This window comes from Verrucomicrobiota bacterium (assembly GCA_027622555.1).
Lineage (GTDB): Bacteria > Verrucomicrobiota > Verrucomicrobiia > Opitutales > UBA2995 > UBA2995.
The window spans coordinates 1-44,521 of record JAQBYJ010000038.1 but is presented as its reverse complement, the minus strand read 5'-3'; the positions used below and the strand labels follow the sequence as shown (position 1 = coordinate 44,521).

Below are 44,521 nucleotides of genomic sequence, written 5' to 3'. Positions count from 1 at the left end.
GTCTGCTCCCGACAAAGTGATTTTGGCTAGTTTGATGAAAGCGCGGAGTTCAGTCAGCAATGGTTGGCTGGCCGATCGATTGGGGATGGGACGACCGGCATCGGTGAGCCAGTATGTTGGACGATTGGAGTTGATAAAAGGCGAGGCGTGGAAGAAAAAGGAAAGAATTCTGTCAATAATGAAGATATGACCCCGTTATTTCTATCCACCGATTTCGGATTACGAGGAGGAAGCAGCCGGCTCACCTGGTCCCGGACACGCCACTGCAACGATACCTCACACTCGGGTAACAATCGCTCCAACTCCGCCGCCTGTTGCTTCCAATCCATTAAACCGCCAGACATTGAAATCACCTCAAGTGCTACTCAACGCTTTTAACAGCAGTTAATTCTGAGGGTTAGACCAGCTTGAGACCTACCTCAACTTGACCAACAAATCTTTACTCTCCACCTGATCACCGACTTGAACTTCGATCTGATCGACGATGCCGTCGACTTGGGCATAGACAGTTGTCTGCATCTTCATCGCTTCAAGGATGGCAAGCTTCTCACCTTTTTTAACCTGATGACCGACAGTAACCGTGACACTGCTGACCATGGCTGGGATAGGTGCACCGACTTGTTTGAGGTCGGCACTATCGGCCTTGGTACGACGTTTGGTTTCCGTCTTCGCAGACTTATCGGCAATTACACATTCGCGAGCGCGACCATTAAGTTCGAAGGTCAAAACACGCTGTCCGTCTTCGTCGGCATCACTGACGTAAATGAGTTTAACGATGAGCGTTTTTCCCTCAGCAATCTCGACAGAAATTTCTTCACCTGGTTGCAATCCGTAAAAGAAAGTAGGCGTTGGAACTACATCGGCTTCGCCTAATTCCTTAGTGAGCTTTACGTAGTCCTTAAACACCTGTGGGTACATCAGGTATTGGTAAAGCTCGTCGTCACTGCAGCTTGAAAGTCGAGTGATTTGAGTAACCTCTTTTCGAGTTTCATCCAGGTCCACCTTCTCTGCCCGAGAACCTGGTCGACCTCGAAATGCTTTGCGATCACCAAGGACGACTTTCTGAACTTTCTTGGGCCATCCTCCGGTCGGTTGGCCGAGTCCACCCGAAAGCATATCGACGACCGATTCAGGAAATGAGGTTCCAGGCTCGAGGTTTACGAGGTCAGCCGGCTCAACACCCTTGGTTAGTAGGAACATGGAAAGGTCGCCCACCACTTTACTACTGGGTGTTACCTTAACGATGTCGCCCAGGATCTGGTTTACTTCTTCGTAGTAACGAACCACTTCAGGCCAGCGAGCGCCGAGACCCAGGGCTCGCGCTTGTTCACGCAAGTTGGTGTATTGGCCACCAGGCATTTCGTGTTTGTAAACTTCGGCAGTTCCGAATTTGGGACTGGTGTCGAAAGGTTCGTAAAATTGCCTGACCGCTTCCCAGTAAATGGAAAGTTCGTTGAGGTAGTCCAAGTCCAATTTGGTGTCGCGCGAATCGCCGCGCATGGCATTCACAATCGAGTTGAGGTTCGGCTGGGCGGTTAGGCCAGACATCGAAGAAATAGAAAGATCAACTACGTCCACGCCGGCTTCAGCGGCTTTAATAATAGAGGCGGAGGCAATTCCGCTTGAATCGTGGGTGTGGAAGTGGACGGGAATGCCGATCTCTGACCGAAGTTCTTTTATCAGCTTAAAAGCAGCTCTGGGATGACAGAGGCCTGACATATCCTTAAGCGCCAGAACATGAGCTCCCATCGATTCCAGCTCCTTGGCAATCTTGATGTAGTAATCGAGCGTGTACTTGTCGCGCCTCTTATCCAGAATGTCGCCGCTATAGCAAACGGTTGCCTCACAGACTGATTTCGTGTCGTTGCGAATGGCATCCATCGCCACCTTAAGATTCGGCAAGTAGTTGAGCGAATCGAACACGCGGAAGATATCCATGCCGGATTCCGCGGAATGTTTCACAAAGCCACGAATGACGTTGTCCGGATAATTTGAATAGCCCACTCCATTGGCTCCGCGCAAAAGCATTTGAAAACAGATATTGGGAATCCGTTCGCGAAGATCGCGCAACCGTTTAAACGGATTCTCCTGCAGAAAACGCATGCAGGTGTCGAAGGTCGCCCCACCCCAGCATTCCAAGCTGTAAATATTGTGAGCACGTTGAGAGATACTGTCTGCTACTGCCAACATGTCATAGCTGCGCATCCGGGCCGCGAGTAAGGACTGGTGCGCATCGCGCAAAGTCGTATCCGTAACTAGCAAGCGTTTTTGCTTCCGTGTCCACTCAGCGAACTTTTCCGGTCCGTGCTGTAGTAAGTAATCTCGAGTACCTTTTCGTTTTTTCGCCTTGGGATCGTAGTTAGGAATGATGACCGGAAGATCCATGGCCGGCACCGGCCGACCTTTGACCTGGGAATTTCCGTTAACTATGGTTTCGCCGAGCAGTTTTAAAAGTTTGGTCGCTCGGTCACGACGGCGTTTGAATTTAAACAACTCGGGAGTTGTATCGATCAGAGTAGTCGTCGCTTTACCGGAAGTGAATGACTGATGGTGTATGACGTTTTCAAGAAACGGAATATTGGTCTTCACACCGCGAATACGCATTTCGCGCAAGGCGCGGTCCATCCGTTGTATTGCCAGTTCAAAAGATCCAGCCGAAGCGGTCAGCTTAACCAAGAGAGAATCGTAGAAAGGCGTAATAACAGAACCGGTATCACCCATCGCTCCGTCCAAACGGATTCCAAATCCTGCAGCACTTCGGTAGTTCACTATTTTCCCATAATCCGGCGCAAAATTCTCCTCAGGATCCTCAGTAGTTACCCGCGCCTGGATGGCAAAACCGTTTCGTGCTATGTCATCCTGTTGAGGAATTCCTACTTCCTGACTAAACAGCGTATGTCCTTGAGCAATCAACACCTGGCTGCGAACAATATCGATTCCCGTAATAACTTCGGTCACCGTATGCTCCACCTGGATGCGTGGGTTCATTTCGATGAAAAACCATTCGTGCGTGTCTAGATCGAGGAGGAATTCCACCGTTCCTGCACTGTAGTAGCCAATCGATTTTGCGATTTTAACCGCTGCATCACACAGCTCATGTCGAACCTTTTCCGGAAGGCCTACCGAAGGAGCGATCTCGATAACTTTCTGGTGCCGACGCTGGACAGAACAATCGCGTTCATGCAGATGGACAACGTTGCCCTTCTTGTCCCCCAGAATCTGAACTTCGATGTGCTTGGCTCGCCCGATGTAGCGTTCGAGAAATACGGCCGAATTTCCAAATGCTCTTTCCGCTTCGCCTTGAGCTTCTTCAAGCAAGGACTTCAGGTTTTTCGGATCCTTAACAATCCGCATTCCACGGCCACCGCCACCAAAGGCAGCCTTGATGATGAGTGGGAAACCAATTTTCTTAGCTAGTTTTGCGGCCTTGGCTGGATCACTTATAGGATCAGGCGTTCCTGGGAGGGTTGGCACATTTGCCTCATCGGCGATCTTGCGGGCCTCGATTTTGTCACCCATGCGGCGTAACAAATCTGAGCTGGGCCCCACAAATGTTATCCCGTTTTCTTCACAGGCCTCAGCAAATTCAGCATTTTCTGAGAGAAATCCATAGCCCGGATGGATGAGATCCACCTTTTTGCTTTTAGCCAGATCAATGATACCAGGCACATCCAGATAAGCCGCGACTGGCCCCTTGCCCTTGCCTACCAGGTAAGCCTCATCCGCTTTGAACCGGTGAACACCCAGTCTGTCCTCATTCGCGTATACAGCTACCGTCCGGTAACCCAATTCAGTGGCACTTCGAAAAATCCGGACAGCGATTTCACTACGGTTGGCAGCAAGTAACTTCTTCATGGAAAGGTGATAATCTTAAAAAAGTGGAACCGGTAAAAATGGAGCCAAGACCAAGCGTGTCAATAAGGACACGTCTTGAGGCCACGAAAATTTCTTTAATACATCCACATTGGAACCCATGGATTCCAATAGAGCGTGTAACCGGCATAGATCGTACTAGCCAGACTCACACATAATAAGTAGATCTTCGCAAACGGGTGGATGCTGATGTTGTGTCGGTAGGCCTGGATCACTTTAAACAAACCAGTCAAAGCAAGGGCCACAAATATCCATTCAACCAAATACAAAGATGAGCTGAGAATAGTCATGTTTCCGAAGTGATCAAACGTACGTTGGTTGGACGTTACAATAAACGCGAAGATCGCAAAACTCACGATAAGGAACACAACTGCAATGGGTGGAATCAAACGCACACCCCAATTCTGCACAACTTTTTGCTGCATATTGTTATCGTGCACTTTCGTATATTTCCTAATCATCATTCCAATTCCGTATACGGGAAATAGAACCAGGGAGGATACCATCAGCACCACACACAAGACTGCCAGAATAAATTGCCCCCATGCACTGAATCCAGACACTTTAACTCGGGTACCAAAAGCACCATTCTGATAATAGCGCTTACCATCCTCATTCTCAAAAAATACCACAGTGGCCATCCACTTCTTACCAGCTCGATATAAGCCGCCTTCCACCGGAGTGAGCTCGTGACCACCTCCGGGAATACCCATTACCTTAAAATGCCCTTCCCGAGCAGTTATCCTAAAAAATGGAAGACGCTCAAACGCAAAAGAAAACTGATTTCTAGTAGTAGCCGGAGAATTTCTCTACATCTCCCTGGTCCAATTCAACATCAGCCGGGAGCTCTGGATTTTCGATCCCATCCATTAGATAATCAGAAATGCGCTTGTTCAATTTCCCAAGGGCGCCGCTTGCTTTATTGATCATAACCACAAAGCCGACTCCAAGTTCAGGCTGATAGGTCAGGTCAGCGACAAAACCCATCATACCTCCATTGTGACCCTGCCAAACAAAACCATTATTGGTCTTGGTGTAATTATTAAGTCCATAACCGTCGTATAATCCATTTTGAGCGGCGAGTGTGGTCAGCGGTGTTTCCATGCGCTCTATACTTTCCGCTGATAAGACTTGCTTACCCTCATGGACTCCGCGGTTAAGATACATTCGAACCAATTGGGACATTTCACGAGCCGACGCATTAATGCTACCTGACGGCCGCATGATAATGTGCCAATAGTCGACCGGCTTCGGGTTTTTCTTACTTCCTTCATAACCAGTGGCGATCAACTCTTCAACTTCTGGTGTCAGAAAGTAGCTCGCCGTATACATTCCCAAGGGATCGAATAATTCGTCCTGAACAAAATCTTCAAATGTTTGACCAGTTACTTTCTCAAGTACGTAAGCTGCGAGCGGAGGATTTGCATTGCTGTAAGTAGCAAAAGTGCCTGGCTTCCAGCGACTGCTTCTTGAGCGAGGGTTAAATGCATAAGCGTCCTTTAAAGAAATGTTCGGTTCGGCCAATGCGTACTCATTGAAATGTAAATCGTCAAAACCAGTACTATGCTCAAGTAAGTGAACCAATTTAATAGGATGAGTCTCACTCCAACGATTCTTGAACGAAATGTCAGGTGCATGTTCAAGTAAGGTATCTTGCAAATCCAAAAGCCCATCTTCCTGCAATTTCAGCATAGAAAGGGAGACAAACATTTTGCTGATGCTGCCGATACGGAACAGGGTATCCTCATCAGCCTTACGGCTACTTTCCAGGTCTGCCAAACCCATGCCGCCTATCCAGATGTCCTCATCCTTGGAGACTATTCCTATCCCAGCCCCTGGAACCTTCTCTTCTTCCAGAATTTCTTTCAGATCAACCAGCAACTTTTCGAGCGTATCTGACTCGGGTGTTTCTTCGTCCCGCACTCGGCTATCTTTATCTATAAGGGTGGCATCTGATGGATCAGCCGTTGACTCCTCCTGGCCCACCACAGGGAAAGCTGGATTGGATAGAATTATTAGGAGGAAAGAAAAGAAGAACCTGAGACTTTTCATAAGAAGCGTGGTTTTTTTTAAGGCGATTCGGAAAGTTCGTTTATTAAACCAAACAAACAACACACTCCAATATTCGGAAGTTTCGAATGATTTTCAATATCCACTTTTGTCGGTTTCCTTGCCAGATTTTCGAAAAGTACAGCTTTTTTAATAGGACCTGTAAGCTACTTACTTTTTCTTGCTGCAATGAAAGTGCCAGTTGCCAAGAAATGATTGAACTCCAGAATAAAACTTTCGGGATGAAACAATTGTACCGCATACAAGAATGAAAAGGATGTTGGTAATAGTACTTATTGCAGCTCTTCCTTTGGATGCAGAAGTAAAGGTAGCTATTGTACAATATTCAATCCAGGACCCAGATTCCGTTGGTGTGGATGCTGATCGAATGGAAGCCTTTGTGCGAGAGGCTGCAGACAATGGTGCTGATCTGGTTGTCACGCCTGAGACCGCCTTTTACCGCTACTCACCATGGGAGCAAAACGGCGTAACGATGCTTGAGCTCGCGAATGAATTCGAAAACTTGACCACAAGGTTTTCTTTACTGAGCAAAGAACTGGGAGTCATGTTGGTTATGGGGTTAAGAGAACCTTCCGGGGACCAGATCCAGGCTGTTTATAATACGGCGCTATTCTTTGATACTCACGGCGAGATTCTGGGTCGTCATAGAAAAATGAATCCATCCAATGATGAAAAGAAGTGGACCAAACCAGGGGAATCCTCCATGGGCGATGCCACACCATTCACCACTCCTTTAGGTCAAGTTGGCATGCTCATCTGCAAAGACATGGACAACTCACTGGGTTGCAAAAGCTGTCCCGATTGGGATGTGCGAATTGCCCAACGCAAAATGGATCTTTTCATCGGCGTAAACGGAGACAGCTCACATGGCTGGACAAAGGTGGTTCGTGGAAGCCAGATAGCGAATTGTTACGGAGTTGGAGCCAACCTGGCTCAAGGATCTTACGAAAAAGATCTTCGAGGAAACAGCGGTTTCGTGACACCACAAGGCGAGATCATTCAAGAGGCCGGCATTGGCGAAAAGATCATTTATCAAATTCTGCCACTCACTAAGAAGGACATGCCGCTCAAAGAAAAGTAGCTAACTTCGAATTGAAAATAATGAGAAACGATTAACAGGTCAGATCGCTCTGACAATCAATGTCTCTGAGAAATTGATCGGATTCCATTTCCACCTCCACGACCTTTTCCGCAGCTGACAACAGAACACGTTTTGCTCCTGAATCTCCGCTCAATTTTATCAGCTCTTTTTGAAAGAAACTGGGAAAGATCACCGGATGACCTCTTATGTGGTTGTGAATTGGCAAAACGATGGATTGGCCCTTATGATCGAAAAAGGCAGCGATTAATTTTCGGATGTTATTTGCCTCAATAAAAGGAAGATCCCCGAGGCAAACCAGGAGACCCGAATAAGCACTGGAATCAACAACCGAGGCTCCGAACGAAAGGGACCGTCCCATTCCTTCTGCCCATTTCTCATTCCGAACCAACTCAACTTCGTACCCGCAAAGTAATGACCCGACTACTTCGTGATTAGCACCCGTCACAACAATGGTTTTGTCCGCCCCGACACCTGCGATGACATTAACAACCCGTTCAAGTATCGAAACTCCACCAACTTTCGCCAACAGTTTGTCTTCGGATCCAAAGCGCCTAGATTCACCAGCAGCGAGAATGATGGCGCAAACAGGGAGAACGGATTCAGATTTATTTCCCTCTGTCATCGAAAATCGGCATAGCAGGAGGCTCGAGCCCTACCCTTTTGCGCTTTCTGTGGTTACTCCTCTTTCGTTTGCCCGAACAGCGTTTTTAGCCATTACCATCTCAGCAATAATACTGATCGCGATTTCAGCAGGTGTCGTGCTCCCAATATTTAGACCAACAGGTCCGTGCATGCGTGCCAATTCGTCCTCACCAAATCCTTTTTCTGCTAATCGCTTCAAGCGAGCCTCGTGGCTTCTCTTACTTCCAAGAGCTCCAATATAAGCAGCATCACTTTTTAGAGCTATCTCCAATGCCTGATCGTCGATCTTCGGATCGTGGGTCAGCATAACGACACTATCGAAAGGTCCCAGTCGGATATTTGAGAATGCGACTTCCGGCCATTCTTGAATCAAATGATCCGGGGCTGTTTCAAAACGCTCTTCTTGCGCAAAGCTCTCCCGAGGATCGATTACGATCGTCTGGTAATTGAGCGCTTTGGCAAAATGAACCAGGCTGAGCGAAATATGTCCTGCACCAATTATAAATAAACGATAAGGCTGAGAGATTAAACGCAGGAGCACTTTGGAATCACTTTCCAGAACTTCATGCGTATGTCCTCCAGCAGCCATTATACCTTTCGCCTGATCAATTGTCCCAGACTCCCAATCGACTAGATCCCCGGTAATGGCCCCATCCTCAAGCATCAGCGCCTGCTTGCCTTCCCCGCTCAACCAAACCCCTGTACCGTGCGATTCGTGCAAGTCGACCAAGACTCTGACAATCTCCGCATCATGACGGAATCGCTCCACTCTTACACCGATCTTGCCGCCACAGGAAAAAGCAACCTCCCAGGGAAACCCCTGACTCGGTCCATACTCGGCCCAACGGGTCTTGCCATCGGCGGCGCAGGCCACGGCCATTTCAATAACCTCGGTTTCAATGCAACCTGCACTGACCGATCCTATAAACTGTTTTCCATCCTCAGAAATGGCCAATACAGACCCAATACCTCTGGGAGACGGATTGCGCGCACTCACAACCGTCGCGAGAGCAAACGTTTGTCCGGATTCTATCCAGGGTTTCAATTGTGACCAAATTTCGTGCATAGGGAACTTTCAGACTTTGACTTCATCAAAGCAACTTAGTTTGATTCTCAAAACTTTTCTTCAATCCACCCTATGGCAACAATACAAATTAACGTAAACGGGGATAATCGCACGATCAGCGATATCGATCCCTCCACTCCCCTACTTTGGGCCTTACGAGATCACCTCGGCATGGTCGGTACTAAATTCGGCTGCGGCAAAGGCCTTTGCGGGGCCTGCACCGTTCACTTGAATGGAACAGCCATTCGCTCCTGCAGCACCCCGGTTTCCTCGGTAGACGGATTGTCCGTTACAACGATCGAAGGATTGGCCCAGGATGAAGATCATCTCCACCCCTTGCAAGAAGCCTGGATGGAACACGATGTTCCCCAATGCGGTTATTGCCAAGCTGGACAGATGATGAACGCAGCTTCCTTGCTAAGCGTAAACCCAAAGCCATCGGACGCTGATATCGACAACGCCATGGCAGGAAATATTTGCCGCTGCGGAACTTACACCCGCATCCGCAAAGCCATTCACACCGTAGCCAGAAACGGAGGTGTAGCATGAAGCACGATATTTATAGTTACGACTTGATTCCCGATGTGGATATGCCGGCCGAATTTGTTGAACGCCATAACCAGATAGGCTCGGATTCGTTTGAAGCAGCCAGTCTGCACTTGCCACGCCGGCAGTTCTTGAAACTCTCAGGGATCGCAGGTGGGGGACTCGTCCTGGCGTTCATGCTGGGAGGACGCTCCAAATCTGAAGCAGCTCACCACCAAAACAGCGAACAAGCCTTCTCACCGAACGCTTTCGTTCAAATCAAGCCGGACGGCACCATCGTAATAGCCGCGAAAAACCCGGAAGTTGGCCAAGGAGTTAAAACCTTTTTACCCATGATCGTGGCAGAGGAACTGGAAGTTCCCTGGGAGTCCGTGACGGTCATCCAGTCAGAAATCGATAAAGATCGATTTGGCGCTCAATCCGCAGGTGGTTCCCAATCAACTCCACGCAATTGGGACCCGCTTCGTCAAGCAGGTGCTGTGGCAAGGACCATGCTCGTCGCCGCTGCAGCCAACGAATGGGGAGTCGATGCTTCCAAGTGCAATGCTGATCAAGGTTTTGTGGTTAATAAAGCCAACGGAAACAAACTCAGCTATGCAAAGCTGGCATCAAAAGCCGCCACCCTTGACGTGCCGGATGCCAGTTCAGTCAAACTCAAGGAACGCAGTGAATACAAACTGCTGGGAAAATTTATCCCCGGTGTGGACAACCTCCAATTGGTCACCGGCCAGCCACTGTTTGGCATAGATCAACAACTTCCTGGATTGCTTTACGCCGTCTATGTGAAGTGTCCAAGTTTTTATGGGAAAGTGAAACGCGCAAACCTGGACGAGGTAAAAAATCTTCCAGGAGTCACCGATGCATTCATCGTTGAAGGGAATAGTGTCGATGGAGAGCTAAGCCCCGGTGTGGCCATTGTGGCAAAAACCACCTACCAGGCCTTTCTCGCTGAGAAAGCCTTGCAAGTTTCCTGGGACAAGAGTTCAGCCTCCAACGAATCGTGGGGGGACTTCAAGGAAATGGCAAAAGACCTGACTTCCAGGCCTGGTCCAGTGACCGAGGAAACCGGCAGCATGGACGAAGCCATTAAATCAGCCAAAAAGGTTGTGGACGGTTTCTATACCTATCCGTTCCTCTCCCACTCCAACCTGGAACCTCAAAACTGCACTGCCTGGTTTCATGGTGGCAAAATGGAGTTCTGGGCTCCAACCCAAACACCTCAGGCAATCGCTGGCGCCGTTTCCAGAATCTTGGGAATTGAAGAGAAAAATGTCATCGTCAATCAAGTTCGCGGTGGTGGTGGATTTGGCCGTCGACTCATAAATGATTTCGCCTGTGAAGCTGCTGCTGTTGCTCACAAAGTAAATGCTCCGGTCAAACTTATGTGGAACCGCGAGTCTGATATGGCTCACGACTTTTACCGCGTCGGAGGATTCCACAACATGAAGGGAACCTTGGACTCGAAAGGCAAATTAACCGGGCTTCAGGACCGCACGCTTGTATTCACCAATAAAAGCGATGGGAAGCCCGTCCGGGGCGGCAACATACGCGCCGGAAATATTCAGGCTCCGGAAATCCCCAATGTTAGAATCGAAACTCACGAAGTTCCCTTAACCGTTCCTTGCGGTTGGTGGCGCGCACCTACTTCCTGCTCTGTCGCCTGGGTTTTTCAAAGTTTCATTCATGAGATGGCCACCGCCGCCGGAAGGGACCATCTGGAATTCCTACTTGAACAATTCGGCGAACCCCAATGGCTGGGTAATAAGAGTGCTCGGGACTTCAATACCGAACGAGCCATCAACGTCACCAAGGCAGCAGCCAAGAAAGGCAACTGGGGTAAAAAAATGAAAAGCGGTCAAGGCCGTGGACTCTCGTTCTACTTCAGTCACCTTGGATACTTTGCGGAAGTGGCAGAAGTCACCGTTGATAGTTCCAACAACGTCAAAGTCGATCGCGTGGTGGTTGCTTGCGACGTCGGGATGCTACTCAATAAGAGTGGCGGCGAAAACCAGGTTGAAGGCTCTGTGGTTGACGCCATCAGCACGCTGGCCAACCAGGAAATCACCTTTGAAGAAGGGGCCGTTAAAGAACAAAACTTCGACGACTATCCACTTCTAAGAATGCCATCCCATCCGGAAATAGAAATCGAATGGCTAACCACAGATCATTCACCGACAGGCCTGGGTGAACCCGCCTTCCCACCGGCGGTAGCCGCTGTCACGAATGCGATCTTTGCCGCAACAGGAAAGCGAATCCGCACCATGCCCATCTCAAAGGAAGGGTTCAGGATTGTTTAGAAATGGTAGCAGCGGATTTTACAGAGCCTTTCGATAGGTTTTATGCCGTGAACATTTTGGAGATACGATCACGGTGCGTTGTCTGGTCGGCTGTTGTTAAAGACTGATTGATATCAAACCCAAAAACATTCGATAGAGTCGCGATTAAAATTGCTCCTACATGCAAGAAACAGGATTTTGTAGGAGCAAACTTGTTCGCGACCCAAATAGTCATCCAATGAAAGTCCTCTCCTCCTTCATCAAATCATTCTATTTCATAACTCTACTAGCCACGGTCCAACCGTTTCTCCCAACTCTAGGAGCCGCGGAAATAGATGGTTTTTGGAAATTCACTGATACTTCCATTCAGAAAATCGGCAAACATATCAGGGCTTCGAATAGCGAAGCGCAGGATGCCGAGGAATCCATAGACTCCTACCGCAACCATATAAGAGAATTCCAATTATCAGGAACGAACGAAATTAAGATCAGGCTGATTCAATTCAAAAAATTGGATGACAGATATCCGCGATTCATTCGGGAATTTGATCTCAAATACCAGGAGACGGCGGAAGGCACTTTTTCGATCTCGAGTGAGAACAAGGACCTTTTCTCGGGTCAAATCAAGGGTCAGACCATGTATATTGATGACGCTGGCAGTGGAAATAAATTGGAGCTGAAAAAATTGGGCAAAGGCGAAATTCCTTACACCGACGAAAAGCCTTACCTGCCACAAAAACTGGATAAGAATCCCAAAGTCAGAAAGTTAATCGAACCCATTTATCCGCCAAACCTGAAGAGCCGGGGAATCGGGGGCACCGTAGAACTCAAGTTCATGGTGAATACCGATGGTAGAACCTCTGAAGTTCAAATCGTAAGTTCTCCACATCCCAATTTAAGCAAAGCCGCTATTGACGCCATTCTAGCCAGTACCTTCAGACCAGGCGAAATCGATGGACGGGCCGCGCGAAGCCAAATAAAGATTCCCATAACCTTTCGCTGACGAAATCCATTTAAATCTGACATGCTACCCATCGTACAAATATCTCTGGATATAGTTGATATCGCCGAGGCCCTAAAAACTGCCGAAATGGCCATGAGGGCCGGAGTCGATTGGCTCGAGGCAGGGACCCCTTTAATCATTGCCGAAGGCATGCACGGAGTTCGAGCCTTGCGCAGCCGGTTTCCCGACACGCCCATTGTGGCAGACCTGAAAACCATGGACGGTGGCTGGCTCGAAGCCGAAATCATGGCCAAAGCGGGAGCAACTCAGGTGGTAGTCATGTCACAGGCTCACGATGAAACGATACGCTGTGTAGTCAAAGCCGGCAGGGATCTGGGAATCGAAGTGATGGGTGACAATCTTGGTAGCGCGAATATGGTCGACGGTGCCAAGCGACTGGCCGACCTGGGATGTGATTATGTAATCCACCACATCGGTTACGACGAACGCCGAGGAATCGCCGCGCGGGGAGAACGCATGCCCAATCCGCTCGACGAACTGCGCGCCATTGTTCAAGCGGTTCATGTACCCGTTCAGGCAGTCGGAGGACTAACCATCGAACAGGCCATAGCTACTCCGAAATACGGAGCTCCCTTGGTCGTTCTTGGTGCGCCACTGACCATAGATGCAGATTCCTTTAAAACAGCAGACGGCAACATTGAAGAGTCTCTACGCCTCATTTGCGACAAGGTTCATGCATTTGGAGATGTGGTAATAAAATAGAACTCGCACAACGTCCAAACTTTGTAATTCTAGTGACGTAATCTAGCTGATTTACGCCAGAAAACAGGTAGGCCTGTTTTACCAAAATCGCCGTTTCATCGGCAGCTCGCTACCAATTCATTATCAATTCTCGCTTCTCACTTATATACCATGCTTTTCCCAGCAGTCGTTAACTACGAAAACAAAAAAGGTGCCGTAGAACTCCGCGAAATAGACAAACCTGTCATCGGAGAAGATGACGTTCTGCTACAGGTAAAAGCGGTCAGTGTTTGCGGAAGTGACTTGCACCAATGGGAGGCGATGCACAGTTGGCCGGTAAATTACCCGGTGGTTTTGGGTCACGAATTTGGTGGCGTAATTGCCGAAATGGGTAGCCGCGTCAAAGGCTGGCAGGAAGGCGATAAGGTGGTCAGTGAGACGGCTGCCGTCATCGACCCCAATAATCCTATGAGCCGCAAAGGACTTTATAACCTGGACCCTACGCGTCTGGGTTTTGGCTATGGTGTAAACGGAGCAATGACCGAATTTGTAAAAGTTCCTGCGCGCCTGCTACATACCATTCCCAAGGAGTTATCTTTTGAAAAAGCAGCGCTCACCGAACCTTGCTGCGTAGCCTACAATGCAGTTGTGAACCAATCTGATATTAAGCCAGGTGACCGCGTAGTCGTAATCGGACCAGGTCCCATCGGCCTACTTTGCGCTGCCATGGCGAAAATCTGTGGAGCCGAAGTAGCAGTCCTGGGTCTGGAATCGGATCGTAAGCGCTTACAGGTCGCTGAGCAGTATGGTTGCACGGCCCTTGTAAATGATCTCGACGAATGGGCGTTTGCCGGCGACGGACTCGGCGTTGACGGAGTCGTAGACGCCGCCGGAATTTCAAAGACCTTGAAAATCGCCCTCCGAATTACAAGACCGGCAGGCTGGATCAGTAAGGTTGGCTGGGGAAGTCAACCGTTGGACTTCAATCTTGATCCCCTCGTTGCCAAGGCCCTTACACTCCGGGGTAGCTTCAGTCACAATTGGCCTATTTGGGAAAGGGTTCTTGATCTGCTCGCAACAGGGCAACTAAATTTAGACCCCATCATTGGTGGCATTTGGCCTTTGGAAGAATGGCACACCGCTTTTGAAACCATGCACTCCGCAGAAATCGTTAAATCAGTATTAATCCCATGAGTTTAGCAAAATTAGATAACAAAGTAATCCTGGTAACCGGCGCCAATACCGGCGTGGGTGAACACACTGCCCGACTATGTATTGCGCAAGGCGCAAAGGTAGCCGTTCATGGCCGTCGCCCCGATGCTGTTCAGAAAATCGTAGACGAACTCGGACCCAACGCACACGGGGTCATAGGAAGTCTGGAAACGGAAGAGGATCCAGCGAAGGTGGTAGCCCAAACCATTGAGCATTTTGGTCGTTTGGACGGAATCGTAAATAATGCCGCAAGAACAACTCGTTCGCACTTCGAGAAAACAGATGTGGAATTCTTCGATAATATGATGGCTATAAATGTCCGCGCTCCATTCTTTATTATCCAGGCGGCGCTACCCTATCTTAAAGAAGCCAAAGGAAGCGTGGTGAATATAGGATCGATCAACGCCTTGGGAGGAGAACGCATGCTGGCCCCCTACAGTATTTCCAAAGGGGCGCTCCTTACCCTGTCGAAACACTTGGCGAATTTGTATGATAGAGATGCTATTCGTTTCACTCACATCAATCTTGGTTGGGTGCTCACTGAGAACGAATACAAAGTAAAAATTTCCGACGGGTTCCCTGAAGGCTGGCAACATGATGTACCCAAAATGATGGTTCCAAGTGGCAAGATGTCTAGTCCTGAGGAAGTGGCCAAAGTGGTAGCCTTCTGGCTCAGCGATGATTCCAGGCCATGGAACGGTACTGTGTTCGAGCTGGAGCAATACCCGTTTAAAGGCCGTATCCCTTCTTTGGACGCCGATTTCCTTGAAGGGAAAATGTAGCTCTAATCGATCTACATGGCAAAGCTTGCTGCATTTCCTAAAGCATGGATGGATTCACTCTGTATGGACGGATCCATGTCGCTCAATGAGTGGATTGATCTATCCGGAAAACTCGATGTGGATGGTCTCGAGTTCTACTGCGACTTTCTCGATCTAAAGAAGAAATCCGGATGGTCTGACTACCGAAAGAAAGTCGAAGACCAGGGGCGAAGTATTCCTATGCTGTGCTGTTCCCCTGACTTCACACATCCCGATAAAAGTTTTCGCCAAGAACAAATCGATAAAGAGAAAAACTGGATCGATATGTGCGGAACTCTAGGAGGTTCATTCTGCCGGGTCCTCTCAGGACAAAGACGCCCGGACGTATCCAGAGAAGATGGGATCAACTACGCGGTTGAATGCATAGAGGCGTGTATCCCGCATGCGGCAGACCAGGGCATTACCCTCATCATAGAAAATCATTACAAGGACAACTATTGGTCCTACCCGGAGTTTGCCCAACGTATGGATGTGTTTTGCGACCTGGTTGATCGCATCGACTCACCCCACTTTGGAGTCAACTACGACCCCAGCAACACCATCCTCGCGGGAGAAGATCCGCTCGAACTTTTAGAACGTGTAAAGCACCGCGTTGTTACCATGCACGCCAGCGACCGCTTTCTTCTCGAAGGAAACATCGAAGATCTCCGCAAAGAAGAAATGGACAGTGTCGGCTACGCCCAACGACTCAGTCACGGCGAAATCGGAAAAGGCCTCAATGACTACGATGCGATTTTCGGAACACTCAAGGAAGCTGGCTTCAATGGTTGGGTAAGCATCGAAGACGGCGTCGATGGCTTTGACCAAATGCAGCGAAGCGTTTCGTTTCTGCGTAAGAAGATGTCTGACTACTGGCCTGAGTGATATATTCTTTTGAACTGAGTATTTTTTCTACACTACGAAAAGCGCGAAATTACGCGAAAACGGTTTATTAGCGTTCATTGACGAATCGTTCGTATTCCGATTGAGGATAATGTCCGAAGTTGACTAATAGCCCAAGTTTTAAGCCGGTCGCCTTAAGGTAATTGATTATTTGAGCTCGATGTTCATCTGTTAGGTTTTTCACAGCTTTAATTTCGACTATTATTTTATCGAAACAAATAAAATCTGGTTTGTATCCCTGTTTTAGCTCTCTTCCCTTGTAACTCAGTTTCAAGTGTTCTTGTTCTACAAAAGGAATTAAAGAATCCAAAAATTCGAATCCCGCACATTCTTGATAAACAGATTCAAGAAACCCATTCCCCTTTTCTTTATATACTTCAAAACAAGCACCCATAATTCGGTAGCTTTCATTCTTGTACAAAATATCTTCACTCATGTTTTCGCGTAATTTTGCGTTTTTCGTAGTTATAATACTGTTCTCAATGCCAAACCAATCCGCCTTGTAAAGCAAAGCGAGCGAACTCCAAAGGCAACACCCTTCGATGACTCAGGTTCGTAGACGGTAAAGACGAATGAATCAGAAAGATACCAGAAAAGTGTGAAGGCAGTAGCCTATTCGGAAAAGATTGGTAGTTCAGAGCCGTTTACAGGCAAGGCATGCGCCAGGACCGTTGAACAGCACATTACCCTCAGTGAAAAGACACTTTCAAAGTATACTTGACCTACCCAACAAGACCAACATCTTGATGTCCTTCCTAAGTAAACGGAGAGATGCCAGAGTGGTCGAATGGGCCTGCTTGGAAAGCAGGTGTAGGGGTAACTCTACCGGGGGTTCGAATCCCCCTCTCTCCGCCAGCCTTCGCATAAAGCTTCGGATGGCACGCCACTCAATCAACAGAGGGGTGAAATGGGTTCAGTAAGTTTTACGTATTAGATTGCGAAGGATGCCCTTCGAAGCTTTAGCGTAGTAGGGCTTATTATGTATTACGTATACCGAATCCAGAGCATTAATTTCAGAGATCAATCTTATACGGGATTCTCCTCAGATTTGGAGAAAAGATTAGCCAAACATAATGCAGGAGGCAATAGGTCAACAGCGCCATTTCGCCCATGGAAATTAGTTTTTTATGCTGCTTTTGAAAAAAAAGAGTCTGCTTTGGATTTCGAAAAATACCTCAAGACTGGATCAGGGAAAGCATTTGCAAGGAAACGACTTTGGTTGAATAACGAGTAAGCCCCCCTTGCCTCGTTGCGTTGCTCCTCAGATGTCGCCTAACAGGCTCGAAACTCCGCCATTATCAAAGTCTACAACTAAAGTAGGCTTTTTTAATATTAGGAGATCAGTAAAGTTTCCGGGGGATGAGAACCCGGAATTGTTTTCTTGCGATCATGTCGCCGAAAACGGCTCGGTAGTTCACGAGCAAAGCGAAGTAAACGGCGCAGCGGGACGCTGCGGCCCTACCACTCCGGAGAACCAAAAAGTAAATCTTCTCTGTCTCTTGACTGTCAGGCCACAACAATTGGAAAGGAAGTCCAATAAAGTATTGATCCGTCATACCGGCCTACCCAAACTGTTTTTTCTTTTTGGGGAATCAAACCCTCTTTTCCTATTTTAATCCACCTATTCTCAATTAAAACATGCCTCACGTAGAAACCAACGGAATTCAGATGTATTACGAAGAGCGCGGTTCAGGAGACCCGCTTATTTTAATTATGGGGATCACTGCCCCGGGTGCAGTTTGGGACGTACACGCTGAACATTGGGAACAGAACTACCGCTGCATCAAGGTGGATAATCGTGGAATCGGTAATACGGACAAACCGGAGGGCGACTATACCAGCGCCATGATGGCGGACGACTATGCCGGACTTATGGACGCTTTGGGAATCGAGTCGGCGAAAGTAGTCGGTGTTTCCATGGGATCTATTATCGCACAGCAACTGTGCCTGCGTCACCCCGCTAAAGTGAAAAGTGCTGTTCTAATGTGTCCATGGGCTCGCTGCGATGCCTACGCCAAATCGATATTTGAACACATGAAGGTCTGCTTCGCACACCTGTCTCCAGCTCAGTTCATGGAGTGGATTCAACTACTTATATTTACCAAACCGTTCTGGGATAATGCCGACGGTTACGCGGGGCTTCTCGAAGGCCGAGGCGGTTTTGCTGTAGCTCCCGACCCACAACCACTTCACGGTTTAGAAGGCCAGGCTGCTGCTTGCACGACGCACGACGTTTTCGACCAGTTAGGCGATATCTCCCAGAAGTGCCTGGTGATTGGCGGTAAGGACGACATCTTCACTCCCATGTGGATGGCAAAAGAAGTTGCCGGTGGCATCCCTGGCTGTGATACCTATTTTTATGACAATGCCGGCCACGCCTTCCACTTTGAGCACATGGCCGACTTTAACCAACGTATCTTGGAATGGCTAAACGCCAACTAATCCATTTCCACTCAAATACCAAAATTAATAATCGTTCTAAACAATAACAATTTCGGCGCTGCGAGGACGCAGTCGCCCTACCAATCAAATCAATGAGAGGTAGAGCAAGAGCATCCCTGCTCTGCCGCCAAATCGACAATTGAACATAAACATCTAAAAATTCCATGGCAGATCTAGACGACATCAGAGACGGCGATAACTTCGGGCTAAATACACCCGCGGATACCAAGGCTTTTTATCTCAAAGGCATGAACAGCACCGATTGGGGCATCAAGAACCGCATGTCCCGCATCTTTAACCGCAAGTCAGGGCGCACTGTGATGCTCGCCTTCGATCATGGCTTTCTAATGGGTCCCACATCGGGCCTGGAACGCATCGACCTGAACATCGCTCCTTTGGCCGAACACGCGGACTGTCTCATGGGAACGCGCGGAATGATTCGTGCCTGTATCCCACCCGACAATACCAAACCGATCTGCCTTCGGACCGACACCGGAACTACGATTCTCACCGAGATGAATCACAATGTTCTGTTGGATGAAGCCGCCGCCATCAGCATGAATCCATCTTGCATGGCAGCTATGATTGCCGTCGGAGATGCCGCCACAGAAGCCTCAACCATCGCCAACATCAGCCGTCTTGTGGATATCGGTCTTAAATACAGCATCCCGGTCATGGGCGTGACGGCAGTGGGCAAAGATATGGCTCGCGACTCGCGCTACTTTAGTCTCGCAGCCCGGGTCTGCGCCGAGAATGGAGCAAGCATCGTCAAAACCTATTACACGGAGGGTTTCGAAAACGTAGTTGCCGCTACTCCCGTTCCCGTGGTCATAGCTGGTGGTAAAAAGCTTCCCGAGATCGAAGCACTTGAGCTCGCTTACAACGCAATCCAGTGTGGTGCCGCCGGAGTCGATATGGGCCGGAACGTCTTTCAGTCCGAAGCCCCACTCGCGATGATCAAAGCCGTCTCAGGCGTCGTGCACGACGGCCTCAAGCCCGCCGAAGCACTCGAACTCTTCAACGATTTGAAGAACGGATAAGAATAAAGCAAAGAGTGTCGACTCATCGTCCTCATCCTCTTGCTTAATCTCATACTTTAAAAACAGCGGCTCATTCGGGTCGCTGTTTTTTTGTTCAAATTTGGTAGGGCTCGATCGCCGAGCGAGCCGTCGTAGAAACGGCGGTTTGGGCCAAACCCGCCCTACCACTTTCAGGTATCGGAAAATTCCTAAGAAACTTTGATTCCGTGTTTTTCGGCGTATTGGGTGTAGTTCTCGTCGCCCATGTAACGTTTGACCATTCGAGGTTCGGTTTCCTTGAGGTCTACGAGGACGAGACCATCGACGACATCGGAAAAGCCTTTGTCTACATTGAAGCTAAGCAATTGGGCGTTTAGTTTGAGGTAATGACGCAAGAGCACAGGTACGCTTTTGCCATCATGTTCGATTTCAGATATCAGAGCGGAAACATCATCAATGCTACGAAGCGAATTCCGGAGGTCGCCCTTCTCCACTCCGTTGATACGATCCCGGCGATGAGGATTTCGAGGTTTTACCAATTTGGCCAATTCCTGGAAGCGGTTGTGCTCTTTTAGAAATTGAACCATCAGGCTTTTCGAGACGGCATGGTAGTCGCGACTAATACTGACCGGGCCAAACAATACATGGTATTTCGGGTTTTCTACGAGGTAGCCTCCTATCCCCCTCCACAGCAATGTGAGGCATCCGTATTTGCGTTGATACTCCGAGCGAATAAACGAACGGCCGAGCTCCAGGGCGTCGCCCAGTTGCTCCAGGAATCCGGGCTTAAACTTAAAGAGCGTATTTGTATACAGTCCTTTCTTTCCCGAATCTTTGAGAATAGAATCCAGCTGACCGATACGGTAAGCTCCAACGAGTTCCTGCTTTTCGCGATTCCAAAGAAACAACTGTGTGTATGTTTCATCAAACTCATCCAGATCAAGAGCGCGACCGGTCCCTTCGTTTACTTCACGAAACGTAACTTCCCGTAGACGACCAATCTCGCGAAGCATATGGGGAATCTGCTTGGGCCGGGCATGATACACTTCCAACTCTTTTTCTGAAACCAGCTTCTGAGATGGAGGTAGTCCAGATAACTCTGTCACAAGGAGGTCCTTATTTATGGGCGCAATAATTTCTACCTGTGGAGTTGTTTTAAATTTTGGGAAACGAATGGCGACTCGCTTATGATCAGAGCTATTTCTATTTTTAAGAAAATAGGTACTCATCCGCATGAAGTTAGTCATCTCCTGGGTCGTCATCCCCTGGAATTTACGACTGGATAGAGGATTACCAATCTGCACGGCTAATGTGGATCCGCGCTTTTTAAACAACTCGTGAACGAGCAATATGGTTCTCAATCGCGGATGGACCATACCCATCAATTGAAAGAGCGAACTATTCCTTCCATCGAAAAATATGGGCAACACCGTAGCCCCGGTTCGTTTGACCAAGGCTGCTGTATGCACGGACCAGACAGGATCGGTGATTTTTCGTTGATTTATATTGAGTGACGATACTTCCCCCGACGGAAAGGTCACTAATGCCCCACCGGATTTAAGAAGTTTTAGAGATTCTTTCAGCGGGCCAATATTGGCTTTGGAGGATTCTTTGCCACCGAAGGGGTCAACCGAGATCAGGTGAGGTCGTATTTCAGGAATACTATGAAGCAGGTAATTGCCCAAGAGCATGACGTCACTTCGTACTGAAGAGATTAATGACCCTAGGATCAGGCCTTCCAAACCACCGAAGGGATGGTTCGCAATAACCACCAACGGACCCTCCTTAGGAATACGATTCAGGTCTTCCTCGGACACTTCGTAGGCAACACCGACTTCTGCAAGAGCCGCATCAAAGAACGGCTGATCAGGAACTCGCTGACGAATTCCCCGATAGACATCGTTGAGTGCTGACACGCTGAATACCCGCTCAAGGGGAGATTTCAAAAAAGAGAATAGCCTTGGCGAAATTCCTTTCGGAGCCTGCAGGTCTACCAATTTGAAATCTTCGTCCATGTGTTCATTCTTTTGAGAGTCAAACCTGTGTGGGTTCAGAGAAACCATACAGCCTAACCATCAGAACTATCAACCTGATGATGGAGCTGTGACAACAGTATAAGATACCAATGCGACGCCCCATCCATAGGGATATTCCATACTAATTCCCTATTCGATTCTAGACGAATACCTTTGGTAGAGAAAACCGATGACCGTCATAAATACGGTTAATACCGCAAAGGCGATGATACGAAATAGTGTTTCCCTGATATCGTAGGTAAAGAGGCGAAAAAGAGCTACGAGGAACGTGAGCATGGCCACCAACCGATAGGGCTTACTTTTTAGAATGATACCCAGCACAATGAGCCCGATACTGAAAGCGGCCAAACAAGGGGTATACAGTCGATCCCAGTTTAATAGAGGATAGGAAAAGGTTGCGACATAAACCAGATAGCCCATTGAAGCACTAACCCAGGCCAGGAGCTGTTCGCTCTGTATTGTTAACTTTCCATGTGGTCGAATCCGGGGCAGACCACCGATGCACAGCCACAGAACCACAGAAATCAATCCTGCCAACAAAACCTGCCAGGCCCACGGAGCGCCGCCGAGCAATCCATCGACAATGGGATCGAGCCACAGATGAGTGATCCGGTATACCGGTACCGTGGCACAACATAAAGCCCCCACAAAAGAAACCCACATCAACCTCCAGTACCAAAGGAAATAAAACATCGCTCCCAGGACGGTCCAAAGCAGTAATTCGTTAGCCAAGCTAACATGAGTTGAGAAAGTCCACCCGGCCCAGAAAATGAACAGGGCGTTTAGCAGCCACAACAATAAATCTCCGCGCTTGAGGAAATATACGAACTGCTGATAGCGTGGGTACGCCACCGCCACATTTGCGAGTGCTCCTAACATCAAAACGAAGAAACATAATAATACGCCTGGCACATCTCCGCGTGGCGGATAAAGCAGTAGAAACAGAAGCGGGAATGCACACACCTCCGGCAATCGTTTCAGCGGTGAATAACCACCTGCAAACAATAGTATCGAAAACAGGGCGATCAGTACAGAATACCAAGATTCAAGTTGAAAGTTGCTGAAAAAATACAGCACCGAAACAACCCACAATCCATGGAGTAACGTCTCAACAATGTGTTGCTTTGCGATCTTGGCTTTCAGCAGTCCAAACAAACAAACGGCGGATACAAGCAAGACCAAAGCCAAAGAGTATTTGTCGTCAGGATCAGCCCAAAAGCTTAGGTGACCCGCAATGAAAACCAAGCCACCAGCCACAAGCGGTACCCAACTATTGACTACCCTCAACAACGAAACAGACAATACCAGCAAAGCCATCAATGCGATGGCACCGGAATCATTGAATCCCATGACGTTTGAATCTGCCGCAAACTCAGTGGCGGTCGCAGCGAGTATTATAGCAGGGATAGCATAAATAACCCTTCGCAAGATTTGTTTACCCGACACGTAGGCCATCAAGTAGCCCAATCCGGCAACAGAGATCAGGATGTATGCTCCTCGAATAAACCAAATAAAACTCCAAACCTCATTAAATGAGCCGGGTAAGATGAAATAAAAAAAGGAAACCAACCAGGTGATCCCCGTAATTATTTCTACCCAAATACTTTTCGATCGATGCACTGAAGCCGCCAAAATAATTACCTGAATCCCTAAAGCCATCCAACGAAGATCGCCGGAATAATAATTAATAAACCATAAGGACGTCAGGGCAGATCCTTTGAGAAAAAACAAATGATACTCTATTCCTTTTGAATCTCGTAGAAACCAAACGATAGACCATGCCACAAATAGAACGGCAAATACGCCGTAAAACTCGGTTAACTCATTTCTGTAAAACTCATGGACAAACAGATACCCTAAGCCTATCGCCAAACTGGTATTTACTGACTGATACAAGCGATTCCAGCGAGAATCAACGAAGGTGGGGTCCTTGAAATATAACTTACAGGCGGGGAGGATCGAAACGGTGAGAACCAGAAAAACGACGACGGACCAAAATTCGGGATACACGGCAGCGTCCTTCAGGTATTTAATTCCTACAAATCCAGCCAACGGCAAATAGACCCCGGCGAGAGATAAACTGGCGATGGTGAGTCCTCCAATCCGCCGGTAGGAGATGATCCCTGCAATATACACCAGGAGTGACGATAAAAGAGCGGCTTCACGGAAACCCTCAAGGGCTGCAAACAAAGAGGAAATGTAGCCAAATACTAGTGCGAGAATGAGCATACCCCTATCCTTCCGCCAGGTACCCATTCCGAAATTTAAAATCAAAGCCGCCACCTGCATCAACGCTCCCAGGAGCGGACTATCGACGACTTTGACCGGCCCGACCGCGTAACCCGCTACGCTCGAGATATAGATCATCGATAATCCGGTAGCCATTAGCACATTCCCAAAATCAGGACGCTTTTTACTGAAAAACAGCCCCAATCCAAAGACTCCGAAGGAAGCTACCAGCATTTCCAAAAACTTAACCCACGGTGCAGTCCCCTGGGCGACATAGACGGCAATAAAGATAATGGTCAGTATTGCCAAGATGCCACCGATTCGAGGCATCCACCATTGCATAAGAACCAACTCCGCGGATCCCTTTTTCCGGACGGGTGGCCACAAGCCGATACTTCGAAGGAAATCCAATGAGCCCGTACGCTTCGGTTTTGGAATAGGCGGTGGCCCACTTACTTTCGGTGATTGAGGATAGGAAGCTTGTGCAACGCTGGTTTCAGGAAGGTTAGACGCGCTTACTGTTTTTGGGATGGGCTGTGCGGCGACCGGTGAAGACTCAGTCTGTTCATCGGACTTGGTAGTCTTCAGATGTGGCCGTCGAAAATCATCCAACTCTAGCTCCAGCTTACTTAGTCGTTGTTTGAGTTTATCGATCTCACCGTTACTTGTCCCCTGCTTCACCAGTAAGGTGATGAGAAGAGCCAGAAAAACGATGCCGATCAGCAAATCCATTTAAATAAATGGTAACGATTAAACCTGATCCTCCAGATACCACTCACGTGGATGAACTACCTCAAATTCAACTTTATACTCCTTGAGCTGTTTCGCTCGAAGGCTCTCTTCCCAGAAAAAGACTCCCGTTTCTTCTTCAATTTCAACCTTGGAATCCGCAGGCGCCTTTCGCTTTACCGTGATCTTCTCGTTGCGTGAGATTGGGAACCGCTCGAAGACTTTAACTTTGTGATCGAGAGGATGAAAATTGGTTACCTCAATTGAATAGGCTCGTTTCAAAATAGTGGTCTTGTCGATTAAGCCGGCGTACTCTGTTTCCCGCAGCGTTTCCTTACGTTTGACGATTATGAAGTCATCGACACCGAGAGATAGTTCAAGCTCCTCACCAGGTAAAGCGTAAGGAACTGAAACTCTGGCGGTGAGCGTGCCATCGATGAAAACCTGGGCCTGTCCAGAAATGAGAGGCAGGTCAAAAGCATTGGTCGTTTTGGATTTAAGAAACCCTTTCTCCTGAATTAATGGAACGACCTCACTCCAGAATTCGGCATTAAAACCTTTTGTAAGAATGGGGAAACGGGAAGGTTCAGTTTCAGAAGCCAGAGTCACTCTCGAAGGCAAGGTGGCGGAGAAGGATGAGACTCCTGCTTGTACCACGGTTTTTAGTTTCGTTCCTGCCATAGATTCATCTGAAGCATAGCCACGATCTTCTTTTTCAGAAACAGAGAACTGACTTAATTCATATACTTCCCCTGCAGCCTGACCTCTTTGGCGTTGGTAATATTCATTCGGCTGCAAAAATACAGGACCCAGTTCAGGCACATTTCCTGAACGCGTCGGCTGACTGGTAGATACGGTAACAGCAACATTCTCCCAGCTTTCGCCGGAATTTTGCCAGAGGTTGGCTTGATAGACTAATTCCATCGACTTGTCTGAAGATGATACACGAATGGCGTAGGATGGGTACCAATTCGCATTCGGAACCAGGTAATGAAATACAAGTTTCGCCGCACCTGCCTCTGGCGCAAACAAACGGACCGTTACTTCTCCCTGAAGCTGATTGGCCTTTTGAGTTTCCTCAGCCAGTTTTTTAAGCAACTCTTTCAATTCTTCATTCAGCTCAGAAATCTCAATATCGAGTTTTCGAATCTTTTCCTGGGCTTCGATAACCGTTTGTTGCTGAAACTTTAAAACCTCTTCGGCGCGTTGTATAGAATCCAAATTGATTTCTGCTTCACCAAATCCTGTGGTGAAGGAAGCACTGAGATTATTGGCAAAGGCGACCCGACTGGATTAATCACTCTTTTGCGCATTTATAACCTGAATACGGGAGCGGAGTTCTTCAATAGAAGCCTTTGTAGTTTCTTCAATGTCCGTGTTCTCACGATCCTTTATTTGCTGGAACATGAGATTGTCCAAGCGAATCGGAACGCCGTCCACCAGGCCGACCTGGATCTGATTTACATCCAGATTAGTCGGAAGACCGGAGAACCTTAACACGTTTTCACCTGCAAGCAGATCGAGATCCGCCAGTCGGGTAACCCGGGCAGAACCCGTGTAAACATACACCTCGGTAATCCTGGAATCGATAAGTGTTTGAGCGTGTAGAAATTGAGAGAAAGCGTAAATCGCCATACCAATAAGCAAGAACCGTTTAATATTCATGAGTAATGCGGATTATTTCAAGTGGCCCAGTCATACGAAACATTAAGGGCAAAAATGGATTTCACCCAAGCCCAAAAAGCGGGCCTGATTTAATAACAACAACTGCCAAAGTATGTTTCTTAGAAACTTGCCTAAAAAGTGTCATTATTCTCCAATCGCAAGGACTGAACTTCACAATTACGAGCTTAGATGGAAACTCAAACGATCCCTCCCCTATCTTTTGTTACCGAGAATATAGCAGGTAGAAAACCTACTCTCGCTGATACGAAAGCGATGTTCGACACCTACGCTCAAGATCCGGAGGTGACCCGGTATTTGGTCTTTAAGCCTTACGAAAAAATTGAGGACCTTCAATCCTGGCTGAGCTACATAATAAAAGAATGGGATAAAAAGCCGGGAATCATGTATCTTCTGCACAAGCGAAATGAGCCGGACGTATTGGTTGGTTCTTTTTCAATCATCATAGATGGGTTCAAAGCCGAAGTTGGTTATTTGCTAGCCAGGCCTTATTGGGGGCAAGGAATGATAACCGAAGTTTTGCGCTATTGGATAGGTTGGGCCTTAGCACAACCGAAGATTTTCAGAATAGGCGCAGTATGCGATGTGGATAACCCGGCTTCCGGGCGAGTCATGGAAAAAGCAGGTATGGAATTCGAGGGTACGTTAAGACGTTGGAGCATGCATCCGAATATGGGAGTCGAACCGCGCGACGTTCACTCCTACGCCAAGGTCCGATAATTTCCTGTAATGGAGTGTTGCAGTCAGCCATAATTTTTTAAGACTCCACCTATGGAATTGCTCACTTCAGTCATTTGCGACTCAGCGTCCGATTATAACGGAAAGCTCTGTATCCTCGGAGCCTTCGATACGGTTTGGAGTAGAAAATTTCCGACTCAACACCCCCATTGCACCCTGGCCTTGCGATTTTTATTTCGAGGTTCGGATGTGGGTGACCACCAATTCAAGGTTGTTTTTGTAGATGCCGATGGGAAAGAGCTCTTACCAAGTGGCCCGCTGAAATTCAGCATACAAATAGCCAATGTTCCGGACGAACAGTATTTCCTTTCCCGAAACCTGGTGGTGAATATGCAAGGACTGCCTTTTCCCGGAGCGGGGCAATATGCATTTGATATTGAATGTAATGGGAAAATCATTTCGCGAATTCCCCTGCAAGCGGTTCAAGGCAACAATCCCCATGTACGGGGCAAACAGAAGCCACCACCGGAAAACAAAAGTTAATGGGTTTTTTAAACAACGGGCCCTTTTGGCAACATTCCGAGTCTGGTGATTGACTTTAAGCACCCGTATTCTCAACTTTTCCCGCTTATGAACTTCACAGCGGCAGGCAACACCCATGTTGGTCTTGTGCGCAAAAAAAACGAAGACAGTTTTTTTTGTGACAATGAGAACAAAGTGTATGCTGTGGCGGATGGTCTGGGAGGTCTACCCTTTGGCGATTTGGCGAGTAAGGCCGCTATTCAGTATCTCGAACTTTGGACAAATGCCCGACGTAGTGAGAACTGGAAAGGTATTGACTGGGAAATGTTCATGAAGGAGGTAAACCACCAGGTAATCCAAACAGGACAACTATCTGCTCATGGACTTGGGATTGGAACTACCTTTTCACTCGGAATGATCCGTAACAATTATTTGGAAATTTCACACATAGGCGATTCGCGGATTTACCTATTCCGCGACGGATCCATGGAACAAATAACGACGGACCACACCTTGGAGACCTTTGCGAAAGAACAGAACCAATTTCAAAACGACAGCGATATACCCGATCACTATAAACACACACTCACACAGTGCCTGGGCCAAAGGCAGCTCATCAAGCCAGAGCATACCAAACATGAGCTACAAAGTGGTGATCGCCTCCTCTTTTGCTCGGATGGGATCTCCGGGCCCGTACCTGTTGAAGAACTTCAACGTATTATGACAGTGAGGAGTTCGGCAGAAGCGACCATTGAGCAATTGATTCAAGCCACTCTCGACAACGGAGCGCCCGATAACGTAACCGGGGTTGTGATCTTTGCAGAATAATCAGATTGTGTCCAAAAATTCCCTGACCTAAGGTATTGGAAAATTAATAACTCCTATGAGTTCAGAACGATTTGCCACCCTCATTCAATCGAATCCCGAGAACGAAATGTTTCGCTTCAGTTACGGCGAGGCACTGTTCGAAGAAGAGAAATACCAGGAAAGCCTTGAACACCTGCAGCTCTGCATTGATAGGAAACCTAATTGGATGATTCCACATATTCTCCTGGGGAAGGCCTATATAGCCCTGGGAAACAGGGCCAAAGCCATGGTATTCCTGGAAAAGGCACTAATCCTTGCCAAAGAACAACACCACGAAGATCCGGAAAAGGAAGTTTCCGCCTTGTTGGAGGATCTTAAATAAGGAGAAATTAGTCCCACAGATTCGTCGGGTAAATTCCCTGAGCGATCAAATCTGATAGTTGAGCCTTCGCATCGACCTTGTCCTGCGGATTCGTCAGGCCCAACCATTTTTCGCTGGAAAGACTTAATTCAACGGCAGCACCTTCGGATCGAATCCATTCAAAAACTGCAGCAGGTAAATAAAATTCTTCAGTCAAAGGGTCCGACAGCTCCTTAATAAAAACATCAAACTGCTTCGCCAAAAAGGGTAGAAAATCCGGAGAAAAGCCCCATAAATTAAGAGAAACGATAGTATCCTCCTTAAGATTCCTTACAGTTCCGTTGAAAACACCGGTTATACCGCCCTCCCTCCGAGAAATCTGAGTATGCTCTTCGATGCGGGTCAGGAGCTTGTCAGAAGAAGCCTCGCACACCGCCCTCGATACGCTTCCGAAATCGGACAAGGTCTTATCAAGTTCAAATCCTATTAACACACCAGATTTTGCGGAAATCCCTCCTAGCCTTTGAGCTAGCAACCGGAAGGACGTAGGACCATAAAAGTCATCGGCGTTTATTGCAGCGAAAGGACCATCGAAACTATCCGCGGCGGCAAGCAGTGCATGCCCGGTTCCCAGAGGCTTGACCCTACTTTCGGGTGCCTTGTCGAGCGTTTGGTAAACAAATTTGACTGTAACGCGCTTTTCAAATCTTTGGGTTATCCGTTCACGAAAGGCTGCTTCCATTTCTTCACGAATAACAATCACCACTTTTCCAAAACCACTGCGAATGGCGTCGTAGACTGAGTAGTCGAGAAGAACTTCATTGGACGGACCAAGACCTTCCAACTGCTTCACACCGCCGTAACGGCTACCAAGGCCGGCAGCGAGAATAACTAAAGTAAGATCACTCATTAACTAATAACCTGAACTTTGAATGCTCGTTTTCGCAGGTCCAGCCGAAAGTCCATGAACCTAACTCAATTGAGCATGGTTGAAAACGTGCAACCCAAGCGTGCCCAATCCTAATCTTCTGGTCTAAACGAGGTTCTCTTTGTCCCGGAATAAAGTTCGAACTCCATTAGTCGACAATCGATCGGGCCATTGTAAAACTCGATCCTTCGGGTAGTTCGTAGCCCGATACGCTTCCCAAGACCTGGATTCCCTGTAAAAACGTAGGCCCAATATCCGGCTGCTTTCTTCTTAAAGAAATCGCCAATCTCCCGATAAAAAGAAACCAACTCCTTTTCTGCTCCCAAACGCTCACCGTATTCAGGATTCATTACGACAACGCCTGGTGCGTCTGGAAGGTCGAGGTCACGGAAGTCAGAAACCGAAAATTGGATGACGTGATCCACACCAGCCAATTTAGCGTTGTGCCTTGCTGCCTCAACTGCATCGGGGTCCAAGTCTGATGCCTGAATCAAAAAGGGCAGCTTTTTACGAGTAGCCGAAGGAATGGAATCGCGAACTTTTTGATACGCCGCTTTATCGAAAGGCAACAAATGCATGAACCCAAAATTGTCACGCAAAAAACCCGGAGGTCGACCCAGTGCCATGAGTGCCGCTTCAATGGCAATCGTTCCGCTTCCGCACATGGGATTAACAAAATGAGAATTTTGATCCCAGCGGGTCGCAGATATCATCGCTGCAGCCAGAGTCTCACGCACCGGTGCCTTCCAGGGATGAACGCGATAACCACGGTTACTTAGAGGACGACCCGAAGTATCGAAATAAAGAATCACCTGCGATTCGCGCCAATATAGGAATAGAACGGTTTTATTTTGGTCGGGGCCAGAATCAGGACGACTTCCTGTTACACTACGAATCTGGTCCACCACAGCATCCTTCAGCTTCATTCTGGCAAACTGCGTATTGTCGATCGAAGGATTTAAAACCGAACTGATCACACAAACATAACCATCATCAGCAATCCATTGGTTCCATTTTACCTTTAGAGCCTCACTGTAGAGTGCTTCGGAATCTTCAGCTTCAAACTCGGCGATTTGAAACAAAATACGCAAACCGGTTCGAATCTGCAAATTGAGTCGCCAACAGTCTTCCAAGGTTCCTTCAGTAAAAACGCCCGCATCCACTACCTTGATTACAGGATAATCGAGGGTTTTCAGTTCTTCCTCCAAATAAGCGGTTCCACGCTTGGGACAGGTGATAAGAATTGTATTGGTCGACATAAAAAGTCAGTAAAAGCACAGAACAATCGCGTCTATCCAAGCAGAAACGTCCTAAATCGCCACTTTCTTAAGCAAGAATCAACTAAATGAGAATAAATTGAAGCTTTAGGTATCGAAACTGATACTTTTTGATTCCCGCCATTCAAATGGATAATATTACCAACTCGATTTTCCAAGTTACCTCGCCCGATATGCCAAATGTCAGCTAAATCGTATTTAAAGAATCAGTTCCATTGCCTCTTATTGGCGTTATATTTACTCTTCAGCGCTCCTAAACTAATCCTGGGAGAAGATTCAATCACACGCAAATACGAGGAATATCAAGAAGACAATGACCGCATTAGGGTAGAAGCTCATTACTTGCGGGTAGAAAAGGACCTTGGAGTAAACACGACTGTCAGCGTTGTGGGCTTGGTAGACACTATCACCGGTTCGACCCCAACCGGGGAACCCATTCAAGAGAGTGATCCGGATCAGGTCCCCCTGGAGGAACTGGAGGATAGACGTAAATCCGCAGTAGTTAATATAGAGCACAAGAAGGGCGATAACGCTTTTACTTTCGAACTCAGCTATAGTGATGAAAGCGACTACATTTCCCAAGGAGGTACTGCTAGCTACAAGCGAGAACTCAACAAAAACAATACGACCCTCCAGGTGGGATACTCGCTGTTGGACGACGAGCTCACCGCACCCACTCTGAGAGACCCGGAAATCAAGACCTCACACGATTTATTTTTTGGAGTCTCTCAAGTTCTTGATCCATCCACAGTCGTCAGAGCGAATATTGCCTACGGTCAAGAGAACGGTTACCTGGCAGACCCTTACAAAATCGTCCTCAAAAGCGTTGAAATTCTACCAGACTTTTTTCTCCCGATTCGGTTTCCAGAAAATCGTCCCCGCTCTCGTGAGAAATGGATTTTCTTTACCGAAGTCTTGCGAGACTTCGAAAAACTCAAAGCCAGCACGCAAACATCCTACAGATATTTTTCGGACGATGCCGGGATTGATTCTCATACCGTTTCGGTAGAGTGGTTTCAAAAGTTGTCGGACAAAGTGATTTTTCGGCCCAATTACCGTTACTATAAACAATCGGCCGCCCAATTCTATCATTACGATCTTGATCAAACTTCGATCATTCCAAAACGCGGTCTCAGCGGAACAGGTCCTTATTATTCATCGGATCACAGACTGTCAAAAATGGAGACGGTAACCTATGGCGCAAAGCTGGTCTGGTTCGCCCTGGATAACCTTGAGTTTAATGTGAAATACAACCGCTACGAAATGAAAGGCCTGGATGGTATAACCCACCAAAGTGCTTATAGTGATGCGGACATAATTACCATAGGAGGACGCTGGTGGTTTTAAAACAAACGAAGCCCAATCTTGGGATTGAGAGTATTTCAACGGACAATCTTGAAAAAGGATTGTTCAAGCTGCGCTTCAAAGCAATGGGTTGCCCCTGCGAGATTCAGTTTCGAAGCAACGACCCAAAACAAGCCACACAATTTAAAGAGACAGCCCTTCATTGGGTTAAAGCATTCGAACACACTTACTCCCGCTACCAGGAAGATAGCTTGATCAGCAAAATCAATCGAGCTGCAGGTAAAGAATGGGTGGACATTGATTTGGAGGCAGAAGCTCTCTTCGACCTGTGCAATCAATTTCATTTCATTACCCAAGGGCTCTTCGACCCAACGAGTTTACCGGTTATGAAACTTTGGGATTACAAAGCCGAAACACCACGAATCCCCGATAAAGAAGAAATCGAAACAGCCAAGGCTCTTGTTGGCTGGGACAAGGTTGAAAGAGCTCCTGGAAAAATCCGACTCACCCAAACAGGTATGGGCCTGGACCTTGGCGGCATTGGTAAAGAATACGCAGTCGATAGGGTTTCACTAATCGCCCGTGATTATGGAATAACCGATGTTCTTATAAATTTCGGAGGCGATATTGCTGCTCTCGGGAAGCCTCCAAAGTATACCCACTGGCATGTTGGAATCGAGGATCCTGGCAAACCCGGCACCTGCTGGGGTAGCCTGGCCTTAACTGACCTATGTGTAGCGAGCTCGGGGGATTACCGGCGATTCTTTGAGTTAGATGGAAAACGTTACGGCCACATGATCGATCATCGAAAAGGCTACCCAATCGCCAATAAAGTACGTCATACAACAGTCGTAGCACGAACTTGCACGGAAGCCGGAATCCTTGCTACCGCCGCTTGTTTGCTAGGCGAAGTTGAAGGACTGGAACTCATTAATACATTTTTTGGGGCTGAAGCCACAATACATACCGAATTCAAACGTCTAGATTCATATGCGATACATCAATACATGGTTAATGGAATTTAAACTCCCAATTATTGCCCTCATTGGCTTCTCTCTTTTCAGCGCAGGCGTTCAGGCAAAACTCGCTGAATCGGATACCTTACCCGATCTCACAACCTTCGGATTATCCGGTGAACTGCCCGACCTCGAAGGCAAAGTAGTTCTGATAGATTTCTGGGCATCCTGGTGTGCCCCGTGTAAGGCGTCCTTTCCCGCCATGGACGAGCTCTATAAGGAAATGAAAGATGCGGGATTTGTTATTTTGGCTGTCAGTGTCGATAGCACGGAAAAAGCCTACAAAACATTTGCTGACAAATCCGCCGTCACATTTCCCCTCGTTTTTGATGCAGAGAAACAATTCGTTCGCGCCGCAGAAATTGAAGTCATGCCAACTTCAATAATGGTGGATAAACAGGGAATCATCCGTTCCATCCACAAAGGATACGGAGGCAAGAAAACCATCGACGCCTACCGCGAAGAAATTAAATCCTTACTAGCAGAATAATCATGAAAACGAATCTGATAAAAATTTCGATCTTAGGACTTATGGGCATGGGCTTCTGGGGCTGTGAATCTGTCGAACCTTGGGAAAAAGGAAACCTGGCACAGTATTCAATGATGAGCGAACGTGATCCTCTGGACATTACCATGGCAGAACACGTCAATTATACGAGAGAAGCCTCTCACGGCGGAGCAGGAATCGGCGGCGGAGGTTGCGGCTGCAACTAAACAGCCATAAAACTTTTCCAGGAAACATCCCTTTCAAAAAAAAGTCCTCTTCATGAGGACTTTTTTTTGTAATCCAGACAAATTGGCGCTACCGTAGCGTTTCATAGGTAAATTCACTTCATGGCTGCAGAATCCGCAACGTGGCAACACTACTTCAAGGAATGGGGTCCTTCGCTCCTGCTTTTCGCCAGGCAGCAAACAGGATTCCTTTCAGAAGCCGAAGATATAGTTCAAGAAGCATTTATTAAAATCTGGAAAACCTATGGCCATAATGGCTCCATCAATAAATCCCTTTTCTACGCGGCAGTCAGAACAACGGCTATCGATCATGCTCGGTCAAACAATCGTAGAAAAATCCGGGAACACAAAGTTTTCGAAGATAGGGAAAGCGAATTGGAACTATTTGAAAGACGTTTGGAAGTTCAGGAAAGAAATACCTTACTCGAAGATGCCATTCAGCAACTTTCCCAAGACCAACAGGAGGTTGTTGTACTCAAAATCTGGGGAGAACTTACATTTCAGGAAATTGCAAACATCCTGGATGTCTCGCTCAACACGGCTGCATCCCGCTACCGCTACGCCTTGGAACATTTAAAAAAGGAAATTACTCCATCACTGATATGAAAAGATTCTACGAAGAAATTGAAAAGGAGTTAGGTCTTTTAAAACCTGCTGCTCCCAGCGAAGCACTTAAGACAAAAATAGAAAGCGCTCTGGAAGAACCGCAATCGACCCATACAATATCTTTAGTACGGTTTTGGCCTGGGATAGCTTTAGCCACTGCAGCCTGCTTGATCTTTGTTTTTGCTATTTCAATTTCGAGGACATCCAACGACGTAGATTCTGGCAATGCCGCATCTCGGTCAGAATCAACTCAAATTTCCCAGCCAGTTGCCAAGAATTCATATATCCCTCTGGAGGCGGAACAACGCCTGATGAAAGCCTTTGACGATGGGATCGTTTTCACGGACGGACATGATCCGGTCCGCAAGCTTCGCTACCAGTTTATCGATACTTTGACCATGTTGGATAAAAACGATGGCAGTGTATTCACAATGGAGATTCCGCGAGAAGAGATTCTTTTTGTTCCGGTCACCCTGTTGTAACTTCAACCAGAAGACATTATATGAAAAACCACAAATTACTTTTACACGCTTTCCTAAGTTTGAGCTGCCTTTTTATGATCCTCAATAATTCATACGCTCAATCGGTCGAACTGAAAGTCGATGCCTCTAAAGAAGAAATAAAAATGGTTACTTTTCTTGGCGTGGAGACGAGCCGTGTAAGTAAAGCGCTAAGAAACCACATAGATATACCTGACGGCGTGGGTCTTACCATCGACCATGTTGCCGAAAATTCTGGAGCGGCAAAAGCGGATCTTCAGCAATACGATATCTTATTGAAAGTAGACGACCAGATAATCATCAACCAGGAGCAACTGAGCACGCTCATTCGATCCAAAGAAGCAGGAGATAGTGTGAAGGTTGAAGTTCTCCGAAAAAGTAAGAAATTAATTCTCAAGGTCGAACTTGGAGAGAAGGAAGTGCATGAACAACAAGGTTGGACTCGGGATTTTCCTTTTCCAAAACCTAATCAAAAACCACCTTTTCCCTCATTCGGTGAATGGAATCTGAACTTTGATATGGAAGACTTTCAGGAGCGCATGGAAGAGTTTTCAGAACGTGCAGCCGAAATGGGAAACAAAGCCCTGCAATTTATTCCAGAAATCATAATTGAACGTGAAGAAGAGGATGGGAGTAAGCGTGTAACTTCGGTAGGCCGTGGTCCGCAAAAAGTTTCCATTAACAAAGGTAGCTTAATTGCCAGCATGGAAACAATCGATGGCAACAATCATTATGTCGTCAGCGAGAAAGATTCAACAGATACCAAGGTCCTTTACGAAGGTGACTACCCCGTCGATGACGTAATGAAAGACCTCCCTGAGAACGTGCAAGGAATCCTCAAGCAGCTAAACGAGCCGAAGGAATTTAATTGGAAAAACCTGGAAGACGTGAAGAAAGAAAATATCCGCATCATTATTAACAGTGGTGAAGATGAAGCTCACTTAAGCCACCCAAATTACGGAAGCAAGGAGAAGGAAAGCTGATCCGTTGTGGCTGGTAAATTTTCCTGGTCCTTAAAGATCCCAGTATCTTAGGGCCTCACTAACATCACGTCCTATCTGTGCTTTCAGTGAGTCTATGCTATCAAATTTCATCTCTGGACGTAGGAAGTGAAACCAACGTACTTTCAGTACGTCCCCCTCTATAAACGGGAAGTCTTCTAGAACATGGATTTCAAGAACCGGCTCATTGGTTTCCTCAACAGTCGGACGAATTCCAAAATTGGCTACAGCTTTTACCAAAGTAGTTTTGCCATTCTTTTTTCCCTTAACATCGACAAAGTATACACCATAGGGAGGATTCAATTCGCAAGACCAAGGCAGATTCAATGTTGGAAAACCAATTTTAGAACCTAAATTCTTTCCTGGCACCACCGGTCCGATCGAAAAATAGACATCACCCAACAAAGCATTTGCGAGTTCCATTTCGCCTAAAGCAAGATGCTTTCGAATACGTGTGCTGCTAATGGCTTCCCCGTCATAAAAAACCCTTTCGACATTGATCACATGCACACCTGCTGCTCGTCCCAACTCAACCAACATCGCAATGTCTCCAAGCCTCTTATTTCCGAAGCGCCAATTGGATCCAACGTGAATCGATTGAAGATGGGGTAATTGATGCTTAAGGTGAGCAATAAAATCTTTAGCCTCTATTGCGGAGAATTCATTATTAAACGGCTGCTGAATCATGTATTCAATATCGTGGGCACCAAGAGCCCCCGCTTTTATTTCCGGAGTCATGATCATCTTCACCGGATCACTCGGATTGAATAAGCGACTGGCGTGTGGCCAAAATGTCAATACGCCACTCACGCCATTTGCCGCCTGCGCAGACTGAACCGCAGTTTCAATAACTGCCTGATGCCCCAAATGAACACCGTCAAACATGCCTACGGCAAGGAAGAGCGGCTTCGCAGGAAAAGCAGTCTCTTTTAAGCCAGTAAACCGGATGGGGAATTTTTGGGACACTGCGTTCAGCTTTCTGCTTCGGGAGTTAGTGCCTTATAACCAGGCATCAGATATTTGCTTATTTGCGAAAGCGATTCGCCTTCAAAGTCTTCCAAAGTCACAGAGTCCTTTAATGTAAGGTTATTGGAAGCCGTTCGTCTCAATTGAATTAGCATGCCGCCACATCCTAATTTTTGTCCAACATCATGCACCAGACTTCGAATATAAGTTCCTTTGGTGCAGTAGACATAAAATTCTGCTTTCGGACTTTCCCATGAATTCAGCGTATAGCTGGATACGCGAATAAACCGTGGTTCACGCGGCACCTCCATTCCCTTTCGAGCGTGCTTGTACAGAGGGACCCCTTTTATTTTTACTGCCGAAAACATCGGCGGTGTTTGGTACTGGTCACCAATATAGGCATTCATTTCTTCCTGGATGCGTTCGGAGGTGATGCTATCTGGCACTTCCCTGGTATCTACAATCTCGCCATCAATATCGTATGAATCTGAAGTTTTCCCAAACTCAATAGTGCCTTCATATTCTTTGTCCAAACCCATAAGGCGTGCGGACAGTTTTGTCGCTTTTCCGACTAGAATAATCAAGAGACCCGTAGCAAGCGGGTCTAGAGTTCCTGCGTGCCCCACACGTTTCATTTTTAATTTTCGACGAACCCGATCGACTACATCATGGGAAGTAATCCCAGTAGGTTTATCGATCAGCAATACGCCATCGAAGTCATTCAATACCTGAGCCATGTCTCTTTATTATAAACTTGAATCCACTTTTTTTAATTGATCTCCAATTGCCTTAAGCAATTCGGGCAAAAACGCTTCAATCGTCGACTCGTAATTTAAACCCGCGGCAGCTGCGTGGCCACCTCCTTTGTAGACTTTTGCAATTTCATCGACGCGGTATTTTTTCTCTTTGGCTCGAAGACTACCCTTAATCATACCAGATCGCTCCTCAAGCAAGACACCGATATCCACTCCGTCGATGCTTCGAGCAAAATCAACAAGTCCTTCCGAGTCCTCTGTCTTTGCACCAACGGCCTCATAAACACCATCTTCGAGAAGACCAACGCATACACGACCGTCGAAATGAAGCTTAAGCGATTGTAAAAACCGTTGCATCAACTCGAGACGTGAAAAACTTTCACGCTCATAAAGTTCAAGATTCACCTTATTAAGATCCACACCTCGCTCGATCAAAACGCCTGCTAAATCAAAAGTGTGTTTCGTTGTGGAAGGAAATCGAAATTGTCCCGTGTCGGTAGCAATGCCTACATATAAAGCATTGGCGGTATCCACATCGATTTCGTAACCACAATCGAGAAAATATCCGGCCAGGATCTCTCCAGTTGCCGAGGACGTTCCTTCAATTAAATTCGTTTCACCATAAAGCGTATTGGAGATATGGTGATCAATGTTACCAATGGGTTTCGGTGCGCGGGGAGCTACATCCACTCCAATTCGTTTTCTATCAGCGCAATCAACTGTTACGACATCCCAACCGTCGAAGTCGAAATCAGCACCTCTATAAAAGGGAGTATTTTCTATTAAAAACTCAAGGGTCCCAGGAACTTCGTCTTGGTTCACGCAGACAGCTTCAACATTAACGGACTTCAGGGCACGACACAAGGCTACCTGAGAGCCGATGCAATCACCGTCTGGCCGAACATGGCCAACGACTGCTATCTTTTTACCAGCAAGCGAATCTACCAGTGCTTTAAACTGAGGTGAAGTATTCGGATAATAAGGCATTTTTCTATAGGTTTTCCTTTTGAGAATCTTTGTCAGTAACCTGGTCAATCAGTTCGATAATTTCGACGCCACGTGCGATGGAATCGTCAAAATGGTAGGTTAGGAATGGGAGATATTTTAAAACGATATTTTTGCTCAATTGATCGCGAATATCTCGAGCATTTTGATGAAAAAACCTTGAAGCTTTTTTCTTTTCCTCCTCCCCGCCGATCACGGCATAATAGACACGGCCATTTCGCAGATCGGGGGAGACCAAAACATCTGTAATCGTAATAAACACTGTCTGCCCTTGATACCGTGTGTGCAGAAGCTGGCTCACTTCTTGTTTTACCAAAACGTTAACTCTTAAATTCCTCTGACCCATAACCGGCAGTGATTAAATTGTATTCAAGAGTTAGCTACTTACACTACAAGGATGCTCGATTCTTCTCAATCTCGAAACACTCGATAATATCTCCCTCTTCGTAGTCCCCGAAGCCCGATAACTGGACACCGCACTCGTAACCGGTGCGAACCTCATTCACATCCTCCTTGAAGCGTTTCAGCATAGAGATCTTACCCATGAAGATTTCTTCTCCTTTACGTAAAACACGAGCGCGTGCATCACGGGCGATACGCCCATCGGATACCAAGCAACCAGCAGCCGTTGAGCGACCAACCGGGAATATTTGGCGAACTTCGGCACCACCCATTTTCTTTTCAGAAAGCTCCGGTTCGAGCTGATCGGCCATCGCCAACTTCAACTCGTCAATCATTTGATAGATGATATTGAATTGCATAATGCTTACACCACCATGCTTTGCAATTGATGCCACACCTGTTTCAAGGCGAACATTAAAACCGATCACTGCAGCATCTGAAGTGCTGGCAAGATCTACATCCTGTTTACTGATGGCACCAACATCGGCCGAAATAATTTCCAGGTCAATCTTATCACTTTGGATAGTACTGAGTATTTCCCGAACAGCTTCAATCGATCCATGAACGTCGCACTTAACAACCACCTTAAACACTTTCTTTCGTGTTTGTTCGATCGCCTCAAAAAGCGTCTCCAAAGTTGCCGGTTTTTCTTCAACTTCAACAACAACAACGCTCGCACGCTTTAGTTCAATTATACGCTCCGCAGAAATTTGTTTGGCCGTTTTTTCATTTTTAACGACCTCAAACTCACCACCACTCGCAGGTGTATCTGACCAACCATGAATGCTCACAGGTGTAGAAGGTAATGCCTGCTTAATATTCTTACCATTATCATCCACCATGGCCCGAATTTTGGCGTAACTGGTTCCGCATATGATAGCATCGCCAACTTTTAAGGTACCTTCCTGAACTATAACAGTTGCTGTAGGACCACGGCCAACTTCCATCTTGGACTCAATCACCGTTCCTTTGGCTATACCTACCTTACTGGCTTTGAGTTCCATCACCTCCGCCTGGAGATTGATCATATCGAGAAGCTCTTCAACATTTTGGCCCTTCATTGCGGACATCGCAACAGCAATGGTTTCGCCACCCCAGTCTTCAGGTGCAATGTTGCGCTCCTGCATCTGAGTTTTCACACGGTCCAGATCTGCACCCTTTGAATCAATTTTGTTGATCGCAACAAGAATTGGATCACCAGATTGTTCGGCAAACTTCAGTGCTTCATCCGTCTGCGGCATAAAACCGTCATCGGCGGCTACGACTAAAACAACTATGTCTGTCACATGTGCACCCCGTTCACGCATCTTTGAGAATGCGGCGTGACCGGGTGTATCGAGAAAAGTAATTTTCTTTTCAGCATGCTCTACCTGGTAAGCGCCAATATGCTGGGTGATCCCACCAAACTCATCGTCAACAACATTTGCTTTGCGGATATAATCAAGCAGCGTCGTTTTCCCGTGGTCAACGTGGCCTAAGATACAAACGACGGGCGGACGCGGTTCCTGGAATTTACTTTGGTCAACTACAACAACTTTCTTTTTGGCAGGTGGTTGTTTTTCTTCACCACGATGCTTCACTTCAAGCAGGAAACCATGGCGTTCGGCGATGCGAACAGCTACCTCTTCTTCAATGACCTGATTCATGGAGGAGAAAATCCCCATCTCCATGAGCTCTGAAATAAGCTTAAAGGGTTTTAGTCCGATCTCCAATGCAAATTCTTTAACAACAATGGGCGGTTTTACCGTCACCATCTTTACATCACTGACTTCTGGCGCGTCTGAAGCTTCTCCTTCGCCTCCCTCTGTTTGATCAGGTTCTACTGGAATGGGTCCGTCGACACCGGGAGTCGGTGGTGGTCCTCCAACGACAGGAGGAGGCGACAAAGGAGGAGGAGGTGTTAAAGCTTCAGGTGAAGCCATTTTAGGAAAAGGTGCTGCCGATCGACCTGGGGGAGGCGATAAAGGTGCTGGTGAGGCAGACGGAGGAGAAACTGGTGGTGCCTTGGGTGCGACCTGTACCGGCTTTGGCGGTGCTGCTGGAGGCGAAACAGAGGCTGGCCGTGGTGCTGGTGGTGGAGGCGGTGGTGGAGCAACTGCCGCAGGTTTACGTTTCTCCTCTTCTTCCAGGCGTTTCTCTTCTTTTTCTCGTTCGATATCTGCTTTCGAACGAACAAATGCACTTAATGGAGGAGCGGACTGGGCCTTAAGCTCGGGCTTTGATTCTTTTGCAGCAGGAGTTGGCTCAGGGGCAGCAGCCTCAGTTTCAGGCTCTTTAACCCGCCCGAGCTCTTCGATTAGAGATTCTGCTGAAATGGGATCAATGCCACTCGAAGCGGTAGATACTGCGTATCCCCTTTCCTTCAGCAGATCGACGATTTCCTTATTGGAAACGCCTGTCTGTTTTGAAATTTCGTGAATTCTTACACTCATATATTTGTTCCGCCGAGTTAACGGCAGTAGGATTTGGACCTAAGAAATATTCTATTTTATTGGGAGAGAAACTCCTTAACTTTGGTTAATACTTCATCCGCCTCTTCTTGGGTAAACCCGGCATCCAGAAGGTCAGATGCCTCAACACCTGTAAATGTTTCAGGACTGATCAAGCCCACAGCTACCAAACGATTAGCTAGCTCATCGCTAATTCCAGGAATCTGGTTAAGCCCGGCAATTGCACGTTCCTTACGGTCTTCGAATCCACCGGCGATCTTCTCTTTGCTAATGTCGAGACGCCAGCCCATGAGGCGGGATGTAAGACGCGCATTTTGTCCGCGACGACCGATTGCTACCGAAAGATCTCGGTCTGCAACTTCAAAGTGAATCCGTTTGTTTCGTTCGTCGATCTCCACATTCAGGGGCACAGCTGGCTTCAGTGCTTCCGCCAGCATTTCCTTAGGGTCTTCAAAATAACGAATGATATCAATTTTTTCTCCACCCAGCTCGCGAACAATACTCTTAACACGTGCTCCGCGGGCTCCTACACAAGCTCCTACCGGGTCGACCTTTTTATCTTTGCTCATGACCGCAATTTTAGTCCGGTATCCCGGCTCGCGGGCCAAAGCCTTGATCACAACCGTTCCATCGGTTATTTCCGTGACCTCCAGCTCCATGAGCCGGCGAATAAATTTTGAATGGGCGCGTGAAAGAATCAATTCCGGTCCACGGTTGGTTTGCTCAATGGCCAGTAACAGGCAACGAATACGCTCTCCGGGAGCATAATCTTCGCCATGTACTTTTTCACGGGCAGGAAGAAGTGCTTCCGCCTTACCCAAGTCGATAATCAAATCACTACGCTCGCGGCGGCGAACGATTCCGGAAACCACGTCACCAATCGAATCCTTGTAATCATCGAAAATGCGTTCTTTTTCAAATTGACGGACTTGCTGCATAATCGCCTGTCTGGCAGTTTGAGCAGCAATACGACCCAGGAAAGCAGGATCAATTGGCTTTTCGAAGACGTCACCCAGGTTCATTTCCTTGTCAATCAATCGAGCCTTCTCGATGTGAATCTCGGTGGTTGGATCACTTATTGAGTCAACCACATTGAGAAGCATCCATGCGTGCAATCCACCCGTCTTAGGGTCGATCTCGACTTTGAGCTCTTGGCCGGCATTTACACCTTTGCTGGCCGCGGTTTTGATAGCCAGGGAAATGGCGCCGATCATGTCTTTTCGATCGATGCCCTTTTCCTTCTCCATATATTCCAGGACGGATAAAATTTCGCTGCTCATGTGATAAATAGTGATAAAAAAAAGCGGGCTGAAGAGCCCACTTCCCAGTGTTGGTAAAGTGTGAAAGGGGAAAGTGTTAGACCCGGACAAACCCCATGTCAAGTATCCAAAGGTTGAGACTATAAAAGGCTTATTTTCTTCGTTTTGGTGCCCTAACTTCAATCATCCGCTGTAAAGCACCCTGCAACGCTCCATTGCATAAAGCATGCCGTCTTGGAGAGCCCTTATTCACTAGTTGGAAAAGTCTTTTCAAGGCAGATGGAATATCACCAGGAAACCAATGGTACCAGTAAGAAAATAACTCCCTCCCCGAGCGAGCGGCCACCAAAGGCAAAAATCCGTCACAAATGAGGTTCTCAATCCGAGTTCCGCCGACTGCACCGCCAACCACCTTTTCTGCCAATAAGCTCCGGATTTTTCCCAAAGCAAGCGTCTTACGGGTCGTTTTAATAAGCTCAGAATCAGGAACCTGGGGAAAATCTCTGAGTGAGTCCTCCAAATCGGAAGGCCAAAGCGGCCGTTGATTGATCCAATCTTCATACTGAAAAAGTCGCTGACGCGGATGATTGGCGGGACGTGTGCCTGATGTACGCCACCTTCCGTGCCCCGCCTGGTAGAGGTCCGCTGCGGAGAAATTTCCCGATCGCAAGGCACTCAACGAATAATCACCCGCCAGAAAAAGCATGGCAGCCCGGTTGTACCGGTAACCCATGATTTCCAACGCAGTCTGGTGACAGGCCTCTTCCCAGCCAAGCGTTTCAATTCGACGTTTTGCATAGTCCACTTTGGCCTTCCAACGTTTAGCGGCAGATTCTACCAAAAGTGCCATTCGGTCATCGAATCCCAATTCCAGAAGAGATTCTTCCAAAGCAGTCTCATCACCAGAAATGAGCGCTCCCAATGCCTCTTCTTCCGCATAACTTTCCAAACCTTGAGGCAAAAGGTCCAAAAAAAGTAACGTGTGCTCTACAGAACATCGGATAGAACGTTTCCGGATTTTAGGAGGAAATACCAAAATGTGCAAAATCACATTTTTAAACGCAGGATCCGACTCATGGTTGTGAGTCTCCCAATCCGAATCAAAGAAATGTAGCTCACCATCTCCGTGAATAACCTTTCCATTTACCTTAATCGCAATCTGTTTAAAATCCGGGCCAGCCAGGAGATTCCATTGGCCCAAATCCAGAATCTCCAGATGAGCACCTTCCAGAGTTTTTAAATCCGATTTCCGAAAATCTCCTTTGGCCCAAATTTTTTGAACCATGCGCTCCGAAATAGTAAGCGGCCCATATTCTCCTTCGATCTCTGCAACGACTTCGACTTTCACTAATTGAACAGTATGAAGTTCGGAAAACGCATTGTTCAAGTATCTAAAATTTGTATCAGCAAATTTTACTCTAATAATTGAACAAGAGCTAACCGGGATAACGAAGCTTCGAGCCGTCATGCGACAGCCACTTCGACAAGCTCATGAAATTCATCGAAGCGGACAACATGCTTTTTCTATAAAACTCTGTTTCCTCAGTTGCTTGTAGGTCTCCTCATTATGAATTTACCGGATTTTGAGCACTTCCGAGAATGGGTCCAAACCACTCGT

Annotated in this window: 42 protein-coding genes, 1 tRNA gene and 1 pseudogene; 25 read left to right on the top strand and 19 right to left on the bottom strand. The window is 47.3% G+C overall.

Going from position 1 to position 44,521, the window contains the following annotated elements; all coding sequences use genetic code 11:
- A partial coding sequence (locus O3C43_11875; protein ID MDA1067190.1) for a hypothetical protein occupies positions 1–190 on the top strand: 190 nt, incomplete at its 5' end.
- Entirely contained in the window at positions 187–378 is a 192-nt protein-coding gene (locus O3C43_11870; protein MDA1067189.1) for a hypothetical protein, read from the top strand. The genes O3C43_11875 and O3C43_11870, both read left to right, overlap by 4 nt.
- Positions 379–414: 36 nt before the next feature.
- Here O3C43_11870 and O3C43_11865 read toward each other — a convergent pair whose 3' ends face one another.
- The 3 genes from O3C43_11865 to O3C43_11855 all read right to left on the bottom strand — a co-directional run bounded on the left by O3C43_11865 (position 415) and on the right by O3C43_11855 (position 5,925).
- The gene (locus tag O3C43_11865) at positions 415–3,855 is read right to left on the bottom strand and encodes a pyruvate carboxylase (protein ID MDA1067188.1); all 3,441 of its coding nucleotides are present in this window, start codon (positions 3,853–3,855) and stop codon (positions 415–417) included.
- Positions 3,856–3,950: 95 nt separating this feature from the next.
- Positions 3,951–4,586: a hypothetical protein gene (locus O3C43_11860; protein ID MDA1067187.1), complete on the bottom strand. Its 636-nt coding sequence runs from the start codon at positions 4,584–4,586 to the stop codon at positions 3,951–3,953.
- Between the two features lie 73 nt (positions 4,587–4,659).
- Positions 4,660–5,925 (bottom strand): serine hydrolase, encoded by a 1,266-nt coding sequence (locus O3C43_11855; GenBank protein ID MDA1067186.1) that lies wholly within the window; start codon positions 5,923–5,925, stop codon positions 4,660–4,662.
- A 274-nt stretch (positions 5,926–6,199) separates the two neighbouring features.
- Here O3C43_11855 and O3C43_11850 point away from each other — a divergent pair, with 274 nt between their 5' ends.
- Complete coding sequence (locus tag O3C43_11850; protein MDA1067185.1) at positions 6,200–7,024, top strand: carbon-nitrogen hydrolase family protein; 825 nt, start codon at positions 6,200–6,202, stop codon at positions 7,022–7,024.
- A gap of 31 nt (positions 7,025–7,055) precedes the next feature.
- Here O3C43_11850 and O3C43_11845 read toward each other — a convergent pair whose 3' ends face one another.
- Positions 7,056–7,667, bottom strand: coding sequence for a nucleotidyltransferase family protein (locus O3C43_11845; GenBank protein MDA1067184.1), 612 nt, complete (start codon positions 7,665–7,667; stop codon positions 7,056–7,058).
- A gap of 30 nt (positions 7,668–7,697) precedes the next feature.
- Positions 7,698–8,753, bottom strand: a complete 1,056-nt coding sequence (locus tag O3C43_11840; GenBank protein ID MDA1067183.1) for an XdhC family protein — start codon at positions 8,751–8,753, stop codon at positions 7,698–7,700.
- A 72-nt stretch (positions 8,754–8,825) separates the two neighbouring features.
- On the opposite strand from O3C43_11840, the gene O3C43_11835 reads away from it, so the two are divergent.
- The 7 genes from O3C43_11835 to O3C43_11805 all read left to right on the top strand — a co-directional run bounded on the left by O3C43_11835 (position 8,826) and on the right by O3C43_11805 (position 16,177).
- Positions 8,826–9,302, top strand: a complete 477-nt coding sequence (locus O3C43_11835) for a (2Fe-2S)-binding protein (GenBank protein ID MDA1067182.1) — start codon at positions 8,826–8,828, stop codon at positions 9,300–9,302.
- On the top strand, positions 9,299–11,596 hold the full coding sequence (locus O3C43_11830; GenBank protein ID MDA1067181.1) for a molybdopterin-dependent oxidoreductase: 2,298 nt from the start codon (positions 9,299–9,301) through the stop codon (positions 11,594–11,596). The genes O3C43_11835 and O3C43_11830 overlap by 4 nt, the downstream gene beginning before the upstream one ends.
- Positions 11,597–11,813: 217 nt before the next feature.
- Positions 11,814–12,578, top strand: coding sequence for an energy transducer TonB (locus O3C43_11825; protein ID MDA1067180.1), 765 nt, complete (start codon positions 11,814–11,816; stop codon positions 12,576–12,578).
- A 21-nt stretch (positions 12,579–12,599) separates the two neighbouring features.
- Entirely contained in the window at positions 12,600–13,301 is a 702-nt protein-coding gene (locus O3C43_11820) for an orotidine 5'-phosphate decarboxylase (GenBank protein MDA1067179.1), read from the top strand.
- Between the two features lie 150 nt (positions 13,302–13,451).
- Positions 13,452–14,474, top strand: a complete 1,023-nt coding sequence (locus O3C43_11815; GenBank protein MDA1067178.1) for a zinc-binding dehydrogenase — start codon at positions 13,452–13,454, stop codon at positions 14,472–14,474.
- The gene (locus tag O3C43_11810; protein MDA1067177.1) at positions 14,471–15,274 is read left to right on the top strand and encodes an SDR family oxidoreductase; all 804 of its coding nucleotides are present in this window, start codon (positions 14,471–14,473) and stop codon (positions 15,272–15,274) included. The genes O3C43_11815 and O3C43_11810 overlap by 4 nt, the downstream gene beginning before the upstream one ends.
- 15 nt (positions 15,275–15,289) lie before the next feature.
- Entirely contained in the window at positions 15,290–16,177 is an 888-nt protein-coding gene (locus O3C43_11805; GenBank protein ID MDA1067176.1) for a sugar phosphate isomerase/epimerase, read from the top strand.
- Positions 16,178–16,244: 67 nt separating this feature from the next.
- Here O3C43_11805 and O3C43_11800 read toward each other — a convergent pair whose 3' ends face one another.
- Positions 16,245–16,631 carry a GxxExxY protein gene (locus tag O3C43_11800; GenBank protein MDA1067175.1) on the bottom strand — a complete coding sequence of 129 codons (387 nt, stop codon included), beginning with the start codon at positions 16,629–16,631 and terminating at the stop codon, positions 16,245–16,247.
- Positions 16,632–16,960: 329 nt separating this feature from the next.
- Here O3C43_11800 and O3C43_11795 point away from each other — a divergent pair.
- The 4 genes from O3C43_11795 (at position 16,961) to lsrF (ending at position 19,677) form a co-directional block, all read left to right on the top strand.
- Positions 16,961–17,050 (top strand) — tRNA-Ser (locus O3C43_11795).
- A gap of 124 nt (positions 17,051–17,174) precedes the next feature.
- Positions 17,175–17,429 (top strand): GIY-YIG nuclease family protein, encoded by a 255-nt coding sequence (locus tag O3C43_11790; GenBank protein ID MDA1067174.1) that lies wholly within the window; start codon positions 17,175–17,177, stop codon positions 17,427–17,429.
- A 404-nt stretch (positions 17,430–17,833) separates the two neighbouring features.
- Positions 17,834–18,637, top strand: a complete 804-nt coding sequence (locus O3C43_11785; GenBank protein MDA1067173.1) for an alpha/beta hydrolase — start codon at positions 17,834–17,836, stop codon at positions 18,635–18,637.
- A gap of 164 nt (positions 18,638–18,801) precedes the next feature.
- A complete protein-coding gene (gene lsrF / locus O3C43_11780; protein MDA1067172.1) occupies positions 18,802–19,677 on the top strand; it encodes a 3-hydroxy-5-phosphonooxypentane-2,4-dione thiolase in 876 nt (291 codons plus the stop codon).
- A gap of 188 nt (positions 19,678–19,865) precedes the next feature.
- On the opposite strand, the gene O3C43_11775 is transcribed toward lsrF, so the two are convergent.
- The 4 genes and pseudogenes from O3C43_11775 to O3C43_11760 form a co-directional block, all read right to left on the bottom strand.
- Positions 19,866–21,602, bottom strand: coding sequence for a lysophospholipid acyltransferase family protein (locus tag O3C43_11775; protein ID MDA1067171.1), 1,737 nt, complete (start codon positions 21,600–21,602; stop codon positions 19,866–19,868).
- A gap of 219 nt (positions 21,603–21,821) precedes the next feature.
- Positions 21,822–24,653 (bottom strand): hypothetical protein, encoded by a 2,832-nt coding sequence (locus O3C43_11770; GenBank protein MDA1067170.1) that lies wholly within the window; start codon positions 24,651–24,653, stop codon positions 21,822–21,824.
- 18 nt (positions 24,654–24,671) lie between these two features.
- Positions 24,672–25,916 (bottom strand): annotated as a pseudogene (locus O3C43_11765) (DUF4139 domain-containing protein).
- Between the two features lie 27 nt (positions 25,917–25,943).
- Entirely contained in the window at positions 25,944–26,315 is a 372-nt protein-coding gene (locus O3C43_11760) for a DUF4140 domain-containing protein (GenBank protein MDA1067169.1), read from the bottom strand.
- Between the two features lie 189 nt (positions 26,316–26,504).
- Here O3C43_11760 and O3C43_11755 point away from each other — a divergent pair, with 189 nt between their 5' ends.
- The 4 genes from O3C43_11755 (at position 26,505) to O3C43_11740 (ending at position 28,722) form a co-directional block, all read left to right on the top strand.
- Complete coding sequence (locus O3C43_11755) at positions 26,505–27,053, top strand: GNAT family N-acetyltransferase (GenBank protein MDA1067168.1); 549 nt, start codon at positions 26,505–26,507, stop codon at positions 27,051–27,053.
- Positions 27,054–27,104: 51 nt separating this feature from the next.
- Entirely contained in the window at positions 27,105–27,554 is a 450-nt protein-coding gene (locus O3C43_11750) for a hypothetical protein (protein MDA1067167.1), read from the top strand.
- Positions 27,555–27,641: 87 nt separating this feature from the next.
- Positions 27,642–28,361: a protein phosphatase 2C domain-containing protein gene (locus tag O3C43_11745; protein ID MDA1067166.1), complete on the top strand. Its 720-nt coding sequence runs from the start codon at positions 27,642–27,644 to the stop codon at positions 28,359–28,361.
- Positions 28,362–28,416: 55 nt separating this feature from the next.
- A complete protein-coding gene (locus O3C43_11740) occupies positions 28,417–28,722 on the top strand; it encodes a molecular chaperone DnaJ (GenBank protein ID MDA1067165.1) in 306 nt (101 codons plus the stop codon).
- A 7-nt stretch (positions 28,723–28,729) separates the two neighbouring features.
- Here O3C43_11740 and O3C43_11735 read toward each other — a convergent pair whose 3' ends face one another.
- Both O3C43_11735 and O3C43_11730 read right to left on the bottom strand, forming a co-directional pair.
- Positions 28,730–29,611 (bottom strand): NTP transferase domain-containing protein, encoded by an 882-nt coding sequence (locus tag O3C43_11735; protein ID MDA1067164.1) that lies wholly within the window; start codon positions 29,609–29,611, stop codon positions 28,730–28,732.
- A gap of 110 nt (positions 29,612–29,721) precedes the next feature.
- The gene (locus O3C43_11730; protein MDA1067163.1) at positions 29,722–30,888 is read right to left on the bottom strand and encodes a class I SAM-dependent RNA methyltransferase; all 1,167 of its coding nucleotides are present in this window, start codon (positions 30,886–30,888) and stop codon (positions 29,722–29,724) included.
- A 198-nt stretch (positions 30,889–31,086) separates the two neighbouring features.
- Between O3C43_11730 and O3C43_11725 the strand changes: the two genes are divergently transcribed.
- The 7 genes from O3C43_11725 to O3C43_11695 all read left to right on the top strand — a co-directional run bounded on the left by O3C43_11725 (position 31,087) and on the right by O3C43_11695 (position 36,048).
- A complete protein-coding gene (locus tag O3C43_11725; protein MDA1067162.1) occupies positions 31,087–32,253 on the top strand; it encodes a DUF3570 domain-containing protein in 1,167 nt (388 codons plus the stop codon).
- The gene (locus tag O3C43_11720; protein MDA1067161.1) at positions 32,244–33,236 is read left to right on the top strand and encodes an FAD:protein FMN transferase; all 993 of its coding nucleotides are present in this window, start codon (positions 32,244–32,246) and stop codon (positions 33,234–33,236) included. The genes O3C43_11725 and O3C43_11720 overlap by 10 nt, the downstream gene beginning before the upstream one ends.
- Positions 33,226–33,717 (top strand): redoxin domain-containing protein, encoded by a 492-nt coding sequence (locus tag O3C43_11715; protein MDA1067160.1) that lies wholly within the window; start codon positions 33,226–33,228, stop codon positions 33,715–33,717. Before O3C43_11720 ends, O3C43_11715 begins: the two co-directional genes overlap by 11 nt.
- A 2-nt stretch (positions 33,718–33,719) precedes the next feature.
- Positions 33,720–33,941 (top strand): DUF4266 domain-containing protein, encoded by a 222-nt coding sequence (locus O3C43_11710; GenBank protein ID MDA1067159.1) that lies wholly within the window; start codon positions 33,720–33,722, stop codon positions 33,939–33,941.
- A gap of 120 nt (positions 33,942–34,061) precedes the next feature.
- Positions 34,062–34,565: a sigma-70 family RNA polymerase sigma factor gene (locus O3C43_11705; GenBank protein ID MDA1067158.1), complete on the top strand. Its 504-nt coding sequence runs from the start codon at positions 34,062–34,064 to the stop codon at positions 34,563–34,565.
- On the top strand, positions 34,562–35,047 hold the full coding sequence (locus O3C43_11700; GenBank protein ID MDA1067157.1) for a hypothetical protein: 486 nt from the start codon (positions 34,562–34,564) through the stop codon (positions 35,045–35,047). The genes O3C43_11705 and O3C43_11700 overlap by 4 nt, the downstream gene beginning before the upstream one ends.
- 20 nt (positions 35,048–35,067) lie before the next feature.
- Positions 35,068–36,048 carry a PDZ domain-containing protein gene (locus tag O3C43_11695; GenBank protein MDA1067156.1) on the top strand — a complete coding sequence of 327 codons (981 nt, stop codon included), beginning with the start codon at positions 35,068–35,070 and terminating at the stop codon, positions 36,046–36,048.
- 30 nt (positions 36,049–36,078) lie between these two features.
- On the opposite strand, the gene ribF is transcribed toward O3C43_11695, so the two are convergent.
- From ribF to O3C43_11660, 7 genes are all read right to left on the bottom strand, one after another.
- Positions 36,079–37,032, bottom strand: coding sequence for a riboflavin biosynthesis protein RibF (gene ribF, locus O3C43_11690; GenBank protein ID MDA1067155.1), 954 nt, complete (start codon positions 37,030–37,032; stop codon positions 36,079–36,081).
- Positions 37,033–37,037: 5 nt separating this feature from the next.
- A complete protein-coding gene (gene truB, locus O3C43_11685; GenBank protein ID MDA1067154.1) occupies positions 37,038–37,769 on the bottom strand; it encodes a tRNA pseudouridine(55) synthase TruB in 732 nt (243 codons plus the stop codon).
- 9 nt (positions 37,770–37,778) lie between these two features.
- On the bottom strand, positions 37,779–38,774 hold the full coding sequence (locus tag O3C43_11680) for a bifunctional oligoribonuclease/PAP phosphatase NrnA (protein MDA1067153.1): 996 nt from the start codon (positions 38,772–38,774) through the stop codon (positions 37,779–37,781).
- A 4-nt stretch (positions 38,775–38,778) separates the two neighbouring features.
- Positions 38,779–39,138: a 30S ribosome-binding factor RbfA gene (gene rbfA / locus O3C43_11675; protein ID MDA1067152.1), complete on the bottom strand. Its 360-nt coding sequence runs from the start codon at positions 39,136–39,138 to the stop codon at positions 38,779–38,781.
- 43 nt (positions 39,139–39,181) lie between these two features.
- The gene (gene infB / locus O3C43_11670; GenBank protein ID MDA1067151.1) at positions 39,182–41,626 is read right to left on the bottom strand and encodes a translation initiation factor IF-2; all 2,445 of its coding nucleotides are present in this window, start codon (positions 41,624–41,626) and stop codon (positions 39,182–39,184) included.
- A 56-nt stretch (positions 41,627–41,682) separates the two neighbouring features.
- Positions 41,683–42,924 (bottom strand): transcription termination factor NusA, encoded by a 1,242-nt coding sequence (gene nusA / locus O3C43_11665; protein MDA1067150.1) that lies wholly within the window; start codon positions 42,922–42,924, stop codon positions 41,683–41,685.
- A 130-nt stretch (positions 42,925–43,054) separates the two neighbouring features.
- Positions 43,055–44,251 (bottom strand): DUF2851 family protein, encoded by a 1,197-nt coding sequence (locus O3C43_11660; GenBank protein MDA1067149.1) that lies wholly within the window; start codon positions 44,249–44,251, stop codon positions 43,055–43,057.
- Positions 44,252–44,521: the final 270 nt, after the last annotated feature.

What these genes read in the sequence shown, in the direction of transcription:
- O3C43_11760 (MDA1067169.1), bottom strand. Translation starts at nt 26,315, where the DNA reads ATGAATATTAAACGGTTCTTGCTTATTGGTATGGCGATTTACGCTTTC.
- O3C43_11845 (MDA1067184.1), bottom strand. Translation starts at nt 7,667, where the DNA reads ATGACAGAGGGAAATAAATCTGAATCCGTTCTCCCTGTTTGCGCCATC.
- O3C43_11750 (MDA1067167.1), top strand. Translation starts at nt 27,105, where the DNA reads ATGGAATTGCTCACTTCAGTCATTTGCGACTCAGCGTCCGATTATAAC.
- infB (MDA1067151.1), bottom strand. Translation starts at nt 41,626, where the DNA reads ATGAGTGTAAGAATTCACGAAATTTCAAAACAGACAGGCGTTTCCAAT.
- O3C43_11730 (MDA1067163.1), bottom strand. Translation starts at nt 30,888, where the DNA reads ATGTCGACCAATACAATTCTTATCACCTGTCCCAAGCGTGGAACCGCT.
- O3C43_11870 (MDA1067189.1), top strand. Translation starts at nt 187, where the DNA reads ATGACCCCGTTATTTCTATCCACCGATTTCGGATTACGAGGAGGAAGC.
- O3C43_11680 (MDA1067153.1), bottom strand. Translation starts at nt 38,774, where the DNA reads ATGCCTTATTATCCGAATACTTCACCTCAGTTTAAAGCACTGGTAGAT.
- O3C43_11850 (MDA1067185.1), top strand. Translation starts at nt 6,200, where the DNA reads ATGTTGGTAATAGTACTTATTGCAGCTCTTCCTTTGGATGCAGAAGTA.
- O3C43_11820 (MDA1067179.1), top strand. Translation starts at nt 12,600, where the DNA reads ATGCTACCCATCGTACAAATATCTCTGGATATAGTTGATATCGCCGAG.
- O3C43_11695 (MDA1067156.1), top strand. Translation starts at nt 35,068, where the DNA reads ATGAAAAACCACAAATTACTTTTACACGCTTTCCTAAGTTTGAGCTGC.
- O3C43_11740 (MDA1067165.1), top strand. Translation starts at nt 28,417, where the DNA reads ATGAGTTCAGAACGATTTGCCACCCTCATTCAATCGAATCCCGAGAAC.
- O3C43_11710 (MDA1067159.1), top strand. Translation starts at nt 33,720, where the DNA reads ATGAAAACGAATCTGATAAAAATTTCGATCTTAGGACTTATGGGCATG.
- O3C43_11860 (MDA1067187.1), bottom strand. Translation starts at nt 4,586, where the DNA reads ATGGGTATTCCCGGAGGTGGTCACGAGCTCACTCCGGTGGAAGGCGGC.
- O3C43_11705 (MDA1067158.1), top strand. Translation starts at nt 34,062, where the DNA reads ATGGCTGCAGAATCCGCAACGTGGCAACACTACTTCAAGGAATGGGGT.
- O3C43_11700 (MDA1067157.1), top strand. Translation starts at nt 34,562, where the DNA reads ATGAAAAGATTCTACGAAGAAATTGAAAAGGAGTTAGGTCTTTTAAAA.
- O3C43_11825 (MDA1067180.1), top strand. Translation starts at nt 11,814, where the DNA reads ATGAAAGTCCTCTCCTCCTTCATCAAATCATTCTATTTCATAACTCTA.
- O3C43_11715 (MDA1067160.1), top strand. Translation starts at nt 33,226, where the DNA reads ATGGAATTTAAACTCCCAATTATTGCCCTCATTGGCTTCTCTCTTTTC.
- O3C43_11800 (MDA1067175.1), bottom strand. Translation starts at nt 16,631, where the DNA reads ATGAGTGAAGATATTTTGTACAAGAATGAAAGCTACCGAATTATGGGT.
- rbfA (MDA1067152.1), bottom strand. Translation starts at nt 39,138, where the DNA reads ATGGGTCAGAGGAATTTAAGAGTTAACGTTTTGGTAAAACAAGAAGTG.
- lsrF (MDA1067172.1), top strand. Translation starts at nt 18,802, where the DNA reads ATGGCAGATCTAGACGACATCAGAGACGGCGATAACTTCGGGCTAAAT.
- truB (MDA1067154.1), bottom strand. Translation starts at nt 37,769, where the DNA reads ATGGCTCAGGTATTGAATGACTTCGATGGCGTATTGCTGATCGATAAA.
- O3C43_11725 (MDA1067162.1), top strand. Translation starts at nt 31,087, where the DNA reads ATGTCAGCTAAATCGTATTTAAAGAATCAGTTCCATTGCCTCTTATTG.
- O3C43_11755 (MDA1067168.1), top strand. Translation starts at nt 26,505, where the DNA reads ATGGAAACTCAAACGATCCCTCCCCTATCTTTTGTTACCGAGAATATA.
- O3C43_11735 (MDA1067164.1), bottom strand. Translation starts at nt 29,611, where the DNA reads ATGAGTGATCTTACTTTAGTTATTCTCGCTGCCGGCCTTGGTAGCCGT.
- O3C43_11770 (MDA1067170.1), bottom strand. Translation starts at nt 24,653, where the DNA reads ATGGATTTGCTGATCGGCATCGTTTTTCTGGCTCTTCTCATCACCTTA.
- O3C43_11830 (MDA1067181.1), top strand. Translation starts at nt 9,299, where the DNA reads ATGAAGCACGATATTTATAGTTACGACTTGATTCCCGATGTGGATATG.
- O3C43_11865 (MDA1067188.1), bottom strand. Translation starts at nt 3,855, where the DNA reads ATGAAGAAGTTACTTGCTGCCAACCGTAGTGAAATCGCTGTCCGGATT.
- O3C43_11835 (MDA1067182.1), top strand. Translation starts at nt 8,826, where the DNA reads ATGGCAACAATACAAATTAACGTAAACGGGGATAATCGCACGATCAGC.
- O3C43_11840 (MDA1067183.1), bottom strand. Translation starts at nt 8,753, where the DNA reads ATGCACGAAATTTGGTCACAATTGAAACCCTGGATAGAATCCGGACAA.
- O3C43_11815 (MDA1067178.1), top strand. Translation starts at nt 13,452, where the DNA reads ATGCTTTTCCCAGCAGTCGTTAACTACGAAAACAAAAAAGGTGCCGTA.
- O3C43_11855 (MDA1067186.1), bottom strand. Translation starts at nt 5,925, where the DNA reads ATGAAAAGTCTCAGGTTCTTCTTTTCTTTCCTCCTAATAATTCTATCC.
- O3C43_11805 (MDA1067176.1), top strand. Translation starts at nt 15,290, where the DNA reads ATGGCAAAGCTTGCTGCATTTCCTAAAGCATGGATGGATTCACTCTGT.
- O3C43_11810 (MDA1067177.1), top strand. Translation starts at nt 14,471, where the DNA reads ATGAGTTTAGCAAAATTAGATAACAAAGTAATCCTGGTAACCGGCGCC.
- nusA (MDA1067150.1), bottom strand. Translation starts at nt 42,924, where the DNA reads ATGAGCAGCGAAATTTTATCCGTCCTGGAATATATGGAGAAGGAAAAG.
- O3C43_11790 (MDA1067174.1), top strand. Translation starts at nt 17,175, where the DNA reads ATGTATTACGTATACCGAATCCAGAGCATTAATTTCAGAGATCAATCT.
- O3C43_11785 (MDA1067173.1), top strand. Translation starts at nt 17,834, where the DNA reads ATGCCTCACGTAGAAACCAACGGAATTCAGATGTATTACGAAGAGCGC.
- O3C43_11745 (MDA1067166.1), top strand. Translation starts at nt 27,642, where the DNA reads ATGAACTTCACAGCGGCAGGCAACACCCATGTTGGTCTTGTGCGCAAA.